Here is a 51884-nt window from a genome sequence, read left to right as displayed (position 1 = left end):
TTGCTCTTGATGGCGGCCACGTCGATCTCCGCCCTGGCCTCCACCGACCAGGCGCTGACGATCTTGCCGCCCGGCTGCTTGTAGTCGCCGAGGCGCTCGAAAGCGCCATCGACCTTGATGCCGATCTCTTCCTCGGTCTCGCGTTGTGCCGCCACAAGCTCGTCCTCATTCTCGTCGACAAGGCCTTTCGGGATCGACCAGGCGCCTTCGTCCTTCCTGGCCCAGAACGGGCCGCCGGGATGAACCAGCAGCACGCTGATGTCACCATCGCTTCGGCGATAGATCAGCAGGCCGGCACTGCGTTTTGCCATTTTGCGTGTCCATTCGTGACGCTGATACGAGGTGGCCAATTGCCGGTCGATCATGGATACCAACCCTTGCATCGGCAAATTGCGACGCTATGTCAAACACGCCCGCATTGCACCTCATGTGCGAGTCCGGCAATCTGAAGTATCACTTTGGGGCGGCGTCGAAGGTCAGGTAAGGCGTCCGAATGCAACTGGGTCTGATCGGCTACTACAGCGACTTCGTGGTCTATCCGCTGGTGATCGCCATATTGGGAATAGCCGGGTTGATCGAGGCCGGCGAGGAGAGTGCGCCGGAGTGGATCGGCATGGTCATCTTCTGTCTCGGCCTGTGGACGCTGATCGAATACGTCCTTCATCGCTTTGTCCTTCATCACATTCCCTACATCAGGGATCTGCACGACCGTCATCATGTCGAGGAGCGCAGTTCGGTGGGTACGCCGACCTGGCTCAGTCTGGGTGTGCATGCGCTGGTCGCCTTCCTGCCGGTGTGGATGGCCTTCGGTTTCGCGACCGCGAGCGCGGTCAGTTGCGGCCTGATGCTGGGCTATCTCTGGTACATCAGCGTCCACCACATGATCCATCACTGGCATCCCAGACATCCCAGTTATCTCTACACGCTCAAGCGCCGCCACGCAGTGCATCATCACATCGACGATACCGCCAATTTCGGCGTGACGTCGATATTCTGGGATCGGGTTTTCGGCACGGCGCAGCTCTGAGGGCCTGGGTGTATCTCGATCCCGGCAGGTCGGGCATCATTGTCATAGCGGCCGGCCCGAGATAGCCTGCCCCGAGATAGCCTGCATCGATGTGCTGGGACCGGGGGGCGTGACGGGAATGCTTCTGCCATTCTTGTATTGGCCTGCATCTCATCGCCTTGGCAGGCTGAAATGGGTTGCTCTTTTCGCGCCGTTCATCCTGTTGTCCGGCTACATCGCCTATGGCTTTGTCGGCATCCAGATCGACTCACCGCTCTCCGCCCTCAGGCACTTTGCCGCGTTCCCGAACTGTGCAGCGGCTCGCGCCGTCGGTCTTGCCCCCGCGCGCAGTGGGCAGCCCGGATATTGGCCGACGCATGATGCCGACAAGGACGGCATCGCTTGCGAGCCTTGGCACGGGGAAAGCGCCAGCGGCGTCAAGGTGCATCGCTATTGGCGCAGCGGCAGGTAGTTCTCACAGTTCCTTTTCCGCCAGCTCCCTGAATTCGTCGGGCACCGAGCGCGCCGCTTCGAGCGCCACCGTGCCGTAACCGACGGCCTGTTTGCCGAAGCGCTCGCGGATATTGTCGATGGCGCGGTCGGCGCCGAAGCGCGCCAGACCTTTTGCCGTGCCCGGCCGGTGCTTTTCGTCGGCAAGGCCGAGCGGCAGTTCGAGCTGCAGCTCGGCACTTTCCCAGAGATGCGAGACCGAGATCGCCAGCAGCGAGATCGTTCTTTCATGCGGATTGTCGGCGAGCACGCTGCGCACCAGATCGCCTGCGATTTCGGCCAGCATCGTGGTCGCCGAGATCGGCTGGTCGAGCGTGGTCGAGCGGGTGACGGCGCTGAGATCGGCAAAGCGCACACGCACGGTCACCGTGCGGCCGGGCCGCGCCTTGGCGCGCAGCCGGCTGGCGACGCGGTCGGCCAGATGCAGCAAGGTGGGCACGATGACCTGCGCCACCGCTGGCTTGCGGCCAAGTGCCGACTGGGCGCCGGCCGAGTGCGCCCGGCGCTTCGTCTCCAGCTTCCTCGGGTCGCGGTTCCACGACAAAGCCGAGAGCTTTTCGCCGGCGGCGGGACCGAGCAGCCGCGTCAGCGCGCCGCTGTGCGTCCTGGCCAGCTGGCCTATGGTCTCGACGCCGATTTCGGCGAGCCGCGCCCTTGTCGCCGGGCCGACGCCCCACATCAGGCCGACCGGCAAATCGTGCAGGAAGGCAAGCTCGGTGCCGGGCTCAACCACCACCAATCCGTCGGGCTTGGCGACCTGCGAGGCGATCTTGGCCAGATGCTTGGTGCGCGCGACGCCGATCGAGATCGGCAGTCCGAGTTCGGCCCGCACACGGCGACGGATGGTTGCGGCGATCTCTTGCGGTGAGCCGAACAGGTGCGTGCAGCCGGCGACATCGGCGAAGGCCTCGTCGATGGAGATGCGCTCGACCAGCGGCGTAAAATCGTCGAGCACCTTGATCGCCGCGTCGCCAAGCCGCTGGTAGTGGCTGAAATTGCCGCCGACGAAGATCAGCTGCGGGCAGAGCTCGCGCGCCTTGCGCCCCGGCATGCCGCCGCGCACGCCGAAGGCACGCGCCTCATAGGAGGCGGCGAGCACGACGCCGCCGCCGACCGCGATCGGCTTGCCGCGCAGCGATGGGTCGAGCAACTGCTCGACCGAGGCATAGAAGGCATCGAGATCGGCATGCAGGATGGTGGCTGTCGTTTCCATCCCGACCGCTCATCCGCAGTTGCTGATAGATGCGAACACATAGAGAACAAATGATGTACGACTGTCAAGCCGTGGCGTAGCTTAACAGATATTCGCCGGCTGTAGCCGAGGCTGGTAAGGTCTCATTTGCCATCGGAAGACTGCGTATCCGCCTAAACGATATGCTCCACCCGCAGCGCCGCCTTCATCCGTTCCAGCGCCGGCTCGCCGCCGGCCGCCAACTCGTCGGCGATGCGGGCGAGATGATCGTCGGCCTTGCGGTGCCTGCTGCCCCAGGCGCCGAGCGTGGCCAGCACCGGTAAAAGATCGATGCCGGCCTCGGTCAGCCGGTAGATCGCCTTCAGCCTGTGGGTCGGGTCATCGCTGCGGGTGAGAATGCCTTCGTCTTGAAGCGTCTGCAGCCGCTCGGCAAGGGTGCGTGAGGAGATGCCTTCGTCGGATTGCAGGAACTCGCGAAAGTGCTTTTTCCCGGCGAAGATCAGATCGCGGATGATGAGCAGCGTCCAGCGGTCGCCGAGCAGTTCCAGCGACAGGTTGATCGGGCACCCGGATCTTTCACGCGTCGACATCTCTATGGTTCCATTTTTAAATCACTTTACTATTGACATCATTTTTCTCGAACGTCAATAGTTCCAAATGTAAACCAATCAATGCCGAAGGATTGGCCGAGCACGCGGCCGCGATCGGCACAGCCGGAGAACGATGATGAAAAAGCTGATCCTTCAGATGCAGATGTCGGTCGATGGCTATGTCGGCGCCAATGCGGATCATCGCTGGCAACTCTGGGAGTGGGGCGACGACAATGGCTGGGACGAGGAGCTGAAGCGCGATTTCAACACCGTCTTTGCCGGTATCGACACCATCCTGCTCAGCCGCAAGATGGCCGAGGAGGGGTACCTGACCCACTGGGGCAATGCGGCGAAGAAATATCCCGACGATCCGTTCTACGCCTTCGCCCGCCGTATCGTCGAAGCACGGAAAGTGGTGCCGAGCGACAGGTTGAAAACCTCGCGGTGGGAACGCACGACGGTGGTGAGCGGCGACCTGCCGCGCGAAGTCAAGGCGCTGAAAGCGGGCGAGGGCACCGACATCGCCGTCTTCGGCGGCGCCGGCTTCGCCTCCGCGCTGATCGCGGCGGGACTGGTCGACGAGCTCCAGCTGTTCGTCAATCCGGCGGCGCTGGGCGCCGGCCGCCGCATTTTCGACCAGGGCGGCTTCCGGAACCTTCGGCTGCTCGGTTCGAATGCCTATGCCTGCGGCATGGTGGTCAACCGCTACGCGCCGAGCGGCTGAGCCTCGCATCGATAAAAAGACGTTTGGGCAGAATCCTTTGCCCGGGTCTCTTCGTCTTCAAGCTGCGGTTGCCGGGATGGCAGCAGCGGCAATCAAGACGGAGAAAAGCTGATGATCCTGGTGACGGGTGCCACGGGCCTGAACGGAAAAGCGATCGTGCGCGAGTTCGCGCGGCAGAAGCATGCGGTGCGGGCGCTGGTCCGCGATCTGAACCGGGCATCGGCTTCAGGACTGGGCGATCTGGCCGGCGTCGACCTGGTCGAGGGCGACATGCGCCGGGCGGAAACGCTTGGCGCTGCGCTCGACGGCGTCGATCGCGTGCTGATGATTTCGACCGCGGGCGACGACATGACCGAGACGCAGTGTCGTTTCATCGATGCCTGCAGAACGGCCGGCGTCGGGCATGTGGTGAAGTTCTCCGGCAGGGAGTCCAACATCGGCTACGACGCGACGAAGTTCCGCTTCACGCGCATGCATGAAGAGGTCGAGCGCTATCTGGAAGCGACCGGCATAGCGTGGACGCATCTGCGTCCCAGTCAGTTCATGCAGGTCTATCTGCGCGACGCGCCGACCATCGCCGCCGAGGGCGCCTTCCATCTCGCGCTCGGCGAAACCGAGCTGTCGCCGGTCGATGTCGAGGACATCGCCAAGGTGGCTTTTCGCCTGCTGCGCGATGGCGGCCATGCAGGCGAGAGCCTCGACATGACCGGACCCGAGGCGCTGACCATGACCGACATCGCCGCGCGAATATCGCAGGCGACCGGCAAGCCGGTCCGCTATGTCGACGTGAGCCCGGAACAGCGGCGGCGCAACCTGCTGGCCGCCGGCATTCCGGCCAGTTTCGCCGATGCGCTGGACGAGCAACTGGCCGAGCGGCGGCGGCGGCCGAAATCGCGGGTGCACCTGGCGACGCATGAGATGTTCGGCGTCAAGCCGACGCCGTTCGTAGAGTTCGCCCGGCGCCACGCGGCGGCGTTTGGCGGCGCGGCCTGAGCGCTCTCCCGAAAAAGCGAGCGCTGTGACGTATCCTTTTTGCCCGCTCGTCCGTCCTTGGCTTTGGAGGGTCGCGGGACCCGCGATTCATAACCCGGAGGCTATTATGGCGAGCACTGAGAGTGAGGCAAACAGGAACCATTATGCGGCGTTCGTCGCCAATGCCGGCAAGCTGACCAGCCCTCAGGCGATCATTGATTTCAACGACACTCACTGGCCGGCGCTGACCGGCGAACCGGGCGGCGTCGACTATATCGAGGTGGATGCCGGCGGCGTGCCGGCGCTATGGATCGTGCCGAAGGGCGCCGACGCGGAGCGGGCGCTGTTTTACGCGCATGGCGGCGGCTTCGTCGGCGGCTCGATCTATACGCACCGCAAATTGGCCGGGCATCTGGCCAAGGCGATCGGCTGCCGCGCGCTGCTCTATGATTATCCGTTGGCACACCAGGCGAAGCATCCGGCCCAGCTCGAAGCAGCGATGACTGCCTGGAACTGGCTCACCGACGAGGGCTTCGACCCCGGACGGATCGTCATCGCCGGCGATTCCTGCGGCGCGGTGCTGAGCTATGGCGTCCTGCAGCGGCTGCGTGCGCAGGGGAGGCCGCTGCCCGTCGCCACCCTGATCATCTCCGGCTGGTTCGACATGGCGCTGACCGCCGCCAGCTACGAGACCAACCGCGACAAGGACCCCGCCTTCGCCAAGGCCGGTGTCGACTGGCTGGTGGCCAATTTCATCGGCGATGCCGACCGGCGCGATCCCGAGGTCAGCCCGCTCTATGCCGATCTCTCCGGCTTTCCGCCTGTCTACCTGCAGGCCGGCGCCGACGAGACGCTGGTCGATGAGAGCCGCATGTTCGCCGAGCGTGCCGGCCAGGCCGGCGTCGAGACGCGGCTCGATGTCTTTGACGACATGCTGCACTCGTTCCAGATGATGGCGGGCCGAGCGCCCGAAGCCGATGACGCGATCGCCCGCCTCGCCGCATGGGTGCGGCCGAAGCTTGGGCTGCCGGATGCCGGTGATGTTGCCGCCGGCGCGAAGGCGGCCTGATCATGCGCCGGCTGATCGTGTCCAGCTTCGTCTCCCTGGACGGTGTCATCGAAGGGCCGATGGGGTGGGCCTCGCCCTTCTTCGACGAGCAGAACCAGGCGCATGCCTTGCAGGCGTTGTCCGGCGTCGAGTTCTTCCTGGTCGGCCGCGTCACCTACGAGATGTTTTCGGCGCGCTGGCCCGATCTCAAGGGTCCGTATATGGACCGCATCAACGGCTTGAAGAAGCTGGTCGCGTCGAAGACGCTCAAGACGGTGGGATGGAATGCCACGCTGCTTGAGGGCGACGTCGCGCAGGCGCTCGCCGCGCTCAAGCGGCAACCGGGCGGCGACATCCTGAAATATGGGGTGTCGCAGCTCGACAAAACGCTGGTTTCCGCCGGGCTGGTCGATGAGTATCATCTGTCGATCGTGCCGACCCGCGTCGGGCACGGCAAGCGCGCCTTCGACGATGTCGGTTCCATCGACCTCGATCTCGTCGGCACGCACCGTTTCGACAATGGCGTGGTGACGCTAACCTACGTGCCGCGATGAACCAGCAGATCCGCAGATCTCGTGACACCGCGCAGGGGATGAGGCCAAGGCTCAATCCCGAAGGCCTGTTCGACTTGCGCTATGCCGCCTTCCTGGAGACGGTCTCGCATCTGCGCGTGCGGCTGCATCGTTACTGCGCGCGCATGACCGGCTCGGCGCTCGATGGCGAGGACGTCATGCAGGAGGCTCTGTTCGAGGCCTATCGCAAGATCGAGTTGCTCGACGACATGCTGGCGTTGCGGCCCTGGCTGTTTCGCATCGCCCATAACAGGTGCATCGATTTCATCAGGGGCCGCCGCACGCGAATGCTGGCCGAGGCCGGCTACGCCGGCGACGATATCGTGCTGCCGGTCGAGCCTGCCGGGCGGGGTGCCGGCCGCGCTATCGAGCGGCTGGTCGTGCATCTGCCACCGAAGGAGCGCGCCTGCGTGCTGCTCAAGGATGTCTTCGACCATTCGCTGGAGGAGATCGCCGAGCTCGTCGGCTCGACGACAGGCGGCGTCAAGTCGGCGCTCAACCGCGGCCGCGCCAAGCTCGCTGCCTTGCCGGCGCAACCGGTCGCGGCGCCCGCATATGATCCCGAACTGGCGCGGCTGCTCGGCCGCTACGTCGAACTCTTCAATGTCAGGGACTGGGACGGGGTACGCGCGCTGACCAGCGCCGATGCGCGCCTGCGCGTCTCGGATTGCTACAACGGCCTGCTCTCCGACTCGCCCTATTTCGTCGAGTATGAGCGCGCGGAACTTCCCTGGCGCATGCGGCAGGGTGCGATCGGCGCCGAGATCGTGCTGGTCGTCGACAGGCTGTATGGCGATGTCTGGCGGCCTGCCCATCTGGTGCGGATCCATGCCGCCGGCGGAGTGATCGACCGCATCGCCGACTATTATGCGTGTCCGTGGATCCTGGAGATGGTGTTCGAGGACGGTTGACGGATTTGTCTCACTCTGTCCTATTTCACCGAGTCCGCGGCGGTCAGAATGACATCGGCCACTTCGCGCGGTTTGGAGAGCATGAGAACGTGGCTGGTCGCAAGCTCGGTCACCTCAGCGCCAATCGCCTTGGCCATCGCAGCTTCAGCAACCGGCGGTATCATGCCGTCTTGGCTGGCGACAATGTAGAAGCTCGGCTTGCTCTCGTAGGCGGCGGCAGCGAGCTTCTCGTCGAAAATACCGGCAAAGGGCGGACTTTGCGTGGCTGCGATCAGGCTGATTTCCTGCGGTGGCAGGTCCTGCGCGAAATATTTGGCGACGCCTTCGGCGCTTAGCCTGACATAGCCGCCGCTGTCGGGTTGCAGGGCGCTTGCCCAGGGTAGCGGCGGCTGACCCTTGCCAAGATCGTTCACAGACAAGCCCTTTGGCGGTGCGAAAGCGGCGACGTAGACCAGCGCCTTGAGCTTGTCGTCCACGCCCGCCTGACTGATGACGACGCCGCCCCAGGAATGGCCGACGGGGATGACTGGCCCCGGCTGGGCATCGATGACGCGCCTGGTTGCGTCGACATCGGCGGCAAGCGAGCTCAGCGGATTTTGAACCGCCACTACATTGAGCCCCTTGGCCTCCAGCAAGGGGATGACCTTGCTCCAGCTCGAGCCGTCGGCAAAGGCGCCATGCACCAGTACGACGGTTTTTTTTTCGGCCCGCCGGCGGCCGAAGCCGGCGCGGCCATCGCCATGAGGACGGCGGTTCCCGAAATAAGAAAATGCGACAACGACATCGAATGGCTTCCCTTTTGTCATGACAGCCGCATTGCCGGGAACAACCCCTCGGCTTGGTTTCATGCGATCGGTTTCAGCAAGCCCGAAGTGGTCGCGCCAGGCGGTCGTTATCTGGAGAGGAAATCGGTGATGAGCTTGACCGTGGCGTCCGGGTTTTCCTCCATGATCCAGTGGCCGGATGTGGGCACGACGGCTCCCGTTACATCAGCCGCGACAAACCGCAGGACGTCTGCCTGTGTCGTGCCGGCCGATTTCTCCGCGCCGACTGCCAGCACCGGCATGGGCAATTTGCCGGTGGTGGAAAGCATTGCCTGGTTGTCGATGGCATCTTGGTCGAATGCCTTGAACTGTTCGAAGGCGTCATGCATGGCATGCGGCCGTGCATAGAGTTTTGCATAGTGGACGCGCGTTGCCTCGTCGATGTTCTTCGGGTCGGCCGAAAGTTCGTTGTAGAAGCGGTCGAGGTAGATGCGCTCGCGGCCAGCGACCAGACGCTCCATGTCGGGGCCCCGGAAGTTGAAGTGCCAGAGCAACGGGCTTTGCTTGATCTTGTCCCAGTCACCTATGCCCGGCAGCGGTGCGTCGATGACAACCCATTTCGTGATGCGCTTCGGATACTGCGCGGCCAGCGCATAGCCGACCATGTTGCCGATATCGTGTGTCACCAGGTCGGCCTTGTCGATCTTCAGCGCATCCATCACGCCGGCGATGTCGACCGCCTGGTTCTTCTTGGTGTAGCCGCTGTCCGGATGCGCCGAGAGGCCCATGCCGCGCAAGTCCGGCACAATCACCGTGTGATCCTTCATCAGCTTCATCGCGGCAGGCGCCCACATGTCGCCGGTATCGCCGAAGCCGTGCAGCAGCACGACCGCGGGCCCTTGCCCGCCGACGCGCACATAAAGCCTGCTGCCGTTGGTCTCGATCGTCTGCGTCTTGAAGCCGGTCGGAAACGGGATCACGCGCGCCGACGCCGGAGCGGCGAATGACAGCAGGCCTAGTACGATAACCAAAGAACGAAACATGAAGCATTACCCCGAGTATTATTCTGTCGCCACGATATCGTGGTCCTTTCAACTATTGCACTATATCGTTGATTTCGTTAGGTGTCGGTCGCCTGATTGTGAATTCGGGAAAACCGAACAATGCTGAAGCTTGAATCCGTCGCCGCGTTTGTAGCTGTCGCGGATTCCGGTTCGATCAGCGAGGCGGCCAGGCGCATGAGCCTGTCCAAATCCGTCATCAGCGAGCGGCTGTCGGAGCTTGAGCGCAGCCTCGGTACAAGGCTGCTGGACCGTACCACCCGCAAACTCTCGATCACGGAAGCGGGGCGAGGTTTTTACGAGCGCGCCAAGCGCATCATGCAGGAGGTGGCCGAGGCCAGCGCCGAAATCGCCGAACAGCGCGGCGAACTCGCTGGACCGCTCAGGATATCGGCGCCGACCAGCTTCGGTATCCTCCATCTCGGCCCGGCGTTGTATGGCTTCCTGGCCAAGCACCCGCGGATCAAACTGACGCTCGATCTCGACGATCGTTTCATCAGCATGGTGGCCAATGGCTACGATGCCGTCGTGCGTCACGGGCCGGTCGTCGATGACGGACCTGTCATTGTCAAGAAGCTGGCTTCGAGCCGCCGTTTCCTGGTGGCCTCGCCGGATTATATCGAGAGATTCGGATGGCCCGCGACCACCGACGACCTCAAACGCCACAAGGGCATCATCTATTCCATCAGGGGCGCCGCCGACTGGCGGTTCAAGATTTCGCGTCGGCTGGTGACGATCCGCCCTGAAACCGCGCTGCGCGTCAACAACGGGATTTTGATGCGCGACGCCGCGCTTGCCGGCCTCGGCCTGGCGTTGCTTCCCGCCTACTTCATCCGAACCGAGATCGCCGACAAGCGATTGACGGTCGTCGATGTCGGTGTCGAACCTGAAGGAGCTACCATCTATATCGCCTATCCCGAGGATAGGCGGGGATCCGCCAAGCTGCGCGCGCTCACCGCATGGCTACGCGAAGCCTTTGGCGATCCGCCCTATTGGGAGGCATGAGCCGGCGCTCACTTCGCATCATGAAAGATGATGCCGACGGTGTGGCGCATGCCTGAGCGCAAGCGGCTGACGCCGTGGCGCAGATTGACGCGGCAATTGCCTTTCGTTCCCTGTACCGGCCGGTTGTGGACGGCGAAGACAACGGCGTCGCCCTGGCGCAGCGGCACCACCTCGACCCGGCTCTGCATACGCGGCCGCTGCTCGGTCAACGCGAATTCACCGCCGGTGAAGTCCTTGCCGGGTTCGGAAAGCAGGATCGCCACCTGCAGCGGGAAGGCGAGGTCGCCGTAGAGATCCTGGTGCAGGCAGTTGAAGTCGCCGGGCACATATTGCAGCAACAGCGGCGTCGGCCGCGTCTGGCCGGCGTCATGGCACTGGTCGAGAAACTCGGCATGCGTCGCGGGATAGCGCATCGCCTGTCCCATGCGCTCGTTCCAGCGGTTGGCGACCTCGGCCAGCCGGGGATAGAGGGCGCTGCGCATTCCGCCGATGAGATCGGGTAACGGATAGCGGAAATAGCGGTATTCGCCCTTGCCGAAACCGTGCCTAGCCATGTGGATGTGGCTGCGGAAATGCTGCTCCTGGGGATAGAGGCCGGCGATCTGCCGGCACTCCTCACGCGAGAGCAGCTTTTCGAGCACCGCGCAGCCGAAGCCGTCGAGTTCGGCGGTCAATGCCGGCCAGTCGTAGGATCCGACGCGTGTCTCTGCGGCTTCCACCGCGGATGCGGCAACCGTGGCGTGGGCGTTCATATCTGTGCCTCCCTGCCGAGCAAGGCGCGCTTGCGCTCGATGCCCCAGCGGTAGCCCGACAACGTGCCGTCGGCGCGGACAACGCGGTGGCAGGGAATGCCGAGCGCGATGGCGTTGGCCGCACAGGCCGTCGCCACGGCGCGGGCGCCGTTGGACTGGCCAAGGCGTTGGGCAAGCGCGGTGTAGGTGATGGTGGCGCCGCGGGAGACGGTGCGCACCACGTCCCACACACACTGCTGGAACGGCGTGCCATGGCTGACGTCGAGCGGCAGGTCGAGGCCGGCGGCGGGCGTTTCGACGAAGCGCGCTATCGCGGCGAGGTCGTCGCTCAGAGCGGGTTCGTCTTCAATCAGAATCCTGCCGGGGAAGCGGCTGGCGAGATCCTGCTCCAATGTTTTGGCACTAGAGCCGATCAGAATGGCGCAGACGCCGATCCGGCTGCGCGCTGCCAGGATGTTGCCGATCGCGGATTGGCCGATGGCGTAGGTGATGGTGTCGAGGGCTGCGGCTGCGTTGGAGGCTGTCGGCACATGGGTTTCTATGAGGTTCATTGCTTCACTCCTTCTGTGTGCCTGAACCCTAGCCGTGGGGTGCTCGGCTCTCACTCCGGTGCTTGCTTTCAAATTCAAATTTCGGGATTTGACGATTTGCGGCGAAGGTAGGCACTCTACGGCGCCCCCTCTGTCCTGCCGGACATCTCCCCCACTTGTGGGGAGATTGGCTGTTATCGCGGCCTTCGCCAATCTCCAACGTTGTAAGAAGAGAGCCGGCGCCAAGACTGCCAATCTCCCCCCTCGTGGGGGAGATGTCCGGCAGGACAGAGGGGGGCGCCGTAGAGTGCTGACTTGGACCACACTGCCCCAAACATGCTCACCCAACACGGGTGACGGCGACCTCACCCAGCACGAACACTTCGCCTGACACCAGCCGCAGCTCGATCTCGCCGCTCTCGCCGCGACTCCACTCAGCTTTACCTTCATCGACCAGTTCGCCAATGGCGGCCAACACATGTGATTTCGCGTCCTCCTGCTGCGCAACGTTGCCTGATGGCGGGACGTTCGCGCCGGAGGTGGAAGACCTTGCCATTGCGCGCATGCTGGTGCCCGTCAGCTTCGTGCAGATCGAAAGGCGCTGTCGGGAGCATTCGACACGCCGGCCTCTCGGTCGAGCAACGCGCGCTTGCGCTCCGCGCCCCAGGCGTAGCCTGAAAGCGCGCCGTCCTTGCGGATCACGCGGTGGCAGGGGATGGCCACCGCGAGCGCGTTGGCCGCGCAGGCGGCGGCGACGGCGCGCGTGGCGTTCGGCGTACCGATGCGCCGCGCCATCTCGGCATAGGACACCGTCTTGCCGACAGGGATCTCCTGCAATGCCTGCCAGACGCGTTGCTGGAACGCCGTGCCGCGCACGTCGAGCGGCAGGTCGAGACCGACCGCGGGCGCCTCGACGAAACCGACGACGCGGGCAACCAGCGCCTCGTAGTCGCGGTCGCCGCCGATCAGCCGCGCCTTGGGAAAACGGTCCTGCAGGTCGCGCACCAGCGCGTCGGGATCGTCGCCGAGCAAGATCGAGGCGACGCCCTTCTGGCTCGACGCGACCAGAATGCTGCCGAGCGAGGTCTCGCCGACGGCGAAGCGGATGTCCTCGTTGGCGCCGCCGGCACGGTAGCGGGTCGGCGTCATGCCGAGTATGCCGGTCGATTTTTCGTAGAAACGCCCGCTCGAATTGAAGCCGGCGTCATAGATCGCGGCCGTCACGCTGGCGCCGTCTTCGAGGCCCTGCCGAACCCGAGCGGCACGGTGTGCGGCGGCGTAGTCCTTCGGCGTCAAGCCGGTGATGGCCTTGAAGACACGATGGAAATAGCCGGCGCTGCGGCCGGCGGCACCCGCCAGTTCGGCCAGCGAGGGCTCCTCCTCGCTATGCTCTATCCTGCGGCAGGCATCGGCGACCATCGCGGCGTTGCCGGCTTCAAGCGAGGGACCATCCGGATTGCAGCGCCGGCAGGGGCGAAAGCCGGTCGCCCTGGCCTGACCCAGCGTGTCGTGCAACTGCACGTTCTTCGGGTTGGCCCGCCGCGACGGGCAGGAGGGGCGGCAGTAGACGCCGGTCGTCGCCACCGAATACCAGAATTCGCCGTCCGCCGATTTGTCGCGCGCGACGATGCGCGTCCAGCGCGGATCATTGGCGACCGGCAGCGGGACGGGTTTCAGATCTTTGGCCAGGGTGATGAACATGGCCGCATTGAAGCCGCCAAACGCGGGCCTTGCCACCCGTTTCCTGACAAAGTGCCGCTGGTCGCCCTCAAGCCCTCGCTTCTAAGCTGCGCGCTTGGGCTCGACCGCGAACGGGCTGAGGCCGAGCCAGGTCTGCATCTTCCTGCCGATGGACTGGTCGCCGGTCAGGGCGACCTTGGCGCCGGCCTTCTCGACAGTGAGCAGACCCATCCAGATCGCCGTCATCGTATGCAGGTCGGTCGAGACGTAGAGGTCGACCTCGAAGCCCGGATCGTACCAGCACAGATCGACCTCGCCGTGCTTCTCGACGATCAGCCACCACGACCGTTTGGAGGCCGGGAGCTCCTGGTACAGGAATTGTATCACGGTGCGCCCATCGGGCAGCGGCGAGGGGTTCAGATTGCGCCGCATGTCCCACATCAACAGCGACGGATCGAGGTTCTTGAGCGACAGCCGGGACTCCACCCACTTCTGCCCCCAGAACCCCATCGCCTCGACGACGGGGCGCAGATCCCGGCCTGCCTCGGTCAGTTGATAGTCGAAAATCCCCTTCTCGCCCTGGACCGCCTTGCGCTCGACGATGCCGGCCAGTTCGAGCTCCTTCAGCCGTTGCGACAAAAGGGTCGGCGACATTTTGGGGACGCCGCGGCGCAGGTCGTTGAAGCGGGTCGAACCTGCCACCAGCTCGCGCATCAGCACCATCGTCCAACGGGTGCACAGCACCTCGGCGGCCATCGATAGCGGGCAGAACTGCTTGTATCCGTGCTGGGCCATGATCGGTGCCTCTCCCTCGAAGTTGGGCTGAACATTAGCCCTTCGTACCCGAACATTAGCTCTTCATGATTGAAGCGGCGAGTACAGAAACTGTACCGGGCCGGTACAGATCGCGGACTGGTTGGCAGAGGCCTTGCCATGCGAGCCCTTTGGCCGGTCGCACGGGATATCCCTGTGCGCCGCAACCAAGGATACGACCATGACTGCTTACGTTATCGCGGACATCAAGATGAAGGACCCGAAATGGGTGCCGGACTACGCCGCCTCGGTGCACGACCTCGTCCACAAGCATGGCGGCAAATATCTGTCGCGCAGCGGCAATGTGAAGACGCTCGAGGGCAAGCCGCTCGACACCACGCTGATCGCGCTGATGGCATTCCCGTCGGAAGCCGCGGCGCGCGCCTTCACCAACGATCCGGCCTACGCGCCTTTCGTCTCGGCGCGTCAGGGCGGCAGCGACAGCCGTTTCCAGCTCATCGACGACACCGATCTGGCTGGAACGATACCGTATCTGCCGAAGGGATGATCCTTCCACGATACATCGAATTCGGGATCGCCAAGCAACAACAGCCACGGCGCTTGCCTGCCAAGCCTCCGTATTCCGGCGGCCGGCGAGCCGTGCTTTTTCAAAAAGAATGGAATGGATATGAAGTCAAATCTTCGCAACAGGCTCGTCATGGCGGGGGCCATGCTTGCCGTCGGCGCCACCCTCGCACAGGCGCATCAGGAGGCGTCCGACGCCGCGTCGGGCACCAATCCGCTGGCCGACAAGGTGCGGGCCGCGAACAGCCGCTTTCTCGACGTCAAGGCTGCGACGGCCGAGGGCTATGCGCCCATTCCCTGCGCCAGCGGCATCACCGGCGGCGCCATGGGCATCCATTACGTCAACGGCCAGTATCTGAAGGACGACAAGATCGACATCGCCCGTCCCGAAGCGGTGATGTACGAGCCGATGGCCGACGGCACGCTGAAGCTGGTGGCGGTCGAATACATCACCTCGAAGGGGCCGGCATCATTGGACGGCCAACTGTTCAACTTCAACAGCGCCCCCAACCGCTACGGCCTGGGTGAGTTCCACGAACTGCATGTCTGGGCCTGGAAGGGCAATCCGACCGGCACCTTCGCCGACATGAACCCGAAAGTGTCGTGCGAGCATGCGACGGCGCCGAGCCAGTAAGCAACGGGGCCAGTAATCGACGAGGCCAGGCGGCATTGACGCCGCCTGGCCCGAAACGATCGTTCCCGCTTGGCGGCCTCAGGCGGCCTTCATCAGGCCGAGCTGGGTGAGGGCGGCAACGCCGTCGTCGAGACCGATCTCCTCGACGATCCTGCCGTCGATCACCTTGAGCACCGTAGTGCCGGTGAAGCGCATCGTGCGGCCGGTGGCGGCGGGCAGTGAGCCGGCCAGGAAGTCGCCGAAGGCCGGGCCGGTATGCGTGCCGCCACCTTCCCACTGGCCGACGACATAGTCGTCCTCGGCAATGAGGTCGGCGGTGGCCCAGAAGTTGAGATCCGGGAAGGCGGCTCGGAAATCGGTCATGAAGGCCTTGATGTCGTCACGGCCGCGACGCGGCTCATGCAGAGAATATTTCAGCAGCATGCCGGGCGCCGCGATCTCGTCGACCACCGACAGGTCGCAGGTCTCACCCCAGAAATCGGTGAACCATCTGACGACGACGGCCTTGTTGTCTTCTTGCTTGGTCATTGGAGGATCCTCTTGTCCTTGCCTTTGGGCTCACCGGATGGGGCCGGTGGCCTGGGACAAGCAGTAGGACGAACCGGGGGCAGTAAAACTCCGGTTCTTGCCCGCCAATCGAAAGGCGCGTTCACAGACCAACGACTGTCAGGCTGAGCGGCTTCCCTTCGGCAGAAGTAACGCTTTCTTCTCTGGTTCTGTCGCAGATTGCCCGCGGGTGGGGCAGGCGAAACAGACGATGGCGCGTCAGGACAAGAAAAGTCGCGATGGAACGTTCTGGGCGAAAGCGCTGGAACGCGCCCAGCTTGGCGTCTGGGACTGGGATATTCGGACCGGCGACTGCTTCTATTCGGCGACCTGGGCGCATATGCTGGGCTATAGCGAGGATGAGCTCGCCGCCACCAGCGACCTGTGGCTGCAACTCACCCATCCCGACGACCGCAAGCATGCGCTGGCCAGCGGCGACCGCCATATTGCCGGGTTGACCGATGCCATCGAGACCGAACTCAGGCTCAAGCACAAGCTGGGCCATTGGGTGTGGGTGCTGGATCGCGGCGGCATCGTCGAGCGCGACACGTCCGGAAGGCCCACCAGGCTGATGGGTGTGCAAACCGACATTTCCAAGCAGAAGGCCGCCGAGGCCGAGCTTGAACAGGTCAATGTGCGCTTCCGCCTGGCGCTCGCCGCCAGCGGCACCGGCATCTGGCACTACGACATTGCCACCAACAAGAGCTATTGGGATGCTCGCACCAGGGACATATTCGGCTTGGTCGCCGGCACCGACGAGATGACAGCAGACCTCTGGCACAGCTATCTGCACCCCGACGACAAGGAAGCCACCGAGCGGGCGCATCTGCCGCCACCCGGCTCTGACGGCGTCACCGCCTCGCAATACCGCATCATCAGGCGCGACGGCGAGATCCGCCGTGTCGAGTCGCTGGTGCGCTTCGTTGCCGCCGCGGGTGCTGCCGGCCAGATCCTCGGTACGGTGCGCGACATCACCGAGGAAAAGCTGCGCCAGCAGGAGCTTGCCTACGCGGCCCGCCACGACGCGCTGACCGGCCTGTGCAACCGCGCCGCCTTCGACAGGCTGCTCGCCGACCACATCGCCGCGGGTGTGCCGCTGGCGGTGTTCTATGTCGATCTCGACTACTTCAAGGCGCTCAACGACTTTGCCGGCCACGCCGCCGGCGACCTGGCGCTGAAGAGCGTTTCCGCCGGCATCCGTGGCTGCCTGCCGCAGGCGGCGCACGCGGCGCGGCTGGGTGGTGACGAATTCGCGCTGCTGGTGCCGCATTGCGATGCCTCGCAGGCCGAGCGGATCGCCACTGCCGTGCTCGGCGCGGTGCGCGAGGCCGACCTCGGCACGGCCGCGTTGTCACGCAAACTGGCGGCCTCGATCGGCATCGCCTTCATCGACGACGCCAGCACCACGGTGGCCGATGCGCTGGCTTGCGCCGACGACGCCTGCTACGCGGCCAAGGCTGCCGGGCGCAATCGTTTCGCGGTGTTCTCCACGATCGTCGAATCCGGGTCGGGTGGGCTCAATGCCGCGCGTGTCGCCGCCGATACGGTCGACGCCTTGGAAGACGGACGGCTCAAACTGTTCGGCCAGGAAATCCACCTGCTCGGCAAGCCCTGGCAGGAAAGCCGTCATGTCGAAGTGCTGGCCAGGCTCGCCGGGCGCAATGGCCGGCTGGTGCCGCCGGGCGAGTTCATTCCGGTGGCCGAGCGGTTCGGCATCGCTTCAAGGCTCGACCGCTGGATCATCCGCACCGCGCTGTCGCGGTACGGCGCCGCCTTGCGTTCGGGCGCGCTGACGCTCGGCTTCAACCTGTCGGCACAGACGCTGAGCGATCCGCAACTGTGGGCGTTCGTCGACAGTGTCATAGACGAGACCGGAGTGCCGCATTCGGGCATCGGCTTCGAGATCACCGAGACCGCAGCCGTCACCAATTTCGACGCCGCCGAACAGTTCGTGCGCAAGGCGCGCGAGCGGCGCTGCCGGGTCAGCCTCGACGATTTCGGCGCCGGCATGAGTTCGTTCGAATATCTCAGGCGTTTCCCCGTCGACACGATCAAGATCGACGGTTCCTTCATCGAACACATCACGGAAAGCCGCTTCGACCGCGAGATCGTACTGGCCATCACCAGCATTGCCCGCAGCCTCGGCTGCGACGTGGTGGGCGAGAAAATCGAGCGCCAGGACACGTTGGCCATGCTCGGCGATATGGGCGTCGCCTTCGGCCAGGGCTTCCTGCTGCACCGGCCGGAGCCGCTGGAGCAGATCGTCGCACGTGCGAGCGAGGTGCCGGCCCGCAAGGCATCGTGAAATCGGGGTATCGAGTTTCAGGTGAGGATGACCTTACCTGAAACTCGACACTACGTTTTGACGCAATCCCAAGGGAAGGTGCTAGGCGCTTTTCCCGGGACAACCGTTTCACATTTTTCCTGGATTGCTCTCTAACGGTTTTGCCGCGCCGTCGATCGCGGAAATTCCACTACCCCAATTTCGGGTCGCCTGTGTTGTGCTTCCGCCACCGTTTCGATCAACAGATCGAGGGCGTCACACGCCGCACGGCTCGTCTCGTCATTGCCACGCAGGTAGTGATAGGCACGTTCGAGGTGGACGCGGGCGGCTGAAAAATCGCTGGTCAATGGTCCCTCCATGATCCCGCCCTAATTTATCTTGGCCGGCCTGGCGGAACGCGAGGTAAATATCCACAGGCGCTTTTTACTCAAATGCCGTCGGTATCGAGGCCGACGGAAGATGCCGAGCGCCTCGTGACGCTTGCCGATCACAACCGGGTGCTACGCATCCTGGTCGAGATCGACATACGGGATCTGAATGCAGCGCTTGACGAGGCGCACGGCATCGCCGCCGTGCTCGAACGGGCCGGGCTGCGGCGGTCGATCCTGCTGCATGGCGTCGACGCCACGGTGTGGTCGTTCGTGGAGCTTGCGCATCGGAAGCGCTGGTCGACGCGGGTCGGGCTGGAGGATGGCAGGACGCTCGCCGATGGCAGGACGGCAAAAGACAATGCCGAGATTGTCGCGGCGGCCGTCGCTGTCTTCCGGCCGGCGCCCTTGAGTGGGTAAAGTCAGTGTCCCAAGATAATCCGGATCGCTTGGTCGACAACCGGATGCAAGCCGCTAGCCTGGAAGGACAGGCGGTTGCCGGAACCGACATTGCTGGTCATGGCGATGGTCAATCCTGAGAGCGGATCGTGCAGCATGACGGCGACATAACCCGGAATGCTGCCCTGATGGCCGTAGAAGGCGCGGTCGGCGTAGGCGCTCTGGAACATGCCGGCACCGGTCTCGCGCATGCGGGTGCCTGGAAAACTCGCCGGCACGCGGTGTTCGAACATCTCGGCGAAGAAGGGCGGCGACAACAGTCTACCGGAGAACAGACCGCGCATGAACGTCACCATGTCGGATGGCGTCGACACCATGTCGCCGCAGCCATAGGCAGCGCCGAACGGGAAGGAATCGGAAGAGTCCTGCAGGTCGTCGGCGTAGGGCAGCACGCCGTCCATGCGCCACATCTCGCCGCCTGAGGCGATGTCGGTGGGCGCATTCGGCGCCGGCGGCGGCCGGTGGTAATAGCCGCGCACCATCGCCTTTTCCGGGAAGGCTTCGGTCGCCGGCGACCAGGTGTTTTCCAGGCCAAGCGGCTCGAGGATCGCGCTTCTGACATAGGCGCCCAGCGACTGGCCGGTGACGGCCTCGATCACCAAGCCGGCCAGCACATAGCCGGTGTTGTTGTAGACGGCGGGACCGCCCGGCGCATTCTGCTTGTCGGAGGCGAAGGCGATATCGACCAGCTGCCGGGGCGTCCACCGCCGGCTCGGGTCCATCGGGATGTAGTACTCGAATTCCGGCAGGCCGCTGCGGTGGTTGATCAGCTGGCGCACCGAAATGTCTTTGGCGCCCGGCAGGTCGGGAAACCAGAGGGAGATCGGCGCACCGAGATCGAGCTTGCCTGTCTCGGCGAGCTTGACCAGGGCCGCGGCAACGAAGGTCTTGGTGCAACTGCCGATCTTGAACAGCTGGTCCGATGTGACAGGGGTGACGTGCTGCCGGTCGGAGAGGCCGGCGGTGAGGGCGGTTGGCGTGGCGCCTGTCGAATAGGCGAGCGAGGTGCCGACCGCGCCATCGGCGAGATAGGTGTCGAGGAGGGCGGCCAGGTCTTTTGTCATGGATGTCTCGCTTTCTTTTTCCCTTCTCCCCTTGCGGGAGAAGGTGGATCGGCGCGCTAGCGCCGAGACGGATGAGGGGTGTTCCAGCGGAGTGAGACGTTGGCGTTCCCTGGAGCACCCTCATCCGTCGCCTTCGGCGACACCTTCTCCCACAAAGGGGAGAAGGGAAGGCGCCCGGCCTCACTCCGCCATATCGACGGCGGCGAAATTCTGCCGGCCGAAGGGGTCGAGCACGTAGTTGAGCACGCTGTTGCGGATCGGGATCGCCACCATCGAATGGGCGATCGGCGCCACCGGCACTTCGGCCTTCAGGATTGCCTGCGCCTTGCCGTAGATGGCGGCGCGCTCTTTCTGGTCGGCGCCGACGCGGCCTTCGTCCAGCAGCTTCTCGAAATCCTTGTCGCACCAGCGCGAGCGGTTGGAGCCGCCCTTCACACCGTCGCAGGACAAGAGATAGCTCAGCATGTTGTCGGGATCGCCATTGTCGCTGCTGCCGCCGAGCAGGAAGACATCCTGTTCGCCCGCGGCGGTGCGCTTGAGATATTCGCCCCATTCGAAGCTGACGATCTCTGTGTGGACGCCGACCTTGGCCCAGTCAGCCTGGATCATCTCGGCCATGCGCTTGGCGTTGGGGTTGTAGGGGCGCGACACCGGCATCGCCCACAGGCTGATCTTGAGGCCGCTTTCGTGGCCGGCCTCCTTCAGCAATTTCTTCGCGCCGGCGGGATCGTAGTCGATGCCGGCATCGGTGACGGCGCCGAGCTGTGCCGGCGGCACGACGCTGCCGGCGACCGTGCCGGCGCCGGCATAGACCGCCTCGACGATCGCCTTGCGGTCGATCGCCTTGGCCAGCGCTGTGCGTACGTGCACATCGCCCAGCGGCGGGTGTTCGACGTTGAAGCCGAGGATGCCGATATTCTGACCCTTGAGATCGAGCACCGTGATGTCGGGATCGGCGCGCAGGTCGGCGACGGCACTTGGCGGCGGCGGGGCGGCGACCTGGCACTCATTGGCCTTGATGCGCTCGACGCGGGTGGTCGGTTCGGGCGTGATGGCGAAGACCAGCGTGTCGATCTTCGGCGCGCCGCGCCAGTAATCCTTGTTGGCGGCGTAGCGGACCTGGCTGTCGGGCACATAGGCTTGAAGCACGAACGGCCCAGTGCCGACCGGCTGGCTGTCGATCAGCTCAGGCGTGCCGGCGGCCACCATCTTCTCGGTCTGTTCCAGCGACAGGATCGAGAGATAGTCGAGTGCCAACCCGGCCAGGAAAGTGACATTGGCCGCCGTCAGCGTGAAACGCACCGTGTGGTCGTCGACCTTGTCTATCTTGTCGATCAGCGTGCCCATGCCCAGCGCGTTGAAGTACTCGTAAGCGCCGCCGCCGAGCTTGTGATAGGGATTGTTGGCGTCGCGCTGGCGGTTGAAGGTGTAGAGCACGTCGTCGGCGTCGAAGTCGCGCGTCGGCGTGAAATGCTCGTTCGACTGGAATTTCACGCCGTGCCTGAGGTGGAAGGTATAGGTCTTGCCATCCGGCGAGACCTCCCAGCTTTCGGCCAGCGCCGGTCCGACCTCCGTCGTGCCCGGCTTGAACTCGACCAGCCGGTTGAAGATCGTCTTGGCGGCGGCGTCCATGGTGGAATCGGCAATGCCGATCGCCGGGTTGAAGGTCTCGGGATTGGCTTCCGAACAATAGACCAGGGTTTTGGCATAGGCCTGGCCGACAAGCATCGATGCGGCCAGGACGGACGAGACCAGAAGGGATCTGGTTAGGACTGCGCGCAGAACGGTGGATTTCATCGCAAACGCTCCTGATGACACTTTACGGGGTGGACATGAAATCATGGCGTCGCCGCCTGGGCGAGGAAACGATCTGGCGCCAGCGCCGCGGCGGTGACTCCGAGCGCGGCGACATCTTCGGGCACGGGCTGGCCGCGCATCAGCGCCGAGCTCAGCCTGGCCAAAGTCAGCGACACCTGGAAGCCGTAGCCGCCCTGGCCGCCGAGCCAGAAAAAGCCGGGCAGGCGCGGATCGAAGCCGGCGACCGGCGTGCGATCCGGCGCGAAGGTGCGCAGGCCCGCCCACGGCGTCGACGGACGGCCGATGCGCATCGACGTCGCCTGCTCGATGCGGTCGACCGCGATGGCGACGTCGATGTCTTCCGGGTACGCGTCGCACGGCTCGGAATCGGTTTCGTCGGCGAGCGAGCCGATCAGCCTGCCGGCATCGGGCTTGAAGTAGAATTGTTCGTGCAGGTCGACGACCAGGGGCCAGCCGGCAATATCGGCGGCGGCGGGCGGATCGAACAGGAAGGCGGTGCGCCGTTTCGGCTGGAAACCGAGGCCGGGGAGCCCCGCCATGCCGGCGACGGCATCGACCCAGGCGCCGGCGGCGTTGACGACGATGTCGGCCGTATGGGCGCCGGCGCTGGTTTCCACCCGCAAGCCATCGCCGGAGGCCGAGATGGCGCGGACCTCCTCGCCGGTGCGGGTGGTGCCGCCGCTGGCCTTCAGCGCCGAGGCGCAGGCTGTCAGCATCTTGCCGGTGTCGACATCGACCGCGTCCGGCTCATAGACGCCGCCGCAGGTGGCGCTGGCGGCAATGACCGGGACCAGCGCATGGAGTTCGGCCGCCGACAGGCGGCGCACGCTGGGCACCAGCGCCTGCAATTCGCCGGCCAGCCTATCGATCGCCGCGTCGTCGCCTTTCCAGCCGACATGCAGCGCGCCGCGCCGATGCGCGACGAAGCCGCCCTCGACGATGGCTTGGCGGCTGGCCAGCGTCAGCGCTCGCACCAGCCGGTTGCCATAGGTCTCGGTGAACAAAGCGGCGGAGCGGCCGCTGGCATGGTAGCCGAGATGCGGCTCGCGCTCGATGACAGTGACCTCGGCCCAATCCCGCACGGCGGCGGCCAGTGACAGGCCGGCAATGCCGCCACCGATGACAATGATTTTTTTGGAGGGGTTCGACCGCATCCGTCAGTCGTAAAAATAATTTCATATCCAGTCAATATTTAGCGTATAAGAAAATTGTTGATGTTGTTGATGGCGACGGGGAGTTCGACTACCTAGGGTGGGCAAGCGGCTCGATGGCCGCGCAACGGAGCTGACAATGTCGGAGCAACCGAACCTCGGTGACTGTCTTCGCGCCCTGAGAAAAACGCATGGCTGGACCCTGCAGGAGGTCAGCACGCTTACCGGCGTCGCGGTGTCGACGCTGTCCAAGGTCGAGAACGACCAGATGTCGCTGAGCTACGACAAGCTCTTGCAGATCTGCGAGGGGCTCGGCATCCATGTGACGGAACTGCTCAGCGGCGACCGCAAGCAGCCTTCGGCGCGCACCCGTCGCTCGGTGACATCGCAGTCCAACACACTGCGCCAGCTGACCCGCAACTACGACTACCGCTATCTCGCCACCGATCTGGTGCGCAAGCGCATGGTGCCGATCCATGCCTATGCGCGCGCCCGCACGCCGGAGGAGTTCGGCCCGCTGACAAAACATGCCGGCGAGGAATTCCTGATCGTGCTCAAGGGTGAGATCGAACTGCACACCGACCAGTACGCGCCGGTGCGGCTTAAAGAGGGCGAAAGCGTCTACATCGATTCCACCATGGGTCACGCCTATCTGTCGGTGGGCGAGGGCGACGCCGAGGTACTGTGCGTCTGCTCCGGCGAGGAGCCCGACATGGAAGGCACGCTGCTCAGTGTGCTGGAGACGGTGGAGGGGTAGGGGCGGCGCTTCGCCGGCTACGGACAGAACATCCGTGTCGACGGCGGCATTTTCCGCGCTATCTGAGGCGCTGGCTGGGACGAGAGAGGGCCGGGCGGAGAGGGGTATCTCCACAGTCGCCGGCAACAACCTTGAGACGACGGGAGAAAAAATGCGGCTTTTGATACTCGGCACCGGCTGGATGGCGCAGGAACATGCAAGGCGCTTCAGCGCCGTCGAGGGTGTCGACATTGTCGGTGCCGTCGATGTCGATCCGGCGCGTGTCGGCGAATTCGCCGACGGTTTCAGTATCCCAAACCGCTTCACCTCGCTGGAGGAAGCGCTGCGATGGGGCGCCTTCGACGCGGTCGCCAATGTCACGCCGGACCGCATCCATCATCCGACCACCATGGCGCTGATCGCCGCCGGCAAGCCGGTGCTGTGCGAGAAGCCGCTGGCCGAAAATTTCGGCAAGGCGACCGAGATGGCCGACGCCGCAGAAGCCGCCGGCATCGTCAATATGGTGAACCTCACCTACCGCAATGTCGCGGCACTCCAGAAGGCGCGCCAGATGGTGCAGGCGGGCGAGATCGGTACCGTCCGGCATGTCGAGGCGTCCTATCTGCAAAGCTGGCTGGTGTCGAAATTCTGGGGCGACTGGCGCACCGATCCGAAATGGCTGTGGCGCCTGTCGCGCGGCCACGGCTCGAACGGGGTGCTCGGCGATGTAGGCATCCACATCCTCGATTTCGCCAGCTATGGTGCCGCGCTCGACATCGACCATGTGTTCTGCCGGCTGCGCACCTTCGACAAGGCGCCCGGCAACCGGATCGGCGACTATGGGCTCGACGCCAATGACAGCTTCGCCATGACGCTGGATTTTTCCAACGGCGCCTTCGGCGTGGTGCATGCCAGCCGCTGGGCGACCGGCCATCTCAACGAGCTTCGCCTGCGCATCTATGGTGACAGAGGCGGCATCGAGGTGGTGCATAATCTCGACGGCTCGGCGCTGAAGGCCTGCGTCGGCAACAATGTCGACGATGGCAAATGGGAAGAGCTCGATGCCGGCACCGTGCCGACCAACTACCAGCGGTTTGCCGATGCGGTGCGAACCGGCGTGCAAGCCGAACCGTCCTTCCGCCACGCCGCCGAATTGCAGAAGGTGCTGGATCTGGCGGTGGTGTCGGATGAGAGGCGGGCAGAGCTCGCGGCACGCGCGGACACGCGGTGAGAGTGGTTGGCAAGGTCTTCCCTTCTGTGGGGCAACAACGATCAGCCGCCGATGGAGATTTGAGCGCTGCGCTTGATCTCAGCCGATAGGGCTGGCCCGACAGATCGAAGCAGTTCCTTATGGAAAACCGCTCACATTTTTCCTGGAATTGCTCTAACCGGCCGACCTCCGGATCAGCTCGCGTCCGATCGGCTTCGGCGTCTCGCTGCGCAGCACCAATGCCGTGGTGACCGCACCGTGGCGTGCCACGGCGTCGACGATGGTTTCAAGGTGGGCGGGCGAGGGCACGATCACTTTCAGGATGAAGCAATCCTCGCCGGTCAGCCGGTGCACCTCGGTGATCTCGGGCATTTCGGCGAACTGCTTCAGGCAGGGCCGGATGTGCTCATGCGTGGTGCGCACGCGGATGATCGCCATCATGCCAAGACCAAGGGCGGCCGGATTTATCACCGCGGTGTAGCCGGCGATGACGCCGCGCTCTTCTAGCCGCTTGACCCGCTCGGAGGTGGCCGGCTGCGACAGGCCGACCCGGCGGCCGAGCTCCGATATGCCGATGCGGCCGTTTTCCTGCATGGCCTCGACAATGGCGATGTCGGTCGGGTCGAGCGGTGCGCGCTCATCACTGATCTTCATGGTCACCTTGAATCCATCGGCGAGAGAACGGTTTGCCCGATGGTTTCCCATTCCCGACGCCACCGCAAGACGCCATCATGCCCCAGTGATCGGTTGGAGCAAGGCGACATGACGTATTTCATCATCCTGCCGGGCAGTGGCGGTTCCGGCCCGGAGCACTGGCAATCGCGCTGGGAAAGCGCCAATCACGCGATGCAGCGCTTCCAGCCGTCAAGCTGGGACCTGCCTGATTTCACCGACTGGCTGGCGGCGCTGGAGGCTGCGGTGGTCGCGGCGCCCGGGCCGCCGGTCCTGGTCGCGCACAGCCTATCCTGCCTGCTGGTCGCGCATTGGCAGAAAATTTCGCTAAGGTCGGTCAAGGCGGCGTTGCTGGTTGGCGTTCCCGACCCGGCGTCGGCGGTCTTTCCCGAATATGGCATGGCTTTCGCCAAAATTCCCGAGGGCCGGCTGCGTTTCCCCTCACTGGTGGTGGCCAGCACCGACGATCCCTACGGCTCGCAGGAATATGCCCAGGCGCGGGCGAAGCAATGGGGCAGCCGCATCGTCGTCATCGGGCCGTTCGGCCACATCAATGCCGACAGCGGCCTGGGCGACTGGCCCGAGGGCCTCGAACTGCTCGACAGCCTCATGTCCGAGGCTTGAAGGTGAGAGCGCTCAGCCGCCAGTGACCAAGGCGAGGATCAGCTTCTGCAGATTGCCGCCCTGGCCGAGTTCGATCCGGTCGAAGTCGCGGCTTGCCTGGCGCTGCGCCAGCGAGAGTGCCGACAGGCGCTTGGTCATCTCGGTGCGGATCTTGCTGCATTTGGGATCATCGGCGACCGTCAGGCCGACGGTCGCCGTCTCGATCTTGCGCACCATGTCCACGATGGTCGCGCCATGCACCTTTTCGTGGGCGCTGACGCCGGCGAGGAAAACCTCCCAGTTCCTCTGGACGGCTGACGGCAGCGGCGAGGAGGGGCTGGGCAAGGTGTAGGTGATGATGAGCTTCGGCTTGGCCGAGGCCAGCACGCAGGCACCGGCCCGCGCCTGATAATCCCGGGTCCAGGTCAGCTTGAAATTGGTGTGGGCGATGGCCCGGGCAACGCCGACATTCGGCCCGTTCTCGCCGATCGAGCGGTAGAGTTCCGGTCCGGACTGGCCCAAGATGGCATAGGTCTCGACCTTCTCGACCGGCTTCCACTGCGCATGTGCGGTGAGCGGCATGGCCACCAGGGCGGCCATGAAAAGGCACAGACGAACACAGGCTCCCAAAACCGCTCTCCCCAAACCAGGACCGGTGCTGAACAGCCAATGTCACCGGATGGCTTTTCCTATATGCTGCCGGCGGGTGCTGCAAATGCTCCAGAGGAGCCAATTGGGGGAAAGTCATGAGAGCTGGATATCTCGTTATTGCCGGTGCCTTGGCCGCACTGCAGGCCGCGCAGCCGGCGTTTGCCGCGTCGTGCGGCGGCGGCTGGAGCGCCAAGATGGAGGAAGATGAGGGCGGCAGCGTACTGACCGCCTCGGTCTGCGGCGGGCCGAAGGGCGATGCGTATCTGATGCTGACCTGTTTCGAAAAGCCGGTGCTGAGCTACGATCTCGGCACCGCAGGCCAGCAGCTGGAACCGGGCGTCAGCGGCTCGTTCGAGTTCAAGGCCGACGGCAGGACGGTGACCAAGACGCTGCAGCTGGAAGAAATGTACAACTATTTCGTGGTGGACATGGAAAAAACTGATCCGCTGCTGGATCTGCTGCGCGGCAAGGGCGACGTGTCGGTCAGCGCGGCGAAATATGGCGCGATCAGTTTCCCGCTGAAGGGATCGAGCGGGGCGATCGGCAAGGTGCTGGCGCAGTGCGGCAAGGCCAAGCCCGCGGATGGAGATTGAACCGCGTCGCTTCGCTCCCTGGCGCATAGCGGAAGGCATTCAGGCACTATTCAAATTGCCTGACAAAGCGGATATAGGTCAGTCAAGTTGACCTATATTCGAAACGTTCCGGGGAGGCGTGACTTGACCCTTATGAACCTTTTGGCTTCGCGCTCGTCGCGCATGAAAGCCTCCGAAATCCGCGAGCTGCTGAAGCTGCTCGACCAGCCGGACATCATCTCGTTCGCCGGCGGCATTCCCGATCCGTCGCTGTTCCCGGCCGAGGCGATCCGCGACGCCTATGCCGACGTGCTGGGCGGTGCGGAGGCGGGGGCAGCGCTGCAGTATCAGGTCTCGGAAGGCTATCTGCCGCTGCGGCGCTGGATCGCCGGGCAGATGGGCAAGCTCGGCGTCGCCTGCGACGAGGGCAACGTCTTCATCACCTCCGGCTCGCAGCAGGCGCTGGATTATCTTGGCAAGCTGTTCTTGTCGCCCGGCGATACCGCGCTGGTGACATGGCCGACCTATCTCGGCGCCCTGCAGGCCTTCAACGCCTACGAACCGCGTTACGACCGGCTGCGGCCGGAAGGCGGCAACATGACGCCGGCGGCCTATCACACCGCCGCCGCAGCGAATGGCGGCCGGGTGAAATTCGCCTATCTGGTGCCGGACTTCGCCAACCCGACCGGCAACACGCTGGCCCAAAAGCAGCGCGAAGCGGTGCTCGATCTTGCCGGCGAGCTCGACATCGCCGTCATCGAGGACGCCGCCTACCGGGCGCTGCGCTATGACGGCGAGGGCGTGCCGCCGATCCTGGCTTTGGACTGCGCGCGCTCCGGCGGCATCGACAAGGCGCGCACGCTCTATTGCGGCTCGTTCTCGAAAATCCTGTCGCCGGGCATGCGCGTCGGCTGGGTGTGCGCGCCGCGCCACGTGGTGGAGAAACTGGTGCTGATGAAGCAGGCTTCCGACCTGCACAGCCCGTCGATCAACCAGCTGGTCATGCACCGCGTCGCCGAAGCCGTCTTCGACGCCCAGGTGGAAAAGCTGATCGGCGCCTATCGCGAGCGCCGCGACGGCTTGCTCGCGGCACTCGAGGCCAACATGCCAAAGGGCGTGAGCTGGAGCCGCCCGGAAGGTGGCATGTTCGTCTGGGCGACGCTCCCGGAAGGCTCCGACGCCACTGAGCTTTTGGCGCGGTCGGTGAAGGAGGCGCGCGTCGCCTTCGTGCCCGGCAACGCGTTCCATGCCGACGGCACCGGGCGCAACACGCTGCGGCTATCCTTCACGCTGGCCGACCGCCGCGCGGTGAGCGAGGGCATTCCCCGGCTGGCGGCCCTGCTCAAGGGCTAAGGCCTGGTCTGCGCGCATTGACGGCGCTCCCCCCGGGCCTAAATTCGAGGTCTTGCGAGGAGGAGTTTTGCATGGCGACCCAGGAACTGCATCGCGGCCGGCTCATCGACCATATCCAGCTGGTGGTCAGGGATCTGCCAGCCAGCCGGCGCTTCTACGAGGCGCTCTTCAGTGTGCTCGGCGTGCCGATCGGCGGCAGCGCCGAGGATTATTTCTGGGCCGATGAACTGTTCGTCTCCAGTGCCGACAGCCGCGCCGCACTGGGAAAGCTCACCGGCCGTCATCATCTGGCCTTCCAGGCCAGGGATCACGCCATGGTCGATGCCTTCTACAAGGCCGGGCTGGCGGCGGGCGGCACGGACAATGGCGCGCCGGGCGAGCGACCATATCATCCCGGCTATTACGCCGCCTTCCTGCTCGACCCTGACGGCAACAACATCGAGGCCGTACATCACGGACCGCATACGCGCAGCGCGGCCTCGGTGAGGATCACCTTCTAGAAAATCCAGGGAGATCCTACTCCGGCGTTTTCCGTGCCCTGACCCGAGGTCGTGCACATTGACGGCATCCCCTGCGTTGCCAGATTGCCAGCCTCGATGCTAACCGTGCCGATGGCGGGCGGGAATCAGCATCGATGCAACGCGTGCCGCGGATTTTTCAATAAAACGCCCAAACTGACATCCCTTACCCCGCCATCGAGGAATAATTTTATGCAAAACGCGACCAAGGCCGTCTGTTCCACAGCACTTCTACTTGCGGTCGCGACCATGGGCCTGGCTGGTACATTATCCATTGCTCATATCTCTTCGGCGCAAGCCCAGGAGGAATATCTTCCGACCCAGAAGGACTTTGTCGGCAAGTGGAAACTCAGCGGCGCGACCACCCGGCCGCCACGCGACATGACGGATGCGCCCACGCCAGAGCAGGAGGCGGCGGCCAGTGAATTCCAGCAGACGGTGACCAATTTTTACACCGCGTTCGACTATCTGGAGATCACGGCGGACGGCCGCTACAATTTTCATCAGCCCGGCGACCCGGCATCAGGGCCTTGCGTCTGGTGCGGAGCCTGGTCCTTCAGCAAGAGTTCGCTGTGGCTCAAGCTCGACACCGCGCCCAGGCTTGATATCTACGCCAAGGACGGCGACATACAGATGACCTACACGGCCGAGCCCGACGAAAAATCGAAATACGCCTGGCTGGTTTTCGGCTGGACGAAGGTCGAGTAGGCGGCGCCGGGGCTACTGGAGTTTCGAAACGGGCACCAAGCAGCTTTTCATCCATCTCGTATCCTCGTATACGAGATGGAGCCAGCTACTCCCGGGAGTCCGCATGCGTCCACTGCCTGAAACCGTGCCGTTTTTCAGCCAGTGGGAAACGCCCGACATGACGCTGGCCGTGCTCGCCGATGGCGCCGAGGCAGCGCTCAGGCGCGATCCGCTGTGGCAGGGCTCGGGCGCGGCAACACTCGACGAATATGCGGTCTGGGCCGCCAACATCTGCGGCATGGCGTGTCTCAAGATGATCCTGGCGACTCGCGGCGAGATCGTGCCGACGACCGAGCTTGCCAGGCGATGCACTGGCCATGGCGGCTATGTCGTCAGCGCGGGATCGATCAAGGGCTTGATCTACGCACCCTTCGTCACCTTCGTGCAGGCGGAATTTGGCCTGGAGGCGCAGGTGATGACCAATGTCACGACGTCGGACATCCCGGCGATCCTTAGCCAGTCGCGCTTCTTCATCGCTTCGGTCAGCAGTGCCATCCGCTGGCCCGAGCGCGAGCCGCCGTCGAAGGGCGGGCATCTTGTGCTGGTCACGTCCGCGTCGGATCAGCTTTTCCGCTTTCACAATCCATCCGGCCATACCAGCGCCACACAGGCAAACGCAGTGTTGGCGCCGTCCGATTTCGACCGCTTCTTTGCCAATCGCGGCATTGCCGTCAGCTTTTGATTTCCAGGGGATTTTCAATGAAGGATAAGATCAGGGTTGCCATCCTCTATGGCGGGCGCTCGGCCGAACATGACGTGTCGCGGCTGTCGGCCGCCAATGTGCTGAAGGCGATCGACCGGGCGCGCTACGAGGTGGTCCCAATCGCCATTTCCAGGGATGGCAGATGGCTGCTGCAGCCGTCGTCCGAAGCCGGTGCCGACGGGGCAGGGGCTCCGGTGTCCGGGGACGGCGTGGAGATTGCCCTGCTGCCCGGCGGCAAGGGCCGGCTGGTGGCCGTGCCCCAAGCTGGCCTGCGGCCTGACTTGCCGCCAGTCGATGTCGTCTTTCCCGTGCTGCATGGGCCGTTCGGCGAGGACGGGTCGGTACAGGGCTATGCGGAAGTCGCCGATGTCGCCTATGTCGGCTGCGGCATCCTCGCCTCGGCGGCCGCCATGGACAAGGATGTCGCCAAGCGGCTGATGCGCGAGGCCGGGCTTGCCGTTGCCCGCTCGGTCACCGTGCTTAGGGGCGATGTCTGTTCCTTCCAGGAGGTTGCCGGCGCGCTCGGGCTGCCTTTCTTCGCCAAGCCGGCGCGCCAGGGCTCGTCCTTCGGGGTGAGCAAGGTGAAGGACAGGGATGGCTTCGAGCAGGCCGTCGAGACGGCTTTGCGCTATGACAGCAAGGTGCTGATCGAGGAGTTCGTCGAAGGCCGCGAGATCGAGTGCTCGGTGCTGCAGCGGGCCGACGGCTCGCTGACGGTGTCGCTGCCCGGGGAAATCATCCCGGCCGGCAAGCATGGCTTCTACACCTACGAGGCCAAATATTTCGACGCCGACGGCGCGGTGGTGAAAGTACCAGCCGATGTCCCGGCAGGTGTCGCCGGCAAGGCGAAGGAAATGGCCGCTCAGGCTTTCCGTGCGCTCGGCTGCGAGGCGATGGCGCGCGTCGATTTCTTCCTGCGCGCCGACGATTCGCTGCTGGTCAACGAGGTCAACACGCTGCCCGGCTTCACCGACATCTCGATGTACGCCAAGGCGCTCGCCGCGATCGGCATCGGCTACAGCCAGGTCATCGACGTGCTGATCGAGCACGCGCTGGCCAGGCATGGGGGTGCGGTGACCCCGGCTCTGTCCGCGCGCAGCCGGTGATACCGTTCGGGAGCAAAAAGCTCCGTTCCAGTGTTTGGATCGCACCGGGCGCTGCAGCGAGGCGACGTTATTGCATCGAGGCCAGTTGCGAAAATGCGGGTGTGCTGATCGCAGGCTCTTCGCCATCAAGAACGCCGCTTTCCGATAAAGCCGGCCAATTGCTCAATGTGTCGAATTCGAGTGCCGCGCCGAGCAGCAGGGCTGCCTGCAGCACCAGATATTCGACGTCCTCAAGGGCGACATTCTCGGTCAGGTTCCTGACCCTGATCCTTTCCGCCACCAGAGTGACGTTGACGATGCCTGCCGTTTTAACTGCGGTGCGGACCAGCGAACTGACGTCATCGCGCAACCGGGTGGAATAGTCATACCGCATCGAAACCTCCCAAGGGGATGTGGTTTCCGTCAAGACCCCACTATGCGCCGAATGCCGGCGCGGGGCAAGCAGAAATGTTCAAAAATCGCATTGAAATCAGTCAGTTAGCATAGCTATACAAGCGCTCTACCTATGTATCGTTGTCATCATGCGGGAGGCACGACATTTAGGGACTCCACTCTTTGGCGGCACTTGACGTGCTATGAAGCTATTCCTAACTATGAGACAAATGAGTTAGATACTAACTCAGCGCATTTTGGTCCTGCGCAAGGAGGCGGACATGGCTGAACTGGAACGTCCGGAACGACTGCAGATCATGCTCACCCATGATGAACTCGCGGCGCTGGAAAACTGGCGTTTCGACAAGCGCATGCCCAGCCGCTCGGCCGCGGTGCGGGAACTGTTGCGCCGCGGTCTTGCCTCGGATGGCTTCCTGACGGCGGAACTTGGGGCCAAATCGCAGGAGTTCGGGGTGATCAAACCCAACGGAGACGGCAAGGGATCACCTGAACAAGCCGAGTGAAAGTCGGTGCCGTAATCCTCGCACCGGCGATTGCCTTGGTCCGCTTGCGCCTTATCTGATGGGGGGAAACTGCATTGCGAGCGGTGATGATCGACGTCCTAGGCGGTGATAAACAGGGGGCAAGCGCCGATGCGCGCCTCGCGGCAATCGTCGATTCCTCGTTCGACGCCATTATCAGCAAGGATCTGAGCAGCGTCATCCAAAGCTGGAACCAGGCGGCGGAACGCATGTTCGGTTACAGCGCCGAGGAGGCTATCGGCCAATCTATCCTCATGCTCATTCCCGATCACCTCAAGAGCGAGGAGACCGAGATCATCACCAAGGTTCGCAGCGGCGACCGGGTGGCAAGCTATGAGACGACGCGAAGGCGGAAGGACGGCACGCTGATTGCCGTGTCGCTGACGGTGTCGCCAATCAGGAACAGCCATGGCGAGATCATCGGCGCTTCGAAGATCGCCCGCGATATTTCCACTGCCAAGGAGAGCGAGCGCCGCATCAGGCTGCTGATGCGGGAGGTCAACCATCGCGTCAAGAACCAGTTCGCGGTCATCCTGTCGATGGTCCGGGAGACCAGCAAGCGCTCGAGCGATCCGCACGAGTTCGAAGAGATGATCCGCGCCCGCATCATGGCGCTGTCACGTTCGCACGATCTGCTCGTCATCTCGGAATGGGCGGGAGCGAGCCTGTTCGACCTGATCCAGGAGCATCTCAAGCCCTTCGGCCGCGAGGAGCAGATACTGCTCTCCGGACCGGTTCTGACGCTGCAGTCGAACGCGGTCCAGAATCTCGGCATGGCGTTCCACGAGCTTGGCACGAACTCGTCCAAATATGGCGCCCTGGCCAGCGAGGCCGGCCGGATCGAGATCACCTGGACGATAGATTCCGGCGCGTCAGGCCGCGATGCCTTGGGCGAGCGAGAATTCCAGCTGCTCTGGAACGAGACATCGCCGCCCTATGCCGACGACAGGCGCGAGGAGACGACCCGCAAGGGGTTCGGGACGGTCGTCCTGCAGCGCGTTGCACCGCAGTCGCTGGGCGGCTCCGCCACTCTGGAGCGGTCGCCCGGGCATCTCAGCTGGAGCTTATCCGCTCCGCTGGCATCGATCATCGTGCCGCAGGCCGGTACCGAGGCCAACAACGATACGGGCTTCGGAACTTAGGCACTGCTTGCCAGCCTGCTTATTCGACCAGGATATGCGCCTCGCGCGCGGCCTCGACAAACGCCTCCCTGGCGACATCGGAAGACATGTCACCGCTCGCAGCCCGGCGACAGGCGCGCAGCGCCGACTGATGTTTCAGGCTGCCGGCGTCGCGCCAATGTGTCGTCAGCAATTCGATGGCCTGCTGGGTGTTGGACAAGTTGCGGGTGGCGCCTGTGACGCCGACCGAAACCACCACGGGCCTGGAAAACCACGCAGTCTGCATTGAAACCTCGACAATTCTCCAGCCGCTAAACGCCCGGCGGCGGCGTGAGGTTTCATCGCGGCCGATCACTGTCGCGTGAGGCCGCGGGGCGCCATCGCCAGCGAGCCAATCATGTTGGGCTAGAGGATATTGGTCGTCACCTCGACGATGATCGCGGCGCCTTCCAACGTGCCATCCGGCACATGCACGACGCGCGAGACCCGCAGATCCTGTGCGCTTCCGTCAACCGACAGGGAAACGCTCTCCCCGATCCGCGGCACGGCTTGGAAAACGACGTCCGTGGCGTCCGGCCGGTTGTCGATGGATATGCGGCAGTTGACGGTCATGAGATGTCTCCTCGTGTCTGGCCATGGCGTCAACGCAGGGTCGATCGAATGGTTTCAGGAGGGACGGTTTGAAAACATGACGCTGCCTGGCTGAAGGGCTGGTTCCCGCTCATGGGCTCGAACCACGATTGACGCCTTCAAAGGGCGCTGTCCTACCATTAGACGAAGCGGGAGAAGTCGGACCGTTATGACGCCGGTACGGTGGGCCGTCAATTCGGGATATCGTCTGGCGGATCTTCGCAGCGATAGACCGGGCAGTGACCGTCGCGGGACGGGATATAGGCCGACATTGGCACTTCCGGCCAGTCGCACTCCTTGCCGAAATGCCTGACATAGCGGTCATAGGTGTTCGGGCCGGTGGTCAGAACCACGGCGCGATGGCTCTGGATCATGGCGCGGATCTCGTCGCAGCTCATGCGGCGGCTGTCAGGCCGGGCATCGGCGAGAGCGGTCGTCGCGAGCAGCGTCGCCACGGCCATCAACACGATACGAACAGACATGAGGGCTTCTCTTTGTTTGACGCGATTTGGCGTCTTCATCCGGCAGGCATGCATGTTCCCACAAAACCACTATCCTGTCCGGCGGTTCCGCGACAGTTTCTTCCTTGAGGCGCGGCGCAGGCTTGCGCAACCAAATGATGCCCCGCGCATTGCTGGGAATGCAAAACAGGAAGCCTTATGAGACGCCGCAATGGTGGCCCGGAAACGAGCGCCGCGAAGGCATGTGCTGTTCCTTCTGCGGCGGCCGCGACCACCGCTATGACGATTGCCCTCAAAGGACCGATCAGGCTGCCGAACGGCCCACCGACGATGACGGAAAACCTCGCTGAGGGTCAAACATTCTTTCAAGTATGACAAGGGGCAAGCATGACAAGGGGGGCAAGCAGGACAAGGCGGGCAAGCAGGCGACTCGGACGGACAGCGCCCCCGCCAGCCGGTGCGGATGCTAGGAAGCCTGGATCCCATCAGCCGAAGAAGGCTGCCAATGCCTGCGCGGTTTGCGCCGGTGCCTCTTCGGGAAAGAAGTGGCCGCCGGGCATTGCCTGGCCACGCACGTCGTCGGCCCAGCTCCGCCAAAGAGCCAGCGGGCCGCCCTCATCGGAATACCACTCGGCGAGTGCGCCTTGTTCGCTCCACAACGCCAGCACAGGACAACGGATCGTTCGGCCCGCAGCCTTGTCGGCGTGATCATGCTCGCGGTCGAGCGTGGCCGCCGCCCGGTATTCCTCGCAGATCGCGTGGCTATGGGCGGGGTCGCGCAAGGCATCGACATAGGCCTGGCGAACATCGGCCGGAAATACCGCAGGCGAGGAGCCCCAGCCGCCCAGCGCATTGTCGACGATCGCTTCGGCGGCTGCCGCCAGGATCTTTTCCGGCAAAGGCTCGGGCTGCGCCAGCAGGGACCAGGGCCAATAGCCGAGCGCCAGCCGGGCGTCGGCCCGGTCCCAGGCGTCGGCCGTGGGGACGATGTCAAGCACGGTCAGCTTGTCGACGCTGTCTGGATGATCGAGCGCCATGCGGTAGGCGACGCGCCCGCCGCGATCATGGCCGGCGACCATGAAGCTGGCAAATCCGAGCTTCGCCATCATTGCCACCATATCGGCGGCCATGGCGCGCTTGGCATAGGGGGCGTGGTCCGTGTCCGAGACGGGGCAGGAACTGGCGCCGTAGCCACGCAAATCAGCGCAGACGACGGTGAAGCGGTCGGTCAGCCCTGGCGCCACGTCGCGCCACATCAATTGTGTTTGCGGAAAGCCGTGCAGGAGCAAAACCGCCGGGCCACTGCCGGCATGCCGGACAAACAGGCTGGCTTCGCCGACCTCGACCTTCGTGCTTTGAAAATCATCGAACATGGCGGTGCCTCCGCCACGCGCAACGGCGGAAGCCTGATTTGGTTGCGGGGCCATGCCAGCTCTTTTGGCAGCCAACCTTTTTCGCTGAAAGGCGTTGTCCTTGCGAAGGGAAGGCCGCGGCAGGCGGCCCGAAGAGAAGGAGACCGAGATGAAATCTCTCGTCATCGCATCATGTGCCCTGATGCTGGCCGTGCCGGCGGCAGCACAGACAAATCAGCAGCAGGACCCTGCCCAGCAGACCGACAAATGCCGGGCCCAGACGGATCCGGGCGCCAAGCAGCAGGCCGGAAACGGCAATTTGACGGAGAAGCTTGACGACTGCGGCGGGGTGCTGAAGCCGCCGGCCACCGGTGACCAGGGCATGGCCGCTCCGGCTCCGGACGAGGGCAAGACACCGGTAATCAAGCCGGGCGAGGTACCGGCCCAACCGCCGGCAAAGTGACGCGGCAAAGCCGGTATTCAGGTGGCGCGGCGGAACTCGACTGTTGGCGGAACGTTTCTTTCGCAACTGCTAATTTTAGGAGACGGTCGTGAAAGATGTCGCCAGCACCGCCATGATTATCGCCTCGATCGCCATTGTCATCGCCCTGATGCTGATGGCGCCGAAAAGCTCCGGGTTCGAGGCTTCCCACCCGATTGTGAATGGCGATCCGCAGGCCCGGTAATCACGGCTTTGCCGCACAAACAGGCCGATGCATGTCGCGCAGAAGTGGCTTTGGTTTTGATAGAACGCATAAAAACAAAAGATCTGAAGCGCGCACCTGAATCGGTTCGCGATGTTGGGGGCTATTGGAGGATATGCGCTTCGCGTGCGGCGTCGATCATCGCCCGCATTGCCTTTGCCGGCGGCGCCCAGCCATCCAGGGCATCTCGACAGCTGCGCAATGCCGCTCGGTATCGCCGGCCGTGGCCGAACGGCCAGTCGCCGAGGCATTCGAGGCCCTCCCAGGCGCTGCGCACCACGCGCACCCGCTCGGGGGCGAACTTGAGGTGGACGGGTCGGGGAAAGATTTTGTCGTTCAACGGTCGTCTCCGTGACTGGTGCATGCCGCCACGAAAGGGGCGCCGGATAACGTCGCCGACAATGGAGGGTTCCAAGCCCGATAGATCAATTTTCAATCGCGTTTCAATCGCGCGCGGCGGCGTCCGACAGAGGCCTCGGCGGCGGCAGATCGGCGTCCTGCGTCTGCGGCCTGTCATGGTCGAACTGCTCAGTGCCAGGCAAGGCATGCAGCCAGGTTTCGCGCCGGCTGATCCACAATTCATATTCGGGCGCGAGGTCGGTCGGCGCGACATCCAGGCTGCCGAGCATCACCTCGGCCTCGTCGTCGGTGACCCACGCGACCCGGCTGCCACAGGTCGGGCAGAAACTGCGGGTGCCGTAAGTGGCGACGACGCCCGATGTCTCGAAGGCCGCGCGCGGCCAGATGGCAAAGGCCGAATAGACCGAGCCGCCCGCCTTGCGGCAGTCCTTGCAATGGCAAAGGCCAATCCGTGACGGATGGCCGCTGACGACGAAATGCACGCCGCCGCACAGGCAGCTGCCGGTCCTGCGTATGGTGTCGGACATGGTTGCAGCCTCCGTTCTCGCCAGTCCGGCTTCGCCCGCCTGCCTGGCCTCGCCAGTCTGGCAGTTCACCGTACCGCCGAGGCCTATCCGCGCGCGGCCATGTGGTTGTCGAGCTTCTTCCTCGATGGGCCGTAGCGCTTGATGATGGTCTGGGCCTCGCTCTGCGGGATCCCGTATTTGCGCGCGAAGGCGGCAACCTCATAGGTGTCTTCGCTGGAAACCAGCTTGCGGTCCTGCTTGGTCTTGGATTTATCGTCGGGCATGCCGGGCCTCACTTTCTGTCAGCCGCATGGTCGCGCGGACATCGAACCACCGTGGTTCGGCAAGCGATGCCGCGGTCAGACATAACAGCGATCGGCGCTGCTGGTTCCATGACATGCGGCGGACGCGTGCACAAGGCCCGCCCGGCGCGGAGCGCAAGCCGCCGGTTCAGGCCGAGGGGCGGACCGGTCCGGCGTCGTGGCTGCCGGCGTCGCCACATTCGGCGCAACCCGTGCTGGCGCCTGGACAGCCGCGCTGGTGCGTGCCGGCCGGGCAGCAAAGGCCGTTTGAACTCGTCCAGCGGGGGCATTGGAACACCTGCCCGGTGCCGCCGCAGCCAATACACTCCAGAACCGGTGACCGGACCAGATAAGATTTTGCCCTTAACTTGATACCCACGCCCACTTTGAACCCACCCGAAATCGCTGCACTGGACACCAGTGCATTAGCCCAGCTTAATATTAGCACGATCATGGTTACGAACAAGTTTCGCGGCTTGGAGCGAGGGTGTTGGCAGCGATGGACCGAAATCGGTTTATGCGGGGTTTTGCGACATCCGATGGCAGACTTTGGAAAAAACTTCACATGCCATGTCGGATCGGCGCCAGGCGGCGCGTCCTTTGGGCGAATGAAACTGGAGACCAACCCATGCCCTCGCAAATCACCCAATCGTCCTGGCAGACCGTAGCCCTTCTCGTCGCCCGCCTGATCTTCGCCGCCGTCTTCCTGATGGCGGTAACCTTCAAATTCATGGGCATGGAAGCCACGGCCGGCTACATCGCCACCGCCGGCTTTCCGTTCCCGCTCTTCCTCGCCTGGTGCGCGGCGATACTGGAGGTCGCGCTGGTGCTGTGTTTCCTGAGCGGCGCCTTCTTCACGCAGGCAGCCCTTGTCGCCGCCGCCTATGTGCTGTTCCTGGCCTTCGCCTTCCACGGGCCGAGCCACTGGGCCGGCAACCAGGCCGAGTTCGGCTTCTTCGTCGACCATTTTTCCTTCGTGGCCGGGCTGCTGTTCGCGGCGGTGCATGGGCCGGGCACGGCGCTGGCGCTGAACCTGGGATGGCCGGGCAGGGCGTGAGCCAACCGGACTTCGGTCGTGGCCTCACATCTGGTCGTTGTAGGGCTCCTTCATCTGGCCGACCATACGAGCCAGTTTCGAAAAGGACGGCATGTCCGCCTCCGGCTGGCATTGATTGGCGAGTTCCAGCAGCCGGATCGGAAAGTTGACGGCGTCGCGGCTCGACGCCGACATCCCGCCGGACCGTTCCTCACCGGTTTCGCCGGCCTCGGCCTTGCGCAAGGCGATGTCGATCTCCTCCGATGTCAGCACGCCCTTTCGAACCAGCACATGGTTGATCGATGCGACGGCCATCAGCAGGCCCTCGAGTTGCAGATTGGCGACGTTCATGGTGCTTTTTCCCTCCATTGACCGAAGTTGAAACGCACCAGCGGCATTTCCGATCCGCAGGGCGGATCGGCGGCGGGTAGGGTCTATTCCTGCGTCAGGCGCTCGCCATATTCGCGCCACAGCGCCTTGACCTCCAGGCTGCCGAGGCGCGGGATCGAGGGATCGCCGCAGGTGATGGCGACGGCGCTGATGTCGTAATTGGCAAAAGCGTTGGCGACGAAGCGGACCGCTTCGCCAAGCGAGTGCACCCGGATCACAGGGTCGGCCTGGCCCTGGCCGGTGCTGCGCACGCCGGAAACCGTTGCCGGAGCATGTCGCACCCTGAAGACGGATGCCATGGCTGGTCTGTCCAAACGTCCTCTCCCACAAAGGCCGTGACGCGAATCATTCCATGAGCTTCCCCTAATGATTTCACAGGTGCCGGCCGATGAAAAGCCGGCTGGCAAAGGCGGGCTTCGGTGGCCGCTTGGCCCGTTTGTCGGGTGGGGGCGGTTATGCTATGATTTCGGTGTGGTGCTGATTTGCGCCGATGACCCGCCGCCGAGGCGGGTTTTTGTGTTTTCCAGCCTTCGCATGATGCGATACCGCTCCCTCTTCGGCGCCGCGCCGAAGGAACAGAATAGGAATTTTTTCTCAAAAAGTCGTTGACCAGCTGAGGGCAGCTATGCTACATATTTGTCCATGGTGCTGATTTGCGCCAACGACCCGCCGCCGAGGCGGGTTTTTGATTCTGAGGATGACCTTCTGGGTCCTCTGGCGGATCGGTTCCGGTCAGCCAGTCTTTGAGACGATCACGGCCAGCGATGCGAGCTTGCCCTCACTCAGGCTGCGAATGTAGTTCTTGCGTCGCTGCACGAATTCGGCGCCGAGCACGATCTCATTGGCCTGCTGCTGGGCGGGCGAGGGCAGGATGCCGGAATTGGCCCTTTTGAGCGCCAGTTCGACGTGTTCGCCGGTTTCGTCGATGATTTCGTCGATCCGGAAGCCGGCGTCCACGAACAGGGTTTTCAGGGCACTGCGGTCGACGAGGTGGCTCGTCGCCGGTGAGACCGCCCAGGGCAAGGGATAATACGGCTCTCCGCCAGCAAGCACCGCTTCGGTCCAGATCAACTTGCCTCCTGGCTTGAGCACGCGAAAAGCCTGGCCGACGACTGCGGGCTTATCGGCGATGTTCATGCCGACATAAAAGCAGATCGCCGCATCGAACGTGTCGTCGGCGAAAGGCAGTCTGGTCGCGTCCGCCTCGTGGAAGCGGACCTTCTCGCTCAACCCGCTGAGCTTGGTCAGTTGGGCGGACGCGTCGACAAAAGCCTTTGTCAGATCTACGCCGTCGACGGCGCAGCCATAGGTGGAGGCCAGGAACCGCGCCGGACCGCCGATGCCGCTGCCGATATCCAGGATGCGGTCGGAAGATGAAGGCGCCAAGCGGGCGGCATGGTCCTGCGTGGCTATCAGTTCGCGGCCGTGAAGCTGGTCGAACGGATAGAGCTGCCTGGCATCGAGAGCGTCGATTTTGGCATCGGGGATGGCGGCCAATATGCGCTCGACTATGCCGTCGCTGCCGTAGTGCGTGGTGACGTTGCTCACGGCGCGTCCTCCATCCTCATGCGCAGCTTCCCATCAATGGATTCTTTAGGCAACGGGGCGGGCGACCCGAGGGGCCTCGAGGGCAACGCTGCCGGGGAAAACGAAATAGGAATTTTTTCTCAGAAAATCGTTGACCGGGTGAGGGCAGCTATGCTACATATTTGTCCATGGTGCTGATTTGCGCCAACGACCCGCCCCCGAGGCGGGTTTTTGATTCTGGTTGCCGATTTTGAACGCTGGCGGGACAGTGCCCCCCTCTGGCCTGCCGGCCATCTCCCCCTCAAGGGGGGAGATCGGATCTAGTCACGGCCACGCTGACCTTTCGACGTCGCAAGGGAGCGGGCGCTCGAAGCTGCCAATCTCCCCCTTGAGGGGGAGATGTCCGGCAGGACAGAGGGGGTGCCACAGAACGCGACGTCTGCGAGAAATCCCATGCCACGCTACGCCACCATCATCATCGGCGACGACGGCCGCGAGGTTGTCAGCGCCATCGGGGAATTCGAGGGCGCGGCGCCGCAGGCGCGGCTGGGCCGGGTCGAGCAGGTCGCGCCCGGCGTGCTGGTCGGCATGGTGCGGGATGCGGCCGGCGGCTTTTGTTTCGCGCAAGCTGGCGTCGATGGCCGCGCTGTCGGGCTCGCCATGGCGAGGCTCAAGGCACAGGCCAGTGTTGCAAAACCGGCCCGGGCGGCGAAGCCTGCCGAGGCCGCAAGGCCGAAGCGCGCCAGGAAGGCCAGGAAGAAAATCGCCCGCTCGAAAAAGCCGGCGAGGCGGGCCAGACCGGCGCTGCCGAAGGCGGCGGTTTCCTCCGACGACGCCAACACCGTGGGGCACGCCAATGACTGACCAGGCCGATGCCGTGCCGGCGCGGCGCAAGGCGAGGCCGGCAAGGCGTAAACCTGCCGCCAGCCCGGCGATTGTCCAAAAGCCCCGCCCGAAGCGGGCGAAGAAGACGCTGGGCGACGACTTTCTCACCGCCGTGCGCGCCGATTTCCGAACCCATGGCGCCGGCGTCATCGCCGAGGTGCGGGCCGACAAGCCGGACCAATATCTGAAGATCGTGCTTTCGGTGCTGCCCAAGGATTTCGATGTCTCCATCAACCAACTGGACGGGCTGAGCGATGAGGAAATCCGCAGCCGCATCCGCGCCCTCGAAACCGTCCTCAGGCCGTTCCTCGAAGAGCCCGCTGATCTCGGCCAGAACCGAATATCTGGCGCTGCTGGCGGAGCTTGACCGCCGGCGCCGCACCAATCAGTTGGCGGCATACAAGCCTTATCCAAGGCAGGCGGAATTCCATGCCGCGGGTGCGATAAACCGCGAACGGCTGTTCATGGCCGGCAACCAGCTCGGCAAGACCAGGGCCGGCGGCGCGGAATGGGCGATGCACCTCACCGGCCGCTATCCCGATTGGTGGCAAGGCAAGGTTTTCGACACGCCCGTGCGGTTGTGGGCCGCCGGCGTCACCGGCGAGGGCACGCGCGACAATCCGCAACGCGTGCTCATCGGCCCGCCGCAGCAGCAGGCGGCCTGGGGCACCGGCATGATCCCGGCCGATGCTATTCTGCAGACCACAATGGGCCGCGGCGCACCGGGCGCGCTCGACAGCGTCGTGGTGCGCCATGGCGGCGGCGGCGACGTGCAGGCCGGCGAGAGCGTGCTGTCGTTCAAGAGCTTCGAGAAGGGCCGCGAGAAATGGCAGGGCGAGACCCTGCACGGCGTCTGGTTCGACGAGGAACCGCCGCTCGACATCTATTCAGAAGGCCTGACCCGCACCAACGCGACGGGCGGGATAACCATCGTCACCTTCACGCCGCTGCTCGGGATGAGCGATGTGGTGCTGCTGTTTTTGTCGGCGGGGGAGGTGGAGAAGATGGCGAAGGGGTGAGGGTACTGTCTTCCCTTCTCCCCTTGCGGGAGAAGGTGGATCGGCGCGCAGCGCCGAGACGGTTGAGGGGTGCTGGCCGCACCGTCATTGCCAAGCTGGAGCACCCCTCATCCGACCGAGCTTCGCTCGGCCACCTTCTCCCGCAAGGGGAGAAGGCAAGGCCGCCGCGCTCGCTCGGAAAATCTCGCCTTACCAAACTGATACGACATCTCTCCCAAGCTGATTCAGGCCCCCCGCAATGTCCCGTCACGTCACCTTCATGACCATCGACGATGCCGGGCACTATTCGCCCGACGAGCGCGCGGCGATCGTTGCCGCCTATCCCGCGCATGAGCGCGAGGCGCGCGCTCGCGGCATTCCGGTGCTGGGCTCGGGCCGCATCTTTCCGGTGGCGGAGGAATTGATCGCCTGCGAGCCGTTCCGGCTGCCGCGCTACTGGCCCAGGCTAGGGGCGCTCGATTTCGGCTGGGACCATCCGTCGGCCGCGGTCGAGCTCGCCTGGGATACGGAGGCCGACGTCGTCTATGTCACCAACGCGAACCCGTGCGCCTGGCGACCACGGCCAACATTGCCCTTTCAGGGCTGCTGATCATCGACGGCGTGGCCGCCGAAGTCGGCGACCGCGTGCTGGTGAAGAACCAGGCCGATGCCCGCCAGAACGGCATCTACACGGCGAGCGAGGGCCAGTGGTTTCGCGCCGCAGACGCGCGCACCGCGCGCACCCTGCAGAAGGGCACGACGGTGCATGTGCAGCAGGGCAGTGTCTCGGCAGATTTCGTCTATGCCTTCGAAACGCTGAATCCGGTGATCGGCACCGATGCCATCACGCTCGCCTTCTTCCTCTCCGAAGACACGCTGGGCGATGCCACGGCGGCGGCGACGGCCGCCGCCAACAGCGCGGCGGCGGCGCTTACCTCCAAGAACGCGGCGGCCACCAGCGCCACCAATGCCGGCACCTCGGCGACGNCCTCGGCGACGGCCGCGTCCGGATCCGCCACGGCGGCTGCAGGCTCCGCCTCCACGGCGGCGACTTCGGCCACCAATGCCGGCACTTCGGCAAGTGCCGCATCGGGCTCCGCCTCGGGTGCCGCGACCAGCGCCACCAATGCCGGCAATTCGGCCACCGCAGCGGCCGGCTCGGCAAGTGCGGCCTCGGGCTCGGCCACGGCGGCGTCGACCTCGGCGACCAACGCCGCAACCTCAGCCACCAACGCCGCGACATCGGCCACGGCGGCGGCAAATTCGGTGGCGGCGCTGAGCTACACCTTCTCCACGACAACCGCCGATGCCGACCCGGGCAACGGCGCCTTGCGGCTGAACAATGCCACCGCCGCCTCGGCGACCGCGGCCTATGTCGACAATCTCGACGCCGGCGGCGCCACGGTGAACGGCATTCTCGACACGTTCGACGACAGCACCAACACCATCAAGGGCCAGCTGACGCTGCGGTCCAAGGCATCGGCCGCCATCTCCTATGTGTATAACGTCACCGGCACGGTGGTGGACGGCAGCGGCTACCGCAAGCTGACGCTCGCCTATGTCAGCGGCTCCGGCGCCTTGCCGACAACGGCAGGCGGCATCTGGCTGATGTTCGACCGGGCAGGGGACAAGGGGGCGGATGGGCTTGGGGCAGGCGATTTCACAGGGCCGGCTTCCTCGGTGAGCGACAACATCGTCACCTTCAACGGCACAACGGGCAAGGCGGGCAAAGACAGTGGCATCAAGGCGAGCGACCTGATCGCCGGGCCTGCGTCGGCCGTTGCCGACAACATCGCCACGTTCAATGGTACCACGGGCAAGATCACCAAGGACAGCGGCGTGGCGGTGTCGAGCCTGGCGCCAAAGGCCAGCCCGACGTTTACGGGTGTTCCAGCCGCCCCGACAGCCGCGCCCGGCACGAACACGACGCAGCTTGCGACGACGGGGTTTGTCAAGGCGGCGATCGATGTCGTGCTGGGTGGGGTGTCAGCGACGTTTGATACGCTGGCGGAGATTGCGGCGGCACTCGGTCTGCTGGCCCCGATCGCCAGTCCGACATTCACCGGGGCGCCCGCTGCTCCCACCGCCGCGCCAGGCACCAACACCACGCAACTAGCGACCACGGCTTTTGTCGCGTCCAGTATAAACTATAGCACGGGCAATGCCGCCTTGGTGGCAGGCGGTATCGGTACTTACAGTCTCTGCGCGACCAGTCCGGCTGCATCCCTGGGCACCGGTCAGGTGGTTGCGGGAAGCACGCTTAAATATTCACATGCCGGCGGTAACCCTAGCGGCACTACATCTCCACCTGGAAGTTGGCAGTGTATGAGCGCGACTAGTTCTACTGGTGGTGCTGCCGGCGTGGCAGTATTCTTGAGGGTCTCGTAATGGAATACCGCAACGCTACTTACAACCAGGCCGGCACCATTGACGTGGAGATCGATCACGCTGATTTCGGGTGGATACCCTTCACCGCGTCGCTGGATGATCCGGACCCGCTCGGTAGGGAGCTTTATAAAGAGATTACCAAGGACTCCTCGGTTGCACCTTATGTGCCGCCCCCGCCGGCCCGCCAGCAGGTGGCGAAATCCGTTGTCCAGGCACGCATCATCGACGCCGGCATGATGGGCGCCGTCTATGCAGCTTTGACAGCAAACCCGATCTACTTCGCGCGTTGGTTCGCGCCGGGCCACCCGGTAGTCTACTGTGATGATCCGGACGTCGTTGGGCTTGTGCAGGCGCTGGGGCTCGATCCGGCAGCGATCCTCGCGCCCTAAACGACGGGAGGCTTGGCAGCTTCGGCTGCTGCCCTATCAAAGCGTAGCGGCACGGCATCGACCGCTGCGGTCGCGAAAAAGCTCCAGTTTCGAAGATGCCCAAAGGCACGGGTGGCCTCGACCCGGATTCTGTCGATTGCCCGCTTGTTTCTGTGGAGTGGCGGTGTGAATTGGATCTGGGTCGGAGAAGCGGTATTCCCAGAAATGAAAAGAGCCTGGACGCAGAGCGCTGGCATCAGCTGGTAGATGTTACTGCGCGCGCTCGTCATTTGTCCCGGACTGAAGAGTGCGACGTCAACCGGTGCCTTAAGACGCATCGTGCTCTTGAGCAATCTTCGGGCAGCCCCTTTTGAAATCAGATATCCGCATGAGCCTAGATGCTGCCCGAACAGTCGCGTTACGGAGTATCCATTCTTGGCCGGTGTGTGCCGACTACCAACTCTCACGCGGTTGTAGAATGTTTCGATCTTGACCAAATCTGCGTCTAGCGGAATCCAACTGTCATCGAGAAGCATGGATCCGGCGTCGTGGCTGAAAACGACATCGTCTTCGAACACTACACCATACTGATCAGGCCCGTCGGCGATGATATCCCAGCAGCGCCGATGGCTGAGAAAACAACAGACTTCCGCCTCTGTCAGAGGGGGCGCCGCGAGCGGAGCCCCAGCGCGTGCATCAACACCGGCAACGCGCTCAAAGGCAACTCCGATCCGCGAAAATTCCACCGTGACAGCCGCAAGGCGATCGATTGCCCGGTCAAGATTGATCACGAAACACTTCACTTGTCGCCCCGCACTGCATGAAAGCAAATCAGCGACTTCTACTTCGTCCCCACATGATCGTGAAGTTCACAGGTAGTTTTTGCCGCCACTTTCAGCTCTATACGGATGGCCATTGACAGTCAACTTCTGCGAGCGTGAGTGTATCGCGGGCGGTTGGCCAAGCTTCGAATGCTTGTGATTAATGTGGCGATCAGTTCGGCTTGCGCAGCGCGTTCATGATGAGGTCGGCATCATGGCTGGCGCCGCTTGCCATCGATGCGCACAAGCTGCCCGCCATCGTAAGTGTGTATTTTGTTGGCTTTGGTGGCGACTTGCTCGCACAACCCGCGACGCAGTTCCGACCACGGCTTGGGCAGCGCCACCCAGTCGCCATTTGATTGATCATCCCCATCGTAAAACCCCTTCGGCTCACGCCCTGGCCGATCATTATCCAAATTCCTCCGAAAGGAACTCCCCATGGACCGCAACTTCGCGCGGGCGCTTGCGCTTGTCTTGAAATCCGAGGGGGGCTGGTCGGACAATCCGGCCGATCCGGGCGGCGCCACCATGAAGGGAGTGACGCTGGCGAATTTCCGCCGCTATGTCAGAGCGGACGCCACCAAGGCCGATCTGCGCCAGATCAGCAATGACCAGGTCGCGACCGTCTATCGGCGGTTCTATTGGGACGCGGTGCTCGGTGCCGAACTGCCTGATGGCGTCGATTACGCCGTGTTCGATTTCGCCGTGAACAGCGGGCCGGGCAGGGCGGCCAAATATCTGCAGGCCGCGGTGGGCGCCGTGCAGGACGGTCGCATTGGGCCGGCCACGCTCGGCGCGGCCAGGGCAAAACCGGCGGGCGTCGTCATCGATCAGCTTTGCGACGCGCGGCTGGCGTTTCTCAAGCGTCTTCCGACATGGCCCACGTTTGGCAGGGGGTGGAGCGACCGGGTCAGGTCGGTTCGCGCCGATGCGCTCAAGATGACGGCACACCCAGCCCCGCCGACGCCAGCCCAGCCAGCCACGGTTCCGCAGGCGTCCACGCCGGTTCCCGCTGCTCCCGAGCCTCCGGCCGCGCCGGAGATCATCCATCCTGCTCCAACCCCGACCGGAGCGCCTGCAACCGTCGAAACCAGATGGCTTTGGCGGCTGCTCAACGCAATCGCCAAAGTCATCTTCAAGAGGAACTGACCATGCCACGCTATGCGAAATTCGTCGTTGCCCTTGTCGGCATCGGCACGCTCATCGGCCTGCAACAGGCCGGCGTGGAAATCCCCGGCCTTGCCGATATCGTGCGCGATCTGATCGTCGGGGCTCTCGTGGCCGGCGGCGTTTATCAAGTCCCAAACCGGGGGGCATGAGATGGACCACGCTATCACCATCGGCGATGTCCTGATTGCCTCCGCCGTCAGCATTGCTGTCGTTGGCCTTGGCGGCCTGGCGGCATGGGTGCTGTCGCTCTATGCCAAGGGCATGCCGCGATGAGCGCGCTTCTCGCCTTTCTGCTCGGCAATCCAACCATTCTGGGCATCGGTGCCGCCATCCTCGCGACACTCGGCTGGGGTGTCCACCAGCGGCTCTCCGGCGAACGCAGCGAGCGCGCCAGGCAGGCCGCCGCCGAGGCCGCGGCGCGCGATGTCGCCGACCAGGTCCAGAACGATATCGGCGCGCTGCCGGCCGCCACCGCCCGGAAGGAGCTCAAATCATGGGCAAGGGATTGATGCTGGCGTTGGTCCTGGCCGCGATGGCCGGGTGCACAACCGTCAAGGGTGGGTTCTGTGCGGTGTCCAGCCCGCTGCGCCTGTCGACGACCGCCGTGGACGTGCTGTCGGACACCGAGGTCAAGGCGCTGCTGGCACATAACCGCAAGGGCGAAAAACTGTGCGGCTGGAAGCCTTGACGGTTGTCTTGCTTCGCTCGGCACGGCTGCTCGGCGAGCTGGCGCCGAGTCGATCTTTGACTTCCGTAAGAAGGGTGGTGACATGATGCACGATCTGTTCGACCTGCTGGGCATCAAGGGACCTGTCGTCGCCGCCGGTCTTGCCGGCGGTGTCCTGCGCGCCCTGTCGCGCCACCGCTACAAACTGCGCGAAATGGTGGCGTCGCCGATCTGCGGCGCGCTTGCCGCAGCCTATCTGACGCTGCCCGTGGTCCAATATTCCCGCGCTACCGGCCTGCCGCTGGCCAACGACGACACCACGACGCTGGCGGCGGCCTTTCTCATCGGCGTCTGCGCCATGTGGATATCGGATATCTTGTTCGAGGTGATCGTGCGCAAGTTCAAGCCGGCACCGGACGAGTAACTTTGCTCGGTGTTGGGAATCCCGCATGCGACGGCTCGATCAAGCCAAAGCCCGCCTCGGCTCGCGCCGGGGCGGGCTTTTTGCATTTGTGGCTCATGGCCAGCCGCTGCTATATCCCAGCGCAGGAATGCCGAACTCGCGGTGGCGTTGATCCAGTCCGGACTTATGAATGCCTATTGAACGATACGATGGAAACCGCGAGGCTTTACGGCCTCTGTTTGCCCTGGCAGACGATTCTCCCATGCAGATTTCCGGCTATATCGGTCGTGGCGAGGTGATGGTCGCTCGCGAGGGCGGCCGGATCGTCGGCCATGTGCAGATCATCGAGACGGGCGAGGGCGGTGTCTTCGAACTCAAGAGCCTTGCGGTCCGTCCGGCAAGGCAGAGCGAGGGATTGGGGCGGGCCCTTGTCACAGCGGCAATTACCCGCTGCCGTGAGCGCAACGGCCGGCGCCTGATCGTCTCGACCGCTACGGCCGATATCGGCAATTTGCGGTTTTACCAGCGACAGGGCTTTCGAATGTGTCGCATCGTGCAGGATGCGTTCGGGCCATCGACCGGCTATCCCGAAGGCTTGCTCGTGAATGGCATTCCGCTGCGCGACCAGGTGGTGTTCGAACGCGACCTCGGCGCGGATTGAGCGGCAACAGCTACAAGCTCAGCAAGCGCAGCATCGCGACCGTCGAAGACGACGAAATAGCCCGCTCCGGTTCGCCGGAGCGGGCTATTTCGCGTTTTTACCCTAGGCGAGAATGTTGACCGCGCGGGCCGCGACCAGCGCGATCGTCAGCAGTGAAATCATGGCTTCCGCCATCATCAGCAGCTTGGCGCGCTGGGAGAGCGGCAAGGTGTCGGTCGGCGAAAACGCCGTCGCATTGGTGAAGGCGAGGAAGAAATAGTCGACGAAGCCCGGCAGCCATTGGGCAAGCTCGCGGTCGTTCAGCGTCATCTGCGCAAACAGGAAATCGGCCTGCGCAAGCTTGACGAGGCCGCAGGTCGGGGGGCCGCCGCGGTCGGTGCTCCAGAACCACAAGGCGAACACGATGACGTTTGTCACCCAGATGTTGAGAGCGTCGATCAGCAGTGTCGTGCCGCTGCTGCCGGCATGTCCCTCCAGCAAGGCACGCACCAGCAAGACCAGCGAGCCGCAATTCATGACGCTGATGACAGCGGTCATGGCCAGGGCGGTTCGGCGGATCATGGCGCGAAACTGGCCGATCGCATGCCATTCGTGGTCCTCGACCGCTTTTCTGGTGACGACCTGTGTCCATGCCGTCGCCACCGACAACGGCACGAGCAGGGCCGCTTCCAGTCCCGGCGCCAGCCAGCGCGGACCGAATGAGAGATTGTTGATGACCAGAAGCTGCAGGCAGATGATGACGAGAACCGCTGCGCGCGCCAGCCAGAAGTCGAGCGCACGGTAGTGAATGACGGCATGTTGATGGCGCATCTGGAATCCGGATGTTCAGGCAGGGCCTTCAGGCCATGTGCCTTGAGAAGGCGGGGGCTGCAGAGCGTTGAAATTCCAGTTCAATCTTGGTGTCGCAATGGCACGCAAGTATACATTTTTGTAAGCTTTGGTGTTTGGGCTGTTCGGCAAACCGGACGATGTGGTTTAAGCGCCGCATGGTGGGGATCGATGACTCCTTGGATCGCTGGGTGCCGGCGGGGCTGCCTGCCCCGGGTTTGAGTTCGTTATCTGTCTGGTCCGGCCTGCTTCGCCAACCCTGGCACTTGCTGGCGCTTTTGTGCCTGGCGCAGATCTTGTGCTGGACGGTGGTGCCAGCGCTCGTCGATCCCGCGCCGCCCGGCGATGTCGTGGAGGGCTTCATGTGGGGCCGCGAATGGGTGCTTTTGACCTACAAGCACCCGCAGCTCCCTGGTTGGCTGCTCGAGACCAGCCATCTTCTGACCGGATCGTTCCGCTGGCCGCAATATCTGCTCGCCCAGCTGACCATCTCCGCGACCTTCATCCTGGTCTATCTGCTGGCCCGCGACATGCTGGGCCAAAGCCGGGCGCTGGCTGCCGTACTTTTGATGCCGTCGGTCTATTTCTTTGGCTGGCCGACCCCGCAATTCAATCATGACTATGCGCAGATGCCGTTCTGGGCGGCGATCTGCTGGCTGCTTTGGCGCGCGGGCCGTGGTGGCGGGCCGGGCTGGTGGCTCGCGCTCGGGCTGGTCTCGGGCGTCGGGCTTTATGCCAAATTCTCCACCGGCCTGCTGCTTGCCTTCGGCGCTCTGTGGCTGTTGTCCGATGCGCGCGCGCGCAGCCGGCTGGTGACACCTTGGCCGTGGCTTGGCCTTGCCGTCTTTCTCGCCGTCGCCATGCCGTTGGCCGTCGAGCTCTACCGTATCGATTTCCTGCCGCTGACCTATTTCGCCGGTCGTGACGAATGGGTGACCGAACACCGAGCGCGCCTTTATTATGCCGGTGTCCAGATGGCCGGACTCTCCGGCTTTTTGCTGGTGCTGGCGATATCAGGGCTGCTGCGGCACTCGCCGGCTCCGCAAGAGCCCGTCGAGCGCGGCTCGCGTGTTTATCTCATGTGGATGGGCCTTGGGCCCGCGGCGCTGGTCATGGTCGCCTCGCTGTTTACCGGCACCGGCGAAGCCTGGGGCGCGCCGATGTACAATCTTGTCGGCGTCGTCGCGCTCGCGTTCTTGGGCCATCGGCTTGGCGCCACAGAGATGCGAAAACTGACGATCTGCGCATTCATCTGCATCATCGGCATGTCAGGCGCCTATGCGGCCATCCGCTGGACGGACTGCAATGTGCGCGGGCGCATGGACGCCGTTTGCTGGCCGGCACGACCGATCTCAGACGAGGCCGAGGCGGTCTGGCACGCGGCTGTGCCCGGCCGACTCGACATCGTCGGCGGCGACACCAATCTGGCGATGCTGGCGGGTCTCAATGCCTATGACAAGCCGTCGATGCCCTTCCCGAGAGATGGGTGACAGTTCATTCCGGATAGATGGGTTACACTTTCGGCCCTTTGCAAGGAGAGCA

68 protein-coding genes, 1 tRNA gene and 2 pseudogenes (1 of these 71 running past the window's edge) are annotated in these 51884 nt (G+C 64.0%); 39 read left to right on the top strand and 32 right to left on the bottom strand.

The annotated features are described in order from the left end of the window. A protein-coding gene (locus X743_RS143715) for an NUDIX domain-containing protein (RefSeq protein WP_023768235.1) crosses the window boundary here: on the bottom strand, positions 1-311 show its 5' portion. Its footprint begins 160 nt before the window's first position; only the first 311 of its 471 coding nucleotides appear in the window; its start codon is at positions 309-311; its stop codon lies off the left edge, out of view. A gap of 182 nt (positions 312-493) precedes the next feature. Between X743_RS143715 and X743_RS143720 the strand changes: the two genes are divergently transcribed. Both X743_RS143720 and X743_RS143725 read left to right on the top strand, forming a co-directional pair. Further along, positions 494-1027, top strand: coding sequence for a sterol desaturase family protein (locus X743_RS143720; RefSeq protein WP_023768234.1), 534 nt, complete (start codon positions 494-496; stop codon positions 1025-1027). Between the two features lie 118 nt (positions 1028-1145). Then, positions 1146-1478 (top strand): excalibur calcium-binding domain-containing protein, encoded by a 333-nt coding sequence (locus tag X743_RS143725; protein ID WP_023768233.1) that lies wholly within the window; start codon positions 1146-1148, stop codon positions 1476-1478. Positions 1479-1481: 3 nt separating this feature from the next. Here X743_RS143725 and dinB read toward each other — a convergent pair whose 3' ends face one another. Together dinB and X743_RS143735 are read right to left on the bottom strand one after the other, a co-directional pair. Then, positions 1482-2729, bottom strand: coding sequence for a DNA polymerase IV (gene dinB / locus X743_RS143730; RefSeq protein ID WP_023768232.1), 1248 nt, complete (start codon positions 2727-2729; stop codon positions 1482-1484). 152 nt (positions 2730-2881) lie between these two features. After that, positions 2882-3298 (bottom strand): helix-turn-helix domain-containing protein, encoded by a 417-nt coding sequence (locus X743_RS143735; protein ID WP_023768231.1) that lies wholly within the window; start codon positions 3296-3298, stop codon positions 2882-2884. A 136-nt stretch (positions 3299-3434) separates the two neighbouring features. Between X743_RS143735 and X743_RS143740 the strand changes: the two genes are divergently transcribed. From X743_RS143740 to X743_RS143760, 5 genes are all read left to right on the top strand, one after another. Then, positions 3435-4022: a dihydrofolate reductase family protein gene (locus X743_RS143740; RefSeq protein WP_023768230.1), complete on the top strand. Its 588-nt coding sequence runs from the start codon at positions 3435-3437 to the stop codon at positions 4020-4022. A 111-nt stretch (positions 4023-4133) separates the two neighbouring features. After that, the gene (locus X743_RS143745; protein ID WP_023768229.1) at positions 4134-5015 is read left to right on the top strand and encodes an SDR family oxidoreductase; all 882 of its coding nucleotides are present in this window, start codon (positions 4134-4136) and stop codon (positions 5013-5015) included. A 106-nt stretch (positions 5016-5121) separates the two neighbouring features. Then, positions 5122-6063, top strand: a complete 942-nt coding sequence (locus X743_RS143750) for an alpha/beta hydrolase (protein WP_023768228.1) — start codon at positions 5122-5124, stop codon at positions 6061-6063. A 2-nt stretch (positions 6064-6065) separates the two neighbouring features. After that, on the top strand, positions 6066-6596 hold the full coding sequence (locus X743_RS143755; RefSeq protein ID WP_023768227.1) for a dihydrofolate reductase family protein: 531 nt from the start codon (positions 6066-6068) through the stop codon (positions 6594-6596). After that, entirely contained in the window at positions 6593-7525 is a 933-nt protein-coding gene (locus X743_RS143760; protein WP_032923434.1) for a sigma-70 family RNA polymerase sigma factor, read from the top strand. Before X743_RS143755 ends, X743_RS143760 begins: the two co-directional genes overlap by 4 nt. A gap of 20 nt (positions 7526-7545) precedes the next feature. On the opposite strand, the gene X743_RS143765 is transcribed toward X743_RS143760, so the two are convergent. Together X743_RS143765 and X743_RS143770 are read right to left on the bottom strand one after the other, a co-directional pair. Continuing rightward, positions 7546-8331 carry an alpha/beta hydrolase gene (locus X743_RS143765; protein WP_023768225.1) on the bottom strand — a complete coding sequence of 262 codons (786 nt, stop codon included), beginning with the start codon at positions 8329-8331 and terminating at the stop codon, positions 7546-7548. Between the two features lie 86 nt (positions 8332-8417). Continuing rightward, positions 8418-9332 (bottom strand): alpha/beta hydrolase, encoded by a 915-nt coding sequence (locus tag X743_RS143770; RefSeq protein ID WP_023768224.1) that lies wholly within the window; start codon positions 9330-9332, stop codon positions 8418-8420. A gap of 120 nt (positions 9333-9452) precedes the next feature. On the opposite strand from X743_RS143770, the gene X743_RS143775 reads away from it, so the two are divergent. Then, positions 9453-10355, top strand: coding sequence for a LysR family transcriptional regulator (locus tag X743_RS143775; protein WP_023768223.1), 903 nt, complete (start codon positions 9453-9455; stop codon positions 10353-10355). Positions 10356-10363: 8 nt separating this feature from the next. Here X743_RS143775 and X743_RS143780 read toward each other — a convergent pair whose 3' ends face one another. The 5 genes from X743_RS143780 to X743_RS143800 form a co-directional block, all read right to left on the bottom strand. After that, a complete protein-coding gene (locus tag X743_RS143780; RefSeq protein WP_023768222.1) occupies positions 10364-11107 on the bottom strand; it encodes a 2OG-Fe(II) oxygenase in 744 nt (247 codons plus the stop codon). Continuing rightward, entirely contained in the window at positions 11104-11658 is a 555-nt protein-coding gene (locus X743_RS143785) for a methylated-DNA--[protein]-cysteine S-methyltransferase (protein WP_023768221.1), read from the bottom strand. Before X743_RS143785 ends, X743_RS143780 begins: the two co-directional genes overlap by 4 nt. A 319-nt stretch (positions 11659-11977) precedes the next feature. Continuing rightward, on the bottom strand, positions 11978-12202 hold the full coding sequence (locus X743_RS143790; RefSeq protein WP_023768220.1) for a hypothetical protein: 225 nt from the start codon (positions 12200-12202) through the stop codon (positions 11978-11980). An 11-nt stretch (positions 12203-12213) separates the two neighbouring features. Beyond that, on the bottom strand, positions 12214-13338 hold the full coding sequence (gene ada, locus X743_RS143795; RefSeq protein WP_032923436.1) for a bifunctional DNA-binding transcriptional regulator/O6-methylguanine-DNA methyltransferase Ada: 1125 nt from the start codon (positions 13336-13338) through the stop codon (positions 12214-12216). A gap of 81 nt (positions 13339-13419) precedes the next feature. Then, entirely contained in the window at positions 13420-14112 is a 693-nt protein-coding gene (locus X743_RS143800) for a helix-turn-helix domain-containing protein (protein ID WP_023768218.1), read from the bottom strand. 199 nt (positions 14113-14311) lie between these two features. On the opposite strand from X743_RS143800, the gene X743_RS143805 reads away from it, so the two are divergent. Beyond that, a complete protein-coding gene (locus tag X743_RS143805; protein WP_023768217.1) occupies positions 14312-14638 on the top strand; it encodes a DUF1330 domain-containing protein in 327 nt (108 codons plus the stop codon). 114 nt (positions 14639-14752) lie between these two features. Then, the gene (locus X743_RS143810) at positions 14753-15289 is read left to right on the top strand and encodes a hypothetical protein (RefSeq protein WP_198028497.1); all 537 of its coding nucleotides are present in this window, start codon (positions 14753-14755) and stop codon (positions 15287-15289) included. A 78-nt stretch (positions 15290-15367) separates the two neighbouring features. Here X743_RS143810 and X743_RS143815 read toward each other — a convergent pair whose 3' ends face one another. Next, positions 15368-15817 carry an ester cyclase gene (locus X743_RS143815; RefSeq protein ID WP_023768215.1) on the bottom strand — a complete coding sequence of 150 codons (450 nt, stop codon included), beginning with the start codon at positions 15815-15817 and terminating at the stop codon, positions 15368-15370. Positions 15818-16046: 229 nt separating this feature from the next. Here X743_RS143815 and X743_RS143820 point away from each other — a divergent pair, with 229 nt between their 5' ends. Then, a complete protein-coding gene (locus X743_RS143820) occupies positions 16047-18140 on the top strand; it encodes an EAL domain-containing protein (protein WP_023768214.1) in 2094 nt (697 codons plus the stop codon). A gap of 131 nt (positions 18141-18271) precedes the next feature. On the opposite strand, the gene X743_RS1000000171245 is transcribed toward X743_RS143820, so the two are convergent. Continuing rightward, positions 18272-18466 carry a hypothetical protein gene (locus X743_RS1000000171245; RefSeq protein WP_181176884.1) on the bottom strand — a complete coding sequence of 65 codons (195 nt, stop codon included), beginning with the start codon at positions 18464-18466 and terminating at the stop codon, positions 18272-18274. Between the two features lie 84 nt (positions 18467-18550). On the opposite strand from X743_RS1000000171245, the gene X743_RS0137000 reads away from it, so the two are divergent. Then, positions 18551-18907: a 3-keto-5-aminohexanoate cleavage protein gene (locus X743_RS0137000; RefSeq protein ID WP_032923432.1), complete on the top strand. Its 357-nt coding sequence runs from the start codon at positions 18551-18553 to the stop codon at positions 18905-18907. 2 nt (positions 18908-18909) lie between these two features. Here the strand turns inward: X743_RS0137000 and X743_RS143825 are convergent, their stop codons facing one another. The 3 genes from X743_RS143825 to X743_RS143835 form a co-directional block, all read right to left on the bottom strand. Then, on the bottom strand, positions 18910-20010 hold the full coding sequence (locus tag X743_RS143825; RefSeq protein WP_023768212.1) for a serine hydrolase domain-containing protein: 1101 nt from the start codon (positions 20008-20010) through the stop codon (positions 18910-18912). 180 nt (positions 20011-20190) lie between these two features. Then, positions 20191-21807: an ABC transporter substrate-binding protein gene (locus X743_RS143830; protein WP_023768211.1), complete on the bottom strand. Its 1617-nt coding sequence runs from the start codon at positions 21805-21807 to the stop codon at positions 20191-20193. A 41-nt stretch (positions 21808-21848) separates the two neighbouring features. Further along, complete coding sequence (locus X743_RS143835) at positions 21849-22982, bottom strand: FAD-binding oxidoreductase (RefSeq protein WP_023768210.1); 1134 nt, start codon at positions 22980-22982, stop codon at positions 21849-21851. Between the two features lie 136 nt (positions 22983-23118). Between X743_RS143835 and X743_RS143840 the strand changes: the two genes are divergently transcribed. Then, positions 23119-23736 carry an XRE family transcriptional regulator gene (locus X743_RS143840; protein ID WP_023768209.1) on the top strand — a complete coding sequence of 206 codons (618 nt, stop codon included), beginning with the start codon at positions 23119-23121 and terminating at the stop codon, positions 23734-23736. A 151-nt stretch (positions 23737-23887) separates the two neighbouring features. Further along, entirely contained in the window at positions 23888-24946 is a 1059-nt protein-coding gene (locus X743_RS143845) for a Gfo/Idh/MocA family oxidoreductase (protein ID WP_023768208.1), read from the top strand. Positions 24947-25099: 153 nt separating this feature from the next. On the opposite strand, the gene X743_RS143850 is transcribed toward X743_RS143845, so the two are convergent. Next, positions 25100-25579 carry an Lrp/AsnC family transcriptional regulator gene (locus tag X743_RS143850; RefSeq protein ID WP_023768207.1) on the bottom strand — a complete coding sequence of 160 codons (480 nt, stop codon included), beginning with the start codon at positions 25577-25579 and terminating at the stop codon, positions 25100-25102. Positions 25580-25687: 108 nt separating this feature from the next. On the opposite strand from X743_RS143850, the gene X743_RS143855 reads away from it, so the two are divergent. Then, positions 25688-26221: an alpha/beta hydrolase gene (locus tag X743_RS143855; RefSeq protein ID WP_023768206.1), complete on the top strand. Its 534-nt coding sequence runs from the start codon at positions 25688-25690 to the stop codon at positions 26219-26221. Between the two features lie 12 nt (positions 26222-26233). On the opposite strand, the gene X743_RS143860 is transcribed toward X743_RS143855, so the two are convergent. Further along, complete coding sequence (locus tag X743_RS143860) at positions 26234-26800, bottom strand: DUF922 domain-containing protein (protein ID WP_051508617.1); 567 nt, start codon at positions 26798-26800, stop codon at positions 26234-26236. A gap of 146 nt (positions 26801-26946) precedes the next feature. Between X743_RS143860 and X743_RS06225 the strand changes: the two genes are divergently transcribed. The 6 genes from X743_RS06225 to X743_RS143885 all read left to right on the top strand — a co-directional run bounded on the left by X743_RS06225 (position 26947) and on the right by X743_RS143885 (position 31850). Then, positions 26947-27444 carry a hypothetical protein gene (locus X743_RS06225; RefSeq protein ID WP_031258438.1) on the top strand — a complete coding sequence of 166 codons (498 nt, stop codon included), beginning with the start codon at positions 26947-26949 and terminating at the stop codon, positions 27442-27444. A gap of 132 nt (positions 27445-27576) precedes the next feature. After that, positions 27577-28776 carry a PLP-dependent aminotransferase family protein gene (locus X743_RS143865; protein WP_031258437.1) on the top strand — a complete coding sequence of 400 codons (1200 nt, stop codon included), beginning with the start codon at positions 27577-27579 and terminating at the stop codon, positions 28774-28776. A 71-nt stretch (positions 28777-28847) separates the two neighbouring features. Then, positions 28848-29276 carry a VOC family protein gene (locus tag X743_RS143870; protein WP_023768202.1) on the top strand — a complete coding sequence of 143 codons (429 nt, stop codon included), beginning with the start codon at positions 28848-28850 and terminating at the stop codon, positions 29274-29276. A gap of 210 nt (positions 29277-29486) precedes the next feature. Continuing rightward, positions 29487-30002 (top strand): hypothetical protein, encoded by a 516-nt coding sequence (locus X743_RS143875; protein ID WP_023768201.1) that lies wholly within the window; start codon positions 29487-29489, stop codon positions 30000-30002. Positions 30003-30105: 103 nt separating this feature from the next. Further along, positions 30106-30723 (top strand): C39 family peptidase, encoded by a 618-nt coding sequence (locus tag X743_RS143880; protein ID WP_031258435.1) that lies wholly within the window; start codon positions 30106-30108, stop codon positions 30721-30723. Positions 30724-30740: 17 nt separating this feature from the next. Continuing rightward, on the top strand, positions 30741-31850 hold the full coding sequence (locus X743_RS143885; RefSeq protein ID WP_023768199.1) for a D-alanine--D-alanine ligase family protein: 1110 nt from the start codon (positions 30741-30743) through the stop codon (positions 31848-31850). Positions 31851-31917: 67 nt separating this feature from the next. On the opposite strand, the gene X743_RS143890 is transcribed toward X743_RS143885, so the two are convergent. Beyond that, on the bottom strand, positions 31918-32223 hold the full coding sequence (locus X743_RS143890) for a hypothetical protein (protein WP_023768198.1): 306 nt from the start codon (positions 32221-32223) through the stop codon (positions 31918-31920). A 280-nt stretch (positions 32224-32503) separates the two neighbouring features. Between X743_RS143890 and X743_RS143895 the strand changes: the two genes are divergently transcribed. Both X743_RS143895 and X743_RS143900 read left to right on the top strand, forming a co-directional pair. Beyond that, on the top strand, positions 32504-32746 hold the full coding sequence (locus X743_RS143895; protein ID WP_023768197.1) for a hypothetical protein: 243 nt from the start codon (positions 32504-32506) through the stop codon (positions 32744-32746). An 86-nt stretch (positions 32747-32832) separates the two neighbouring features. Next, the gene (locus X743_RS143900; protein WP_023768196.1) at positions 32833-33906 is read left to right on the top strand and encodes a PAS domain S-box protein; all 1074 of its coding nucleotides are present in this window, start codon (positions 32833-32835) and stop codon (positions 33904-33906) included. Between the two features lie 19 nt (positions 33907-33925). Here X743_RS143900 and X743_RS143905 read toward each other — a convergent pair whose 3' ends face one another. The 5 genes from X743_RS143905 to X743_RS143925 form a co-directional block, all read right to left on the bottom strand. Next, positions 33926-34171 (bottom strand): DUF982 domain-containing protein, encoded by a 246-nt coding sequence (locus tag X743_RS143905; protein WP_023768195.1) that lies wholly within the window; start codon positions 34169-34171, stop codon positions 33926-33928. Between the two features lie 119 nt (positions 34172-34290). Then, positions 34291-34497, bottom strand: a complete 207-nt coding sequence (locus tag X743_RS143910; protein ID WP_013894483.1) for a hypothetical protein — start codon at positions 34495-34497, stop codon at positions 34291-34293. A gap of 99 nt (positions 34498-34596) precedes the next feature. Next, positions 34597-34670 (bottom strand) — tRNA-Gln (locus tag X743_RS143915). Positions 34671-34706: 36 nt separating this feature from the next. Continuing rightward, complete coding sequence (locus X743_RS143920) at positions 34707-34997, bottom strand: hypothetical protein (protein ID WP_023768194.1); 291 nt, start codon at positions 34995-34997, stop codon at positions 34707-34709. Between the two features lie 464 nt (positions 34998-35461). After that, positions 35462-36349 (bottom strand): alpha/beta hydrolase, encoded by an 888-nt coding sequence (locus X743_RS143925; protein ID WP_023768193.1) that lies wholly within the window; start codon positions 36347-36349, stop codon positions 35462-35464. Positions 36350-36497: 148 nt separating this feature from the next. On the opposite strand from X743_RS143925, the gene X743_RS143930 reads away from it, so the two are divergent. After that, positions 36498-36791: a hypothetical protein gene (locus X743_RS143930; RefSeq protein WP_023768192.1), complete on the top strand. Its 294-nt coding sequence runs from the start codon at positions 36498-36500 to the stop codon at positions 36789-36791. Positions 36792-36879: 88 nt separating this feature from the next. Then, complete coding sequence (locus tag X743_RS1000000174025) at positions 36880-37014, top strand: hypothetical protein (protein WP_023768191.1); 135 nt, start codon at positions 36880-36882, stop codon at positions 37012-37014. Positions 37015-37135: 121 nt separating this feature from the next. On the opposite strand, the gene X743_RS143935 is transcribed toward X743_RS1000000174025, so the two are convergent. The 3 genes from X743_RS143935 to X743_RS143945 form a co-directional block, all read right to left on the bottom strand. Then, positions 37136-37372: a DUF982 domain-containing protein gene (locus tag X743_RS143935; protein ID WP_013894488.1), complete on the bottom strand. Its 237-nt coding sequence runs from the start codon at positions 37370-37372 to the stop codon at positions 37136-37138. Between the two features lie 103 nt (positions 37373-37475). Beyond that, positions 37476-37919 (bottom strand): GFA family protein, encoded by a 444-nt coding sequence (locus X743_RS143940; RefSeq protein WP_023768190.1) that lies wholly within the window; start codon positions 37917-37919, stop codon positions 37476-37478. Between the two features lie 83 nt (positions 37920-38002). Continuing rightward, a complete protein-coding gene (locus tag X743_RS143945) occupies positions 38003-38182 on the bottom strand; it encodes a DUF3606 domain-containing protein (RefSeq protein WP_013894490.1) in 180 nt (59 codons plus the stop codon). 646 nt (positions 38183-38828) lie between these two features. Here X743_RS143945 and X743_RS143950 point away from each other — a divergent pair. Then, positions 38829-39257: a DoxX family protein gene (locus X743_RS143950; RefSeq protein ID WP_023768189.1), complete on the top strand. Its 429-nt coding sequence runs from the start codon at positions 38829-38831 to the stop codon at positions 39255-39257. A gap of 24 nt (positions 39258-39281) precedes the next feature. Here X743_RS143950 and X743_RS143955 read toward each other — a convergent pair whose 3' ends face one another. From X743_RS143955 to X743_RS143965, 3 genes are all read right to left on the bottom strand, one after another. Beyond that, complete coding sequence (locus tag X743_RS143955; RefSeq protein ID WP_013894492.1) at positions 39282-39587, bottom strand: hypothetical protein; 306 nt, start codon at positions 39585-39587, stop codon at positions 39282-39284. 83 nt (positions 39588-39670) lie between these two features. Further along, positions 39671-39925, bottom strand: coding sequence for a hypothetical protein (locus X743_RS143960; protein ID WP_224685290.1), 255 nt, complete (start codon positions 39923-39925; stop codon positions 39671-39673). 433 nt (positions 39926-40358) lie between these two features. Then, a complete protein-coding gene (locus tag X743_RS143965; protein WP_023768187.1) occupies positions 40359-41174 on the bottom strand; it encodes a class I SAM-dependent methyltransferase in 816 nt (271 codons plus the stop codon). A 432-nt stretch (positions 41175-41606) separates the two neighbouring features. On the opposite strand from X743_RS143965, the gene X743_RS143970 reads away from it, so the two are divergent. The 5 genes and pseudogenes from X743_RS143970 to X743_RS143975 all read left to right on the top strand — a co-directional run bounded on the left by X743_RS143970 (position 41607) and on the right by X743_RS143975 (position 45813). Next, positions 41607-42017 (top strand): hypothetical protein, encoded by a 411-nt coding sequence (locus X743_RS143970; RefSeq protein ID WP_023768186.1) that lies wholly within the window; start codon positions 41607-41609, stop codon positions 42015-42017. Further along, a complete protein-coding gene (locus tag X743_RS06340) occupies positions 42010-42405 on the top strand; it encodes a hypothetical protein (protein ID WP_023768185.1) in 396 nt (131 codons plus the stop codon). The genes X743_RS143970 and X743_RS06340 overlap by 8 nt, the downstream gene beginning before the upstream one ends. Next, positions 42359-43021 (top strand): annotated as a pseudogene (locus X743_RS0136980) (terminase family protein); the annotation flags it as partial. The gene X743_RS06340 and the pseudogene X743_RS0136980, both read left to right, overlap by 47 nt. Before the next feature lie 295 nt (positions 43022-43316). Next, positions 43317-43589, top strand: a pseudogene (locus X743_RS0136975) (terminase family protein); the annotation flags it as partial. A 1834-nt stretch (positions 43590-45423) separates the two neighbouring features. Continuing rightward, the gene (locus X743_RS143975) at positions 45424-45813 is read left to right on the top strand and encodes a hypothetical protein (protein WP_023768183.1); all 390 of its coding nucleotides are present in this window, start codon (positions 45424-45426) and stop codon (positions 45811-45813) included. Here the strand turns inward: X743_RS143975 and X743_RS0136955 are convergent. Then, positions 45810-46583, bottom strand: a complete 774-nt coding sequence (locus X743_RS0136955; protein ID WP_198028496.1) for a glycosyltransferase family 25 protein — start codon at positions 46581-46583, stop codon at positions 45810-45812. The genes X743_RS143975 and X743_RS0136955 overlap by 4 nt on opposite strands. Before the next feature lie 202 nt (positions 46584-46785). Continuing rightward, positions 46786-47022: a hypothetical protein gene (locus tag X743_RS1000000172385; RefSeq protein ID WP_156934519.1), complete on the bottom strand. Its 237-nt coding sequence runs from the start codon at positions 47020-47022 to the stop codon at positions 46786-46788. A 29-nt stretch (positions 47023-47051) separates the two neighbouring features. On the opposite strand from X743_RS1000000172385, the gene X743_RS143980 reads away from it, so the two are divergent. The 7 genes from X743_RS143980 (at position 47052) to X743_RS144000 (ending at position 49514) form a co-directional block, all read left to right on the top strand. Further along, positions 47052-47762, top strand: coding sequence for a glycosyl hydrolase 108 family protein (locus X743_RS143980; RefSeq protein ID WP_023768181.1), 711 nt, complete (start codon positions 47052-47054; stop codon positions 47760-47762). A 2-nt stretch (positions 47763-47764) separates the two neighbouring features. Continuing rightward, complete coding sequence (locus X743_RS1000000172975) at positions 47765-47932, top strand: hypothetical protein (RefSeq protein ID WP_023768180.1); 168 nt, start codon at positions 47765-47767, stop codon at positions 47930-47932. Between the two features lies 1 nt (position 47933). Beyond that, positions 47934-48056 carry a hypothetical protein gene (locus tag X743_RS1000000174020; protein WP_023768179.1) on the top strand — a complete coding sequence of 41 codons (123 nt, stop codon included), beginning with the start codon at positions 47934-47936 and terminating at the stop codon, positions 48054-48056. After that, complete coding sequence (locus X743_RS143985) at positions 48053-48292, top strand: hypothetical protein (protein ID WP_023768178.1); 240 nt, start codon at positions 48053-48055, stop codon at positions 48290-48292. Before X743_RS1000000174020 ends, X743_RS143985 begins: the two co-directional genes overlap by 4 nt. Beyond that, positions 48277-48471, top strand: coding sequence for a hypothetical protein (locus X743_RS143990; RefSeq protein WP_023768177.1), 195 nt, complete (start codon positions 48277-48279; stop codon positions 48469-48471). Before X743_RS143985 ends, X743_RS143990 begins: the two co-directional genes overlap by 16 nt. Positions 48472-48556: 85 nt before the next feature. After that, positions 48557-48874 carry a hypothetical protein gene (locus X743_RS143995; RefSeq protein WP_023768176.1) on the top strand — a complete coding sequence of 106 codons (318 nt, stop codon included), beginning with the start codon at positions 48557-48559 and terminating at the stop codon, positions 48872-48874. A 241-nt stretch (positions 48875-49115) separates the two neighbouring features. Continuing rightward, positions 49116-49514 (top strand): GNAT family N-acetyltransferase, encoded by a 399-nt coding sequence (locus tag X743_RS144000; RefSeq protein WP_245264315.1) that lies wholly within the window; start codon positions 49116-49118, stop codon positions 49512-49514. Positions 49515-49616: 102 nt separating this feature from the next. Here the strand turns inward: X743_RS144000 and X743_RS144005 are convergent, their stop codons facing one another. After that, positions 49617-50324 (bottom strand): hypothetical protein, encoded by a 708-nt coding sequence (locus X743_RS144005; protein WP_023768174.1) that lies wholly within the window; start codon positions 50322-50324, stop codon positions 49617-49619. Positions 50325-50521: 197 nt separating this feature from the next. On the opposite strand from X743_RS144005, the gene X743_RS0136945 reads away from it, so the two are divergent. Continuing rightward, positions 50522-51832: a glycosyltransferase family 39 protein gene (locus tag X743_RS0136945; RefSeq protein WP_245264314.1), complete on the top strand. Its 1311-nt coding sequence runs from the start codon at positions 50522-50524 to the stop codon at positions 51830-51832. The last annotated feature ends 52 nt before the right edge of the window (positions 51833-51884 follow it).

The sequence above is a fragment of the Mesorhizobium sp. LNHC232B00 genome (genome assembly GCF_000502435.1).
GTDB lineage: Bacteria > Pseudomonadota > Alphaproteobacteria > Rhizobiales > Rhizobiaceae > Mesorhizobium > Mesorhizobium opportunistum.
This window is presented reverse-complemented; position numbering and strand designations above follow the sequence as displayed.

Excerpts from the sequence above, each read along its gene's own strand:
- X743_RS143720 (WP_023768234.1), top strand. The coding sequence starts at position 494 with ATGCAACTGGGTCTGATCGGCTACTACAGCGACTTCGTGGTCTATCCG.
- X743_RS143725 (WP_023768233.1), top strand. The coding sequence starts at position 1,146 with ATGCTTCTGCCATTCTTGTATTGGCCTGCATCTCATCGCCTTGGCAGG.
- dinB (WP_023768232.1), bottom strand. The coding sequence starts at position 2,729 with ATGGAAACGACAGCCACCATCCTGCATGCCGATCTCGATGCCTTCTAT.
- X743_RS143735 (WP_023768231.1), bottom strand. The coding sequence starts at position 3,298 with ATGTCGACGCGTGAAAGATCCGGGTGCCCGATCAACCTGTCGCTGGAA.
- X743_RS143740 (WP_023768230.1), top strand. The coding sequence starts at position 3,435 with ATGAAAAAGCTGATCCTTCAGATGCAGATGTCGGTCGATGGCTATGTC.
- X743_RS143745 (WP_023768229.1), top strand. The coding sequence starts at position 4,134 with ATGATCCTGGTGACGGGTGCCACGGGCCTGAACGGAAAAGCGATCGTG.
- X743_RS143750 (WP_023768228.1), top strand. The coding sequence starts at position 5,122 with ATGGCGAGCACTGAGAGTGAGGCAAACAGGAACCATTATGCGGCGTTC.
- X743_RS143755 (WP_023768227.1), top strand. The coding sequence starts at position 6,066 with ATGCGCCGGCTGATCGTGTCCAGCTTCGTCTCCCTGGACGGTGTCATC.
- X743_RS143760 (WP_032923434.1), top strand. The coding sequence starts at position 6,593 with ATGAACCAGCAGATCCGCAGATCTCGTGACACCGCGCAGGGGATGAGG.
- X743_RS143765 (WP_023768225.1), bottom strand. The coding sequence starts at position 8,331 with ATGACAAAAGGGAAGCCATTCGATGTCGTTGTCGCATTTTCTTATTTC.
- X743_RS143770 (WP_023768224.1), bottom strand. The coding sequence starts at position 9,332 with ATGTTTCGTTCTTTGGTTATCGTACTAGGCCTGCTGTCATTCGCCGCT.
- X743_RS143775 (WP_023768223.1), top strand. The coding sequence starts at position 9,453 with ATGCTGAAGCTTGAATCCGTCGCCGCGTTTGTAGCTGTCGCGGATTCC.
- X743_RS143780 (WP_023768222.1), bottom strand. The coding sequence starts at position 11,107 with ATGAACGCCCACGCCACGGTTGCCGCATCCGCGGTGGAAGCCGCAGAG.
- X743_RS143785 (WP_023768221.1), bottom strand. The coding sequence starts at position 11,658 with ATGAACCTCATAGAAACCCATGTGCCGACAGCCTCCAACGCAGCCGCA.
- X743_RS143790 (WP_023768220.1), bottom strand. The coding sequence starts at position 12,202 with ATGCGCGCAATGGCAAGGTCTTCCACCTCCGGCGCGAACGTCCCGCCA.
- ada (WP_032923436.1), bottom strand. The coding sequence starts at position 13,338 with ATGTTCATCACCCTGGCCAAAGATCTGAAACCCGTCCCGCTGCCGGTC.
- X743_RS143800 (WP_023768218.1), bottom strand. The coding sequence starts at position 14,112 with ATGGCCCAGCACGGATACAAGCAGTTCTGCCCGCTATCGATGGCCGCC.
- X743_RS143805 (WP_023768217.1), top strand. The coding sequence starts at position 14,312 with ATGACTGCTTACGTTATCGCGGACATCAAGATGAAGGACCCGAAATGG.
- X743_RS143810 (WP_198028497.1), top strand. The coding sequence starts at position 14,753 with ATGGATATGAAGTCAAATCTTCGCAACAGGCTCGTCATGGCGGGGGCC.
- X743_RS143815 (WP_023768215.1), bottom strand. The coding sequence starts at position 15,817 with ATGACCAAGCAAGAAGACAACAAGGCCGTCGTCGTCAGATGGTTCACC.
- X743_RS143820 (WP_023768214.1), top strand. The coding sequence starts at position 16,047 with ATGGCGCGTCAGGACAAGAAAAGTCGCGATGGAACGTTCTGGGCGAAA.
- X743_RS0137000 (WP_032923432.1), top strand. The coding sequence starts at position 18,551 with ATGCCGTCGGTATCGAGGCCGACGGAAGATGCCGAGCGCCTCGTGACG.
- X743_RS143825 (WP_023768212.1), bottom strand. The coding sequence starts at position 20,010 with ATGACAAAAGACCTGGCCGCCCTCCTCGACACCTATCTCGCCGATGGC.
- X743_RS143830 (WP_023768211.1), bottom strand. The coding sequence starts at position 21,807 with ATGAAATCCACCGTTCTGCGCGCAGTCCTAACCAGATCCCTTCTGGTC.
- X743_RS143835 (WP_023768210.1), bottom strand. The coding sequence starts at position 22,982 with ATGCGGTCGAACCCCTCCAAAAAAATCATTGTCATCGGTGGCGGCATT.
- X743_RS143840 (WP_023768209.1), top strand. The coding sequence starts at position 23,119 with ATGTCGGAGCAACCGAACCTCGGTGACTGTCTTCGCGCCCTGAGAAAA.
- X743_RS143845 (WP_023768208.1), top strand. The coding sequence starts at position 23,888 with ATGCGGCTTTTGATACTCGGCACCGGCTGGATGGCGCAGGAACATGCA.
- X743_RS143850 (WP_023768207.1), bottom strand. The coding sequence starts at position 25,579 with ATGAAGATCAGTGATGAGCGCGCACCGCTCGACCCGACCGACATCGCC.
- X743_RS143855 (WP_023768206.1), top strand. The coding sequence starts at position 25,688 with ATGACGTATTTCATCATCCTGCCGGGCAGTGGCGGTTCCGGCCCGGAG.
- X743_RS143860 (WP_051508617.1), bottom strand. The coding sequence starts at position 26,800 with ATGGCCGCCCTGGTGGCCATGCCGCTCACCGCACATGCGCAGTGGAAG.
- X743_RS06225 (WP_031258438.1), top strand. The coding sequence starts at position 26,947 with ATGAGAGCTGGATATCTCGTTATTGCCGGTGCCTTGGCCGCACTGCAG.
- X743_RS143865 (WP_031258437.1), top strand. The coding sequence starts at position 27,577 with ATGAACCTTTTGGCTTCGCGCTCGTCGCGCATGAAAGCCTCCGAAATC.
- X743_RS143870 (WP_023768202.1), top strand. The coding sequence starts at position 28,848 with ATGGCGACCCAGGAACTGCATCGCGGCCGGCTCATCGACCATATCCAG.
- X743_RS143875 (WP_023768201.1), top strand. The coding sequence starts at position 29,487 with ATGCAAAACGCGACCAAGGCCGTCTGTTCCACAGCACTTCTACTTGCG.
- X743_RS143880 (WP_031258435.1), top strand. The coding sequence starts at position 30,106 with ATGCGTCCACTGCCTGAAACCGTGCCGTTTTTCAGCCAGTGGGAAACG.
- X743_RS143885 (WP_023768199.1), top strand. The coding sequence starts at position 30,741 with ATGAAGGATAAGATCAGGGTTGCCATCCTCTATGGCGGGCGCTCGGCC.
- X743_RS143890 (WP_023768198.1), bottom strand. The coding sequence starts at position 32,223 with ATGCGGTATGACTATTCCACCCGGTTGCGCGATGACGTCAGTTCGCTG.
- X743_RS143895 (WP_023768197.1), top strand. The coding sequence starts at position 32,504 with ATGGCTGAACTGGAACGTCCGGAACGACTGCAGATCATGCTCACCCAT.
- X743_RS143900 (WP_023768196.1), top strand. The coding sequence starts at position 32,833 with ATGATCGACGTCCTAGGCGGTGATAAACAGGGGGCAAGCGCCGATGCG.
- X743_RS143905 (WP_023768195.1), bottom strand. The coding sequence starts at position 34,171 with ATGCAGACTGCGTGGTTTTCCAGGCCCGTGGTGGTTTCGGTCGGCGTC.
- X743_RS143910 (WP_013894483.1), bottom strand. The coding sequence starts at position 34,497 with ATGACCGTCAACTGCCGCATATCCATCGACAACCGGCCGGACGCCACG.
- X743_RS143920 (WP_023768194.1), bottom strand. The coding sequence starts at position 34,997 with ATGTCTGTTCGTATCGTGTTGATGGCCGTGGCGACGCTGCTCGCGACG.
- X743_RS143925 (WP_023768193.1), bottom strand. The coding sequence starts at position 36,349 with ATGTTCGATGATTTTCAAAGCACGAAGGTCGAGGTCGGCGAAGCCAGC.
- X743_RS143930 (WP_023768192.1), top strand. The coding sequence starts at position 36,498 with ATGAAATCTCTCGTCATCGCATCATGTGCCCTGATGCTGGCCGTGCCG.
- X743_RS143940 (WP_023768190.1), bottom strand. The coding sequence starts at position 37,919 with ATGTCCGACACCATACGCAGGACCGGCAGCTGCCTGTGCGGCGGCGTG.
- X743_RS143945 (WP_013894490.1), bottom strand. The coding sequence starts at position 38,182 with ATGCCCGACGATAAATCCAAGACCAAGCAGGACCGCAAGCTGGTTTCC.
- X743_RS143950 (WP_023768189.1), top strand. The coding sequence starts at position 38,829 with ATGCCCTCGCAAATCACCCAATCGTCCTGGCAGACCGTAGCCCTTCTC.
- X743_RS143955 (WP_013894492.1), bottom strand. The coding sequence starts at position 39,587 with ATGAACGTCGCCAATCTGCAACTCGAGGGCCTGCTGATGGCCGTCGCA.
- X743_RS143960 (WP_224685290.1), bottom strand. The coding sequence starts at position 39,925 with ATGGCATCCGTCTTCAGGGTGCGACATGCTCCGGCAACGGTTTCCGGC.
- X743_RS143970 (WP_023768186.1), top strand. The coding sequence starts at position 41,607 with ATGCCACGCTACGCCACCATCATCATCGGCGACGACGGCCGCGAGGTT.
- X743_RS06340 (WP_023768185.1), top strand. The coding sequence starts at position 42,010 with ATGACTGACCAGGCCGATGCCGTGCCGGCGCGGCGCAAGGCGAGGCCG.
- X743_RS143975 (WP_023768183.1), top strand. The coding sequence starts at position 45,424 with ATGGAATACCGCAACGCTACTTACAACCAGGCCGGCACCATTGACGTG.
- X743_RS1000000172385 (WP_156934519.1), bottom strand. The coding sequence starts at position 47,022 with ATGATCGGCCAGGGCGTGAGCCGAAGGGGTTTTACGATGGGGATGATC.
- X743_RS143980 (WP_023768181.1), top strand. The coding sequence starts at position 47,052 with ATGGACCGCAACTTCGCGCGGGCGCTTGCGCTTGTCTTGAAATCCGAG.
- X743_RS1000000172975 (WP_023768180.1), top strand. The coding sequence starts at position 47,765 with ATGCCACGCTATGCGAAATTCGTCGTTGCCCTTGTCGGCATCGGCACG.
- X743_RS1000000174020 (WP_023768179.1), top strand. The coding sequence starts at position 47,934 with ATGGACCACGCTATCACCATCGGCGATGTCCTGATTGCCTCCGCCGTC.
- X743_RS143985 (WP_023768178.1), top strand. The coding sequence starts at position 48,053 with ATGAGCGCGCTTCTCGCCTTTCTGCTCGGCAATCCAACCATTCTGGGC.
- X743_RS143990 (WP_023768177.1), top strand. The coding sequence starts at position 48,277 with ATGGGCAAGGGATTGATGCTGGCGTTGGTCCTGGCCGCGATGGCCGGG.
- X743_RS143995 (WP_023768176.1), top strand. The coding sequence starts at position 48,557 with ATGCACGATCTGTTCGACCTGCTGGGCATCAAGGGACCTGTCGTCGCC.
- X743_RS144000 (WP_245264315.1), top strand. The coding sequence starts at position 49,116 with ATGCAGATTTCCGGCTATATCGGTCGTGGCGAGGTGATGGTCGCTCGC.
- X743_RS144005 (WP_023768174.1), bottom strand. The coding sequence starts at position 50,324 with ATGCGCCATCAACATGCCGTCATTCACTACCGTGCGCTCGACTTCTGG.